Origin of the sequence: Deinococcus aerius (genome assembly GCF_002897375.1) — a bacterium.
GTDB classification, from domain to species: Bacteria; Deinococcota; Deinococci; order Deinococcales; family Deinococcaceae; genus Deinococcus; species Deinococcus aerius.
The window spans coordinates 171402-226666 of the sequence record NZ_BFAG01000008.1; the positions used below are offsets into that span (position 1 = coordinate 171402).

Below are 55265 nucleotides of genomic sequence, written 5' to 3' on the forward strand. Positions count from 1 at the left end.
CTCGCCGACGACACCTACGCGCTGGAGGGGCAGGAGGTCCGCCGCGAGGTCGAACTCGACCCGGTGCGCTACCGGGCGGGGCGCAAGGACCTGCTGTGGGGGCCGAGACGCCCCAACCTGATCGACGCGCGCATCACCCTCCTCGACGACGACGACAACGTGCTGGACGAGGTGGGAAGCTACACGGCCCTGCGGAGCGTCGGGGTGCGCGACGGGCGGTTCCAGCTCAACGGCTCGGCGTACTACCTGCGCCTGGTGCTCGCGCAGAACTACTGGCCCGAGTCGCACCTCGCGGCCCCCTCCGAAGACGCCCTGCGCCGGGAGGTCGAACTCGTCAAGTCGCTCGGCTTCAACGGGGTCCGTATCCACCAGAAGGTCGAGGACCCGCGCTTCCTGTACTGGTGTGACCGGCTCGGCCTGCTCGTGTGGGGCGAGATGGCGAACGCCTACGTCTTCACCACCGAGGCGCAGCGCCGATTGACCCGCGAGTGGCTGGAGGTGCTGGAGCGCGACTACAACCACCCCTGCATCGTGACCTGGGTGCCCGTCAACGAGAGCTGGGGGGTGCCCGACCTGGAGGGGGACCCGGCGCAGCGGGCCTTTGTGCGCGGGTTGTACGAGCTGACCAAGGCCCTCGACCCCACCCGCCCGGCCATCGGCAACGACGGCTGGGAACTCGTGGAGGGGGACATCCTGGGCGTCCACGACTACGCCCTGGACGGCGACACCCTGCGCGAGCGCTACCACTCGGCGGAGGCGCTGGAACAGACCCTGAAGACCGTGCAGCCCTCGCGGCGCAACTTCTACCTGGCCGGGCACCACCGCCGGGGCGAACCCGTCATGCTCACCGAGTTCGGCGGGCTCAGCCACGCGCCCTCCGAGTCCGAACGCTGGTGGGGCTACGGCACCCTGCCCGACACCGACGCGCTGCTCGCCCGCTACGAGGACCTGGTCTCCGCCGTCCTCGACAGCCCCGTGATCGCGGGCTTCTGCTACACCCAGCTCACCGACACCGAGCAGGAGACGAACGGCCTGCTGCGGGGGGACCGCACCCCCAAGCTCGACCCGGAGCGGGTGCGCGAGGTCACCTCCCGCGTCTCCCGGGCCGTGCAGCACGACGTGCTTCAGGAAATCCACGCCCTCGCCGACGAGCGCCGCCTCGCCCAGCTCCGCGCCCAGGGGCAGGAGGAGGCCGTTGCGGAGGATTGACGCCAGGCGGGGAGGTGGGCCCCACGAAACGGGCGCCGGAGCGCCGGACCGACGCGGGCGGAGGGTTCATGTACCTGGGCCTTGATCTGGGCACCGGAAGTGCCAAGGTCGCCCTGTACGGGGAGGGGGGCGAGCGCGTCCGCGAGGCGAGCGTGGCCTACGCGGTCACGGCCCCCCACCCCGGCTGGGCCGAGAGCGACCCGGGGGAGTGGTGGGCGGCCCTCGGCCACGTCACCCGCGAGGTGGTCGGGGAGGACGGCGGGCGGGTCCGCGCCCTGGGCCTCTCCGGTCAGATGCACGGGGTGGTGCTGTGTGGCGAGGACGGGACGCCCCTGCGCCCGGCGGTGCTGTGGGCGGACGGGCGGGCCGCCTCCGTTCTGAGCATTTACCGCGCGCTGCCGGAGGACTTGCGCCTCACGCTGAGGAACCCCCTGACGGCGGGCATGACCGGTCCCACCCTGCTGTGGCTGCGCGAGCACGGGGCGGAGGTATACGCCCGCGCCCGCTGGGCCTTGCAACCCAAGGACTGGCTGCGCCTGCGCCTCACGGGGGAAGCGCGGGCCGAGCCCTCCGACGCCTCGGGGACGCTGCTGTACGACCTGGAGGGCGACGGGTGGAACACACCGGTCATCGAAGCGTTGGGGTTGCGTGCTGACCTGCTCGCGCCGCTCACCAGGTCGCGGGCGGTCGCGGGCACGCTCACCCCCGCTGCGGCGGCGCACCTGGGCCTCCCCCCCGGGCTGCCCGTCGCGGCGGGGGCGGCGGACACGGCGGCGGCGCTCCTGGGCACGGCGCTCCCCGCCGGGCAGGTCCAGCTCACGGTGGGGACGGGGGCGCAGCTCGTGGTTCGGAGTGTGGCCTTGCCGGAGGCCCGGGAGGGGCTGCACGTCTTTCGGACTGCGGAGGACCGGGGCTGGTACACGTTGGGTGCCGTCCAGAACGCCGGGCTGGCCCTGGAGTGGGCGAGGCGAACCCTTCGCTGCGGCTGGGAGGAGTTCTACGCCCTCGCACAGGCGGCGGAACCGGGCTCACGCGGCCTGCTGTTCCTGCCCTACCTGACGGGCGACCGCACCCCCCACCTCGACCCGCACGCCCGGGGAGGGTGGCTCGGCGCGGGGCTGGAACACGGGCCGGAACACCTCGCCCGCGCCGCCTTCGAGGGTGTGGCGCTCTCCATCCGCGAGGCGCTGCTCCTCCTGCCGGAGACTGAACGGCCCGGACTCCGGCTCGCGGGGGGCGGCTCGGTCCATCCCTGGTGGCGGCAACTGCTCGCGGATATCCTGGGTCGCCCGCTGGAGGTCGTGGAGGTGCCGGGGGCCTCCGTGTACGGGGCAGCGCTGCTCGCCCGCGCGGCAGAGACGGGACAGACGCCCGAGGTGGAGCCTCCCGGAACTCAGGAGACGGTCGAACCCCGCAGGGATGCCGACTGGTCGGACGTGGCTGGGCGCTTCTCGGCGGCCTATGAGGCCCTGCGGGGGTGGTTCAGCCGTGGAGGTGGAGGCAACTGACCTGAGGGTCCTCAGCCCCCCAGCGGGAGCGGGACGACTCTATGCTCCCGGCCCGCCCGGTAGATCGCCTCGATCAGCTCGACGGTCCTGCGCCCCTCCTCGCCGGGGACGAGCGGCTCGCGGTCCCCCCGGATGGCGGCGGCGAAATCCTCGATCTGGAGGCGGTGGTAGTGCGTCATCACGTCGAGGCGCGTGGCGCGCTCGCGGTCCTCGGCCTGCCAGATGGGGAGCAGATGTGCCTCGCCGGGCACCGTCCAGAGGTCGTTGACGGGCGGCTCGACCGCCTGGGTCACGCCCGCCACGAAGGAGGAGCCCCCGTCCGTCTGCACGCCTACGCTCGCCCCGTTCTCCCCGTGGACGTGAATCCGGCCCCACAGCCCGGGATTCTGGCTGTTGCTCACCACGACGCTGCCGAGCGCCCCGCCCGCGAAGCGCAGGGTGGCGACCGCCGTATCCTCCACCTCGATCCCGGGGTGGTTCAGGTTCGCCCACGCGCCCGAGACCTCCACCAGCGGCCCCATGAACCATTGCAACAGGTCCAGGCCGTGCACCGCCTGGTTGACCAGCACGCCGCCCCCCTCGCCCGCCCAGGTGCCGCGCCAGGCGTCCATCGCGTAATACTCCGGCCCGCGCCACCCCAGCAGGCTGAGGGTCCCCAGCATGGGCCGCCCGACCTTTCCGGCGAGGATGGCCGCCTTGACCCGCTGGACGGGCTCGTACAGGCGGCGCTGGCTCACCACGCCGAGCTTGACCCCCGCTTCCCGGGCCGCCGCAATCATGCGGTCGGCGTCCCCCAGGCTCACCGCGAGCGGCTTCTCGACCAGGATATGTTTTCCGGCCCGCGCGGCCTGCACCGCGTCCTGGGCGTGCAGCGGGTGAGGAGTGCAGAGGATGACCGCCTGCACTTCCGGGTTGTTCAGGGCGGCAGCGAGGTCCGTGTAGGGCCGCGCGCCGTACTCGGCGGCGAAGGCAGCGGTGCGCGCCTCGTTCCGGCCACACACGGCGGCGAGGCGGGCGCCCGGCAGGTTCATAAGCGCCTGCGCGTGAGTATGCGCGACCTTCCCCGGCCCGACGATCAGGAAGCCGAGCGCGCTCAGGGTTCGAGCACCACCTTCACCGCGTCCAGGGTGCCCCGGGCGAGGTCATGCACGAGCACCGGGCCGTCCGCCAGCGGCGCTACCAGTTCGATCAGGGGCGTCACGTCTACCCGCTCGGAGCGCAGCAGCTCCACCGCCCGCGGAAACTCCTCCACGAAGGCGTAGGCCCCCCGCACCGTCACCTCGCGCGTGACGACCTCCTGCATGGGAACCTCCACGGCGGGCGCCGAGTTGCCCACCCACGTCACGTTCCCACCGTTGCGGACCATCAGGACCGACTGCCGGGCGGTGGCGGTGATGCCCACGACCTCCAGCACGGCGTCCGCCCCCCGTCCCCCCGTCCTCGCCCGCACCGTCTCCACCGGGTCCACCTCGCCCGCGTGGATCACCTCGTCCGCGCCCATCCGCCGCGCGAGGTCGAGGCGGTGCCCGCTGAGGTCGCTCACGATCACCCGGCCCGCCCCGCGGAGCCGCAGCGCCAGCACGGTCAGCAGCCCGACCGGCCCCGCCCCCAGCACGACCGCCGTATCCCCCACGCTCAGTGGCGTGAGGTTGGCCGCGTGCAGCGCGACGGCGAGCGGTTCGACCAGGGCGCCCTCCTGCCAACCCACCTCGTCGGGAAGGGGGAGGGCGTTCTGCCCCGGCACGCTGACGAACTCGGCGTACCCCCCGTTCACCGACCAGCCGATGCCGCGGCGGTTCAGGCAGAGGTTGGGCCGCCCGGCCCGGCACTCGGGGCAGGTCCCGTCCGAGATGATGGGCTGCACGACCACCCGCTCGCCCACCGCGTGCCCGCTCACGCCCTCCCCGAGCGCCTCCACCGTGCCGCAGAACTCGTGGCCCATGATGACCCCCGGCCTGCGCCGCCCGGTCGAGCCGGTGAAGCCGTGCACGTCCGAGCCGCAGACGCCCGCCGCGCGAACGCGGATCAGCACCTCGCCCGGCCCGGGCTGGGGCGCCTCCACCTCGCGCAGCGGCATCTGCCAGGGGGCCTCGAACATCAGGGCGCGCACGGGGCTCCGGCGCGTCGGCAATAGCTTTTCCTGGGCATGGGGCCTCCTGAACCTGGAAAGGAGAAGACGCTTTTGAACGGTGTGGCCCACAGTAGGCCCCTGTGGCGTGGCAGGTCAACGCTGGTTTTTTCGCGGCTGGGGTTGACAGTTTTCGCACCGAGGCGCACTCTTGGGGAAGTCTTCACAAATCTAAGGCTCCTGCCCCCGAGCGAAAGGGAGGACATGCGCTGAGTTCCTGATCCGCCGTCCAGGCTGCCCAATGCCCGCCGCAGGCCCGCCGTCTCCCGCATGGGGACCCAGGAGGAAGCACCATGAAGCGAATCCTCGCCACCACGGTCACGCTCGCCGCCGCCGGACTCTCGGTCTTCGCCCTCGCCCAGGGGCTGCCCAAGCTCGCCGTGAAGAAGACCTACAAGGTCGGCTTCGCGCAGACCGAGAGCAACAACCCCTGGCGCCTGGCGCAAACCAAGTCCATGCAGGACGAGGCCAAGAAGCTGGGCTGGCAGCTCGTGTACACCGACGCCGCCGGGTCCGCCGCCAAGCAGGTCAGCGACGTGGACTCCATGATCGCCCAGCGGGTGGACGCGATCTTCCTCGCCCCGCGTGAGGAAAAGCCGCTCGCCGCCGCGGTGAAAAAGGCGCGGGCCGCGGGCATCCCCGTCATCCTCCTCGACCGCAACGTGGACCAGTCGCTGGCGAAGCCGGGCGTGGACTACGTGACCTTTATCGGCTCGGACTTCGTGAAGGAAGGCCAGCGCGCCGCCGAGTGGCTCACGAAGAAGATGAACGGCAAGGCCACCATCATCGAGCTGCAGGGCACGACCGGCTCCAGCCCCGCGAACGACCGCAAGGCGGGCTTTGCCAACTACATCAAGAAGTACCCGGGCATGAAGATCGTCGCCTCGCAGACCGGCGACTTCGCCCGCGACAAGGGCCGCCAGGTTATGGAGACGCTGCTCCAGGCCCACCCCGACGTGACGGCCGTGTACGCCCACAACGACGAGATGGCCCTGGGCGCCATCGCCGCGCTGGAGGCGGCGGGCAAGAAGCCCGGCAAGGACGTGATCCTGGTCTCCATCGACGGCGAGAAGGACGCCCTGCAGGCGATCATCGACGGCAAGCTGGGCGCCACCGTGGAGTGCAACCCGCGCTTCGGCCCCAAGGCGTTCGAGACGCTGCAACGGTACGCCAGGGGCGAGAAGATTCCCGCCAAGATCATCAACCCCGACCGCTTCTTCGACGCGAGCAACGCCAAGGCCAGCCTCAGCACCTCGTACTGAGAGAGCCGGGAGCAGGGGAGGTTCACGGAGAGCACCCCGTCCGTGAGCCTCCCTTCCATCTTCAACAGGGTCTATCCAAGGGAGCAACGTGAACCCAGCGCAACCCCTCCTCGTGATGGAGGGCATCACCAAGACCTTCCCCGGCGTCCTTGCCCTCCAGGACGCCTCGCTGCGCGTCGGGCCGGGCGAGGTCCACGCCCTGATCGGGCAGAACGGGGCGGGCAAGAGCACCCTGATCAAGATCCTGACGGGCGCCTACCGCCGCGACCGCGGCACCATCCGCCTCGCCGGGCAGGAGGTGGACTTCCACTCGCCGCAGGCGGCCCAGCGCGGCGGGATCAGCACGATCTACCAGGAGGTGAACCTCGTCGGCTTCCGCTCGGTGGCGGAGAATGTCTTTTTGGGACGTGAGCCAAGGCGCAGCCTCCTGATCGACTGGCGCGCCATGAACGCGGAGGCGAAGCGAGTGTTGGAACGCTTCGACGTGCGGGTGGACGTGACGCGCCCCCTCGCGTCCTACAGCGTCGCCGTGCAGCAGATGGTCGCCATCGCCCGCGCGGTGTCGTACCAGAGCCGCCTCGTCATCATGGACGAGCCCACCTCCTCCCTCGACGACCGCGAGGTCGAGACGCTGTTCGGGGTCATTCGGCAACTCAAGGCCGAGGGCGTGAGCGTCGTCTTCGTCTCGCACCGCCTGGACGAGCTGTACGCCGTGTGCGACCGGGTCACCATCATGCGCGACGGGCGCACGGTGGACGAGCGCGCGATGGGCGAGATCAGCAAGCTCGAACTCGTGGCGAAGATGCTCGGCAAGGAGATCGGCGAGGTGCGCCGCGAGGGCGAGACGGCCTTCGAGCGCACCGGGCCGCCCGGCGAGACGGTCCTTGACGCGCGGGACCTGCGCTCGGGGACGGCTCTGCGGGGGGCCAGCGTGAACGTCCGCGCGGGCGAAATCGTGGGCCTGGCAGGACTGCTGGGCTCCGGGCGCAGCGAGACGGCCCGGGCGATCTTCGGCGCCGACGAGCTGACGGGGGGCGAGCTGCGGGTGAACGGGAAGCCCGCCGACTTCCATTCCCCCGCCGACGCGATCTCGCGCGGCATCGGCTTCTGCTCCGAGGACCGCAAGACGGAGGGCATCATCCCGCACATGACGGTGCGCGAGAACCTGACGCTCGCGCTGCTCCCCGCCCTGTCCCGCGCGGGGATCGTGGACCCGGCGCGGCAGGCGGAGGTCGTGGACCGCTTCATTACCCGGCTGGGGATCAAGACCGCCGGGCCGGACCAGAAAATCCGCGAACTCTCGGGTGGGAACCAGCAGAAGGTCCTCCTTGCCCGCTGGCTGTGCCTCAACCCCAAGCTCCTGCTCCTCGACGAGCCCACCCGCGGCATCGACGTGGGGGCCAAGGCGGAAATTCAGGGCCTGCTGAGCGAACTCGCCCGCGAGGGGATGGGCGTGCTGATGATCAGCAGCGAGCTGGAGGAGCTGGCGGAGGGCTCCAACCGGGTGGTCGTCCTGCGCGACGGGCGCAGTGTCGCCGAACTCCCCCGCGAGGGCCTGACCCAGGACGCGATCATGACGGCGATGGCGCACGGCTCGGCCCCGATTGAGGCGGACGGAGGCGCCCATGCCTGACTCCAACCCCAACACGGTGACCGCCCCCCCGGTGAAGAGCCCCCCCCGGCCCCGCGTCTCCTGGCTGCGGGGCAACGCGCAGATTCTCGCGGCGCTCGGGGCGCTCGTCCTGCTCTTCCTGTTCAACGCCCTCTTCACGCCGCACTTCCTGAGCGTGCAGACCCTCAATGTGAACCTCACCCAGGTCGCCACCATCGTGATCGTCGCGGTCGGGATGACGCTGGTGATCGCCTCGGGCGGGATCGACCTCAGCGTGGGGGCCCTCATGGCGATCAGCGGGGCGCTCGCGCCCATGCTGTTTCTCCACCCGCCGTTCGGGAGCCCGGCTCTGGGCATCCTGCTCGCCTTCACGGTGCCGGTCCTCGTCGCCGGGGTCTTCGGCCTCTTCAACGGCACGCTCGTCACGCGCTTCGGCATCCAGCCCTTCATCGCCACGCTGATCCTCTTCATTGCGGGGCGCGGCATCGCGCAGGTCATGACGAACGGCCAGCTCCAGACCTTTTCCAACACCACCTTCCAGTACATCGGGCTGGGGCGCCCCTTCGGGATTCCCTTTCAGGTGATCCTGATGCTGGTCATCGTCGCGCTGTTCGCCTGGATCATGGCGCGTACCGTGTTCGGGCGCTACGTCCTCGCGGTGGGCGGCAACGAGCGGGCGGCGGGGCTGGCGGGGGTGCCCGTGCGTCGGGTCAAACTCCTCGTGTACGGCATCAGCGGCCTGCTGGCGGGGATCGCGGGGCTGATCGTGATCGCCATCAACTCCTCCTCGGACGCCAATCAGGTCGGGTTGAACATGGAACTCGACGCCATCGCCGCCGTCGCGGTGGGGGGCACGGCGCTCACGGGCGGGAGGGCGACGATCATCGGGACGCTGCTCGGGGCGCTCATCATCCAACTGATCCGCTTCACGCTGCTCGCCAAGGGGGTGCCGGACGCGGCGGCCCTCGTGGTGAAGGCCGCGATCATCCTCCTCGCCGTCTACGTGCAGCGGCAGCAGCACTAGGGCGGCGCTCCACTCCGTTGCTGCATGTCTCAGGCGCCAACTCCATTCCGCGCCGCCCTTCCTTCGCCACTCGCTCCGCTCGGAAAGGTCGCCGGGCCCCGGCAACCTTTCTGCGATTTGTCCCAAAGGAAGTTATGTCCCTGCTCAATTCCCCCGCTGACCTCGCCCAGGACCGCCGCGCCCGCGTGGCGAGCGTGCTGCAACGCTACGGCGTTCTCGTGGCGCTCGCGCTGCTGCTGCTGTTCGGCGCGCTGCGTTACCCGGGCTTCCTGGGTGCCTACAACGTGTTCACGGTGCTCGGCTACAACTCCATGTTCGGCCTGATCGCGCTGGGCATGACCTTCGTGATCATCACGGGCGGCATCGACCTCTCGGTGGGGAGCGTCGCGGCGTTCGCCAGCGTGATCGGCGCGCTGCTCAGCCCGCACGGCCTGTGGCCCGCCCTGCTAGGGGCGGTGGCGGCGGCCACGCTGCTCGGCCTGATCAACGGCCTGCTCATCGCGTACGCGCGCATCCTGCCCTTCATCACGACGCTCGCCATGCTGCTCGCGGCGCGGGGGCTGGCCCTGCTGTTCGCGGGCAACCAGTCCGTCAGCGTGGACTACGACCACGGCTTCACGGCGCTCGGCCAGGGGAACCTGGGCGGGGTGCCATACACGGCGATCCTGCTCGGCGTGGCCTACATCGTCGGCGCTCTCGTGCTGCGCTCCACCCCCTTCGGTCGCCACGTCCTCGCGGTCGGCGGCAACGAGGAGGCCGCCCGGTTGATGGGCCTGAACGTCGAGCGGGTGAAGGTGCTCGTCTACACCCTGTCCGGCGCGATGGCCGGGCTGGCGGGCGTGATCCTCGCCTCGCAGTTCGGGGCCGGGCAGCCGACCGAGGGACTGGGATGGGAGCTGACCGCCATCGCGTCCGTGGTCGTCGGCGGCACGCTGCTGACCGGGGGCCTCGGCTCCGTCGGCAGCACCCTCGTGGGCGTCCTGCTCCTGGGCATCATCTTCAACATCCTCAACTTCGAGAACGGGCGCGGCACAATCAGCCTCAGCGCCTACTGGCAGAGCGTGATTCGCGGCGCCTTCCTGCTGCTGGTGGTCGTGCTGCAAAACCAACTGACGCAGCGCAAGGGGCGCCGGACCTGAGCCCCCGGGTGCCCGGAATTTCACTCTCTTCCGGGTGAAGAGGCGCAGAATAAGCCCGATCCGCCCCCGCCCCTCCGCCCTCTCGCCCCCTCCCAGGAGGACCCCATGACCACCGCGGATAACGCCAAGCCCGCCCCCTCCATGAGCATGAGCGCCGAGGCCCCGGCCGCCACCGACAATCAGGCCCCGATCAACGCCACGCCCTACGCCGACCCGCGCTACAGCGTGCCCGCCATCATGGCCGGGCTCTACGGTGACGGCATCATCGGCCTCAAGGGGGCCTTCTCCCGCGAGTGGGTCGCCCGGCTCGGGGAGGAACTCGCCGTGCTGTACCAGCAGGCCCTGGCCCGCCCCGGCGGCGCCGTCGGTCGCGGCACCAACCGCCACTACGTCGAGATTCACCCCGAGGACATCAGCGGCTTCTACGACCTCGTCACCCACCCCTGGGTGCAGACGGTCTGCGAGAGCGTGCTGGGGCCCAACTACAAGATCGTGGAGATCGGCTTCGACGTGCCCAATCCCGGCGCCAAGGATCAGCCCTGGCACCGCGACTTCCGCGCGACGAGCGAGACGCTGGTGGACCGCCGCCTGAACTCGCTCGCCTTCAACCTCACGACGGTGGATGTCGAGGAGGACATGGGCCCCTTCGAGATCGCCCCGGGCACCCAGTGGGACGACCCCAGCGAGTACGACCACGGCATGTTCCCGCCGGTGTCGCTCTACCCCCGCTACCACGCGCTCGCGCAGCGCAAGTACCCCAAGATGGGCGACATCTCGGTGCGCAGCGCCCTCACCATCCACCGCGGCACGGCGAACACCAGCAACAAGCCGCGCCCGGTGCTCGTCCTCGGCGTGGACGCCCCCGGCGCGGGCCACGACGAGTGGCACGACCTGCAATTCACGAAGGAGTATTACGAGAAGCTCCCCCAGAACGTCAAAGATCACCTGATCTGCCGGGTGGTGGACCAGCTCGAACCCATCATGCAGGGCCACACCATCGAGGGCCTGATGATGGGAGACGCCTGAGGTGACGCGCGAGTTCAACAGCGTGGTGGCGCACTTCGGGGATGCCGCCATTCCCGGGCGAATCGAGGCGCTGGAGGGGGGGCGCGGCTTCATGCGCGTCTCCCTGACCCAGCCCCTGCCGGAGGCGGGCGAGGGCACCGAGGGCGTGCTGGAGATGCACGACGGCGCCCGCTTCCGCGTCACGGTCACCGAACGCCTTCCGGGCGGCAACGAACTGCGGATGAAGCTGGTGGGGCGCGGGTAGGGTCGTCCGGCTGAGGAACAGCCTGGTGTGTAGGCCTCACCCTTCAGTCCCCATCGAACCGCTTCAAGCGCCAGGTTTTGGCTTCTCCCCCTTGAGGGGGGAGGCTGGGTGGGGGTGAACAGGCATGGCCCCCTGCGCGGCAGAAGCCCGACACCCCTCTATCCCGTCAAAGCCCCCCTCGCCGGGGGTTTTCTTCCGCCTCCCCGTCCCCTCGCGTCTGTATCCTGCCCGTATGAACGCCCGTCCCCTGATTGGCCTCAGCACGTCGAACTCGGGCGAGGGCGGCTCGCGGCAACTCAGCAGCGTGCCGCGACACTATGCCCGGGCGGTCGAGCGGGTGGGAGGCACGCCCATCCTGCTCCCGAGCCTGCCCGAGCTGGCCGCCGACTACGCCGCGCGGGTGGACGCCGTTCTCCTGACGGGGGGCGTGGACGTGCATCCCCGCCACTACGGCCAGGCCCCGAAGCGCGGATTGGGCGAGGTGGACGAGGAGCGGGACGCCTTTGAGATCGCGCTGTACCGGGCGGCGCGCGAACTCGGCAAACCCGTGCTGGGCATCTGCCGGGGGATGCAGATGATGAACGTGCTGGAGGGCGGCACCCTCCACCAGCACCTGCCCGACGTGCCCGGCGTCTGGGCGGACCATGCCCAACTCGGACGGGGCGCCACGCTGGGCCACGAGGTCACCTTCATTTCAGGAAGCGCGCTGGGCCGCGCCCATGGCCCTGCCGCCCTGCTCAACTCCCACCACCACCAGGCGGTGGACGAGGTCGCGCCCACCCTGACGGTCACGGCGACGGCCCCGGACGGGGTGATCGAGGGGGTGGAGGGCGACGGCCTGATCGGCGTGCAGTGGCACCCCGAGCTGCTGGTCGAGCGGCATCCCCACGCGCTGGGAACCTTTACGGCGTTCACGGCCCTGCTCGGCGTGCCGGTGTAGGGAGCGGGGGCGCGGGTCCCGGCAACCCCCAGCCGGGCTCTGGCGTGCCCCAGCGGGGCCGGAAAGCCCGCGCACCAGGAGACTGGGGAGGACCACTTCTTGCGCTGGGGGTGCGGCGACGAATGCCGTGAGGCATACCGGCTTGCCCTGATGCCAGAACAGCCGGTGGGCATCACGGGGTCCTCCACCATTCCCGGGCGGATGGCCGCTCCCCCTCGTGCCCCCGGCGAAAGGTTGCAGAAAGAGCGACAGGCGTAGCGTGGCCTCATGCCCCAGACCACCCGCGACCCTGCCTCCCTCCCACGGATGCGCCGCGCCCCCCTGGACGTGCTTCTGGTGGAAGACAACCCCGCGGACGTGCTGTACACCCACGTGATGTTCGAGGAGGTGGACCCCGACCTGCACCTGCACGTGGTGGGGAACGGGGAGGAGGCGCTGGCGTTCCTGCGCCGCGAGGGCGTGTACGGCTGCGCCCCCCGGCCCGCCCTGGTGCTGCTCGACCTCAACCTGCCGCGGATGGATGGGCTGGAGGTGCTGGCCCACGTGCGCGCGGACGAGGCGCTCCGTGAGCTGTTCGTCGTGGCGCTGATCAGCTCGCCCGCCGAGGTCGAGATGTGGGCGGCGCGGCAGACGGGGGCCTCGGACTTCCTCCCCAAGCCCGTGGACCCGGCGGCCGTTCGGCGCCTCCTCACGGGGGGTGAGCCCTCCTGGCTGGAGGAGCAGCCCGGAGAACGCCTGGGGGCCGTGGGCTGAACGGGGCGACCGGCGTGCAAATCTAAACAGACGCTAAAGAAAGAATGAGGTATCTTCCCCCTCAGGAATGCTCACGGTCAACATTCACCTCATCAACGGCGACGTCATCACCACCACCATGACCCGCGCTCAGCGGGACCGGGTGAGCAAGACGCTCAACCAGACTCTTCTCCCCAACGCTCCCTTCGAGATCACGGCGGGAGAGGCCGATCTGCTGATTCCCTGGCGCTCCATCGGCTACATCTCCACCTCCGCCCGGGCGGGGATGGACACCGGATTCCAGGCCACGGAAGCGGCCGACTGAAGCCCTGACCCCCCGTCCCCGGACAGGGTTTTTGTTGCTGGGGCGCCTTCAGCCCCGCGCTGGCCCGGGCCTTGCCGCACAGCCCCGAGTTCGTCACGTGCGGGGTCGCCGACCCGGGAAGGCCCCGGCCCTCCAGGTCGGCCGGCGGTTGGGGCAGCGCCACGGAGGGGCCGCGCCCTCGCCCCCAGCCCAGGCGCGGCCACCGCAGCCGGAGAGGCCCCGGCGCCCTTGTAGTCCCGCAACGTCTCCTCCCGCGCCTCCTTGAGCGCGGTGGCGCCGACCACGGCGACGCGGCGGCGGGGCAGCCCGCCCGGGTTCCCGCCGTCCCTGTGGGGGTCCGCTGCTCATTCGTTGACTCCGGGGAAGGCGGTGGCCGAAGAGTCTGAGACCGGGGTGGACGGCGGGTGGCCGCGCGGTCGCGGGCGTGGGGCCAGGTGGATGATGAGTCCGCTCCACCCGCCGCGTTCAGGGCAGGCGCCCTGCTCCCCGGCCCCGCTTGCCCGGCCACCCGCTTTAATAGGGTCATGATGTTCCAACCTGGCCTTGAGGCGCTCCCCGTGCCCGAGCTGCGCGCCCTGCAACTCGCGCGGCTCCGGGAGATGGTCGCCCGGCAATACGAGCGCGTGCCCGCCTACCGGGCGAAGTTCGGGGCGGCGGGCGTCACCCCGGACGATCTGCGAACGCTGGGCGACCTGGCCCGCTTTCCCCTGACGCGCAAGGCGGACCTGCGGGACAACTACCCGCTGGGCCTCTCGTGCGTGCCCCGGGGGGAGCTGCGACGGTTGCACGCGAGCAGCGGCACAACCGGCAAGCCCACGGTGGTCGCCTACGACGCGAACGACCTCGATGTATTCGCGGAGGTCGTCGCCCGGTCCCTGTATGCGGCGGGCGCGCGGCCCGGCATGACCTTCCACAATGCCTACGGCTACGGCCTCTTCACGGGGGGGCTGGGCACCCACGCGGGGGCCGAGCGGCTGGGCCTGTGCACCGTGCCCGTGTCGGGCGGCGGCACCGAGCGGCAGGTCGGGCTGATCCTCGATCTGGAGCCCGAGGTGATCGCCTGCACGCCGAGTTACGCGCTCGTGCTGGCGGGGGAGTTCGCCCGGCGGGGTATCCGCCCGGAGGACCTCTCCCTGCGCTACGCCGTGCTGGGCGCCGAGCCCTGGACCGAGAAGACCCGCCGGGAGGTCGAGGAGCGGCTGGGCGTGATCGCCACCAACATCTACGGCCTGTCGGAGATCATCGGCCCCGGCGTCTCCAACGAGGACGCCGCCGAGCAGCGCGGCAGCTACCTCTGGGAGGACCACTTCTACCCCGAGATCGTGGACGCGGGGACGGGCGAGCCCCTCCCCGACGGCGAGTGGGGCGTGCTCGTGCTGTCCTCCATGACCCGCACCGCCATGCCCGTGCTGCGCTACTGGACGGGCGACATCACCCGCCTGATCCCCGAGGACCGCGAGCCCAACACCACCGGGCGCACGATGCGCCGCATGGACCAGATTCGTGGCCGCGCCGATGACCTCATCATCCTGCGCGGGGTGAACGTGTATCCCACCCAACTGGAGGCCGTGCTGGTCGGCATGGGCCAGGTCAGCCCGCACTACCACATCGTCCTGACGCGCACCGGCGCCCGCGACGACCTCACCCTGCAGGTCGAGACCGAGACGGAGAGCCCCGCGCTCCGGGCCGAGATCGAGCGGCTGATCAAGGCGCAGGTCGGCGTGACGGTGCGCTGCGAACTGTGCGTGCCCGGCTCCCTGCCCCGCAGCGAGGGTGGCAAGCTCAGGCGCGTGACCGACCTGCGGGGGGAGGAGGGGTAGGTCCGGACGGCTTCCCGGTTTCCCCCGCCCTGGCTCGTTCCCGGGGAACAGGTTTCGGCCAGCCCCGGGCCTCCCCGCCGGTCAGGTGCCGGGTTCCAGATCCAGCACGGCGAGTTCGGCCGGGCAGGCCCAGCGCATGGGCACGCCGGTCACGCCCAGGCCGCGCGACACGAACCCGAGCGCGTGCCCGTCGGGCGCGTCAACCGGCGTGCCCTCGGCGGGCGACTGCACGATACGGGCGCCGCGCACCCACCCCTGCAGCACGTTCAGCAGCGTCGAGCGGCGCTTGAGGGGCCCGAACAGCGGCAGGCGCACCTGTCCGCCGTGAGTGTGCCCGCTCAGCGTGAGGTTCACCCGGGACGGCACCTGCGTCAGGTAGTCCGGGTTGTGGGCGAGCAGCACGACCGCCCCACCCGTATAGCCGCGCAGCGCCGCGTCCAAGTCCTGCATCCCGAACCACCAGTCGTCGACGCCCGCCATATACAGGTCGTCGCGGACCTGAACGCCCGCGTTGTTGATCAGGGTGACGCCGTGCAGGCGGAGCTGCTCGGCGAAGGCCACCCGGGTCGCGTTCGTATTCAGGCTCGTCCAGTCGTGGTTGCCCCACACGGCATACACGCCCAGGGGCGCGCGGAGCCGGGACAGCTCTTCCAGCAGGTTGTGGTGCCGTTGGCCGCCGACGCCGCTGTCCAGAAAATCGCCCGTGATGGCGATCAGGTCAGGCTGCTCGCGCCGGACCGCGTCCACCCAGCGCCGCACGGTGCCGCGCCCCACGAACAGGCCGTAGTGCAGGTCGCTGAGATGCACGATCCGCACGGGCCGGGTCAGGCCGGTCAGGGCGAGGCCGTGGCGGGTGGTGGTGAACCGGTAGGTGTTGGCTACTCCCAGCGTGCCGAAGGTGAAGACGCCCCAGCCGAGGGCGGACAGGACGCGCTTGAGGATCATGGAGTGAAGCTTAAAGCAGTTCCCCGAAGGCCGCGGTCCGGACGCCAGGCTCCGGGCGGCTCCCTTCCCCGTCCTGCCCGGCAGCGAGGGCGGCAAGTTGAGGAGGCTGGCCGACCGGCGGGGGAAGGAGGGAGAGATCCGGGACAAAAAAAAGCCCCGACCCTCTGGAGTCGGGGCGAGCCGCTTACTGCGCTTTCTGCTGGTGGTACTCGCGGATGTTGTCGTACACGTGGTCGGGGAAGTTCAGGTCGCGGTAGACGTTGCCCTCGTCGGGGTCGTCAGCGTTCGGAAGGATCGGGAAGTCCTGCTTCTCCATGTACTCCAGGATCTTCTCCCGGCGGGGCGGGTTGTAGTCCGCCTCCTGCACCTGCTGGACCAGGCCGCGGGCGTCCTCCTCGCTGAAGTCCTTGTCCTTCGCCAGTTGCGCGACCAGCTCGTCCTCGGTCAGGAAGTGCCGCGCGATGATGGCGTACACCAGCCGCCCGTAGTGCCCGATGTCCTGGCCCCCGTCCAACGCGTCGGTGAGGTGGGCCATCATGTGGTTCTTCCGCAGATCATCCATTGCCATAACTACCTCGTGGAAATAAGGTTATGGCGTAATAGGGCGGGGAACATGACGGGGCGCCTAAAGCACCTTCATGGTGGGACGAGGCCCCGCCTGCTGCCGGGGGCGCGCCTCAGTCGGCCCCGGTGAGCTCCGGTCGTCCGGGCCGCGTCCGGTGCAGGAAGCGCGTCAGCAGCGCCGCCGCCGCCGTGACCAGCCCTGCGGTCAGACCGAACCACAGCCCGCGCGGCCCCCCATCCAGCCCGAAGGCGAGGATCAGGCCGGTGCCCAGCCCGACCACCCAGTACGCCCCGAGCGAGATCAGCAGCGGCCAGCGGGTGTCGTGCAGCCCGCGCAGGGCGGCGTTGGCGGTGACCTGCACCCCGTCCACCGTCTGGAACAGGGCGGCGATGGCGAGCAGGGCGGTGGCCGTGGCGATCAGCGCGGCGTTGCCCGGGTCCCCCACGTTCACGAACACGCCCAGCACCGTGCGCGGCGCGAGCAGCTCCAGCCCCGCGAAGCACACCATCACGCCCGCCGCGACCGCGATGCCGGTCAGGCCCGCCCGGCGCGCCCCGGCCCGGTCCCCCGCCCCCGCCGCGTGCGCGACCCGGATGCCCGTGGCCGTCGCCAGCCCGAGGGGAATCATGAACACCGCCGTGATGACCTGGAGCGCGACGTTGTGCGCCGCCAGAGCCTCGCTCCCGAAGCGGGCCATCAGCAGGGCCGTCACGCTGAACATGCCCCCCTCGGCCCCCAGGGTCAGGCCGATGGGCCAGCCCAGGGCGAGCAGGGCCCGGACCTCGGCGCGCAGGTGCCGGGGTCCCAGGCCGGAAACCCGGGGCGCGCGGCGCAGGGCGACCGGCAGCAGGGCCAGCGCCGTTCCCCACGCCGTCAGCGCGCTCGCCGCCGCCGCCCCCGCCAGCCCCAGCGCGGGCAGCGGCCCCCAGCCGAAGGCGAGCGCCGGGCTGAGCAGCGCCACCAGCGCCACGCCGCCCAGCGCGATCGCCGTGACGGTGCGGGGCCGCCCGGTGCCCTCCAGGGTGCCGCGCAGGGCCGTGAACGCCAGCATCGGCAGCATCCCCAGCGCGTAGAGCCGCAGGTAGGTCGCGGAGAGGTCGGCCCGGATGCCCTCCGGGGCCAGGGCCGGGAGCAGGGCCGCCACGCCCCACATCAGCGGGAGGGCGAGGGCGGACAGGCCCAGCGCGAGCCACAGCCCGCCCCTCAGGGCGCGTGACACGCCTGCGGCGTCCCCGGCCCCGTGCGCCTGCGCCACGCGCGGCCCGACCGAGAGCATCACGCCCAGCAGCACGATGAAGACCAGGTAGTAGGTGGCGTTGGCGTACGCCGCCGCCGCGAGCTGCGCCTCGCCCAGCCGCCCGATCACCGCCGTGCTCACCAGGGTCAGGGCGTTCGACGCGAACTGCGACAGGGTCACCGGCCCCGCGAGCCGCAGCAGGGCGGCGAGTTCCCCCCTGCGGGAGGAGGAAGAGGGGAGGTGTGCGCCGCTGGTCACGCTTGCCCAGTGTACGCGCCGGGTGGTGCGGGAAAGCAGGCAAGTGGGGCCGGGGGTCTTTCTTTTCGTGGCCGCCGGGATCATGCCCGGGAGACTCGGCCACGAACACGGTGCCCAGCGAGAGGACGTGCCCCGTCACTCCCCCGCGATCAGGATGCGGCGTTTTACCCGTATGGCTGCCGTCCTCCCCTCCCCACAGGAGCGAAGGGGCAGAGGCGTTCAGTCCTCCTCCCCCACCTCCAGCGGTGCCACGTCCCCCCCGGTGAAGCGCTTCGTCAGCCAGCGGTCGAAGCGGGCGAGGCCGTCGGCCTGGCGGGCGTACGCCTCTTGCAGCAGGCGCAGCCGGGCATGGATAATCCGCAGCCGCTCGTCGGTCAGGGGGATGTCCTCGCGGGTCCAGTCGCGGCGGTAGGTGCCGCCTATGGTATGGGTGGCGCGGCGCAGCGTCACCATGTCGCGCACCTCGTCGAGCGGAACACCCAGGGCGCGCAGGTCCATCACGTCGCGCAGCAGCCGCAGGGCGTAGGGGCCGTACAGCGCCCGGCCCGAGGCGGTGACCTGATCGGGCGTCAGCAGGCCGAGTTCGGCGTAGTGCATCACCGTGCGCCGGGTCACCCCCGCCTCCCGCGCGAGTTCGGCGGTCGTGTAGAAGGTGACGGGGGTGGGGGAGGTCAGGGCGTCACCACCACCTTCCCGGTCACGCGCCGCTCCAGCAGGGCGCGCAGGGCTTCCGGCGTGCGCTCCAGCGGGTAGCGCTCACTCACGAGCGGCCTGATCGTCCCGTCCGCCACCCAGCCCAGCAGCCGGGCGAGGTTGCGCGCGTTGGCGCGCGGGTCCCGCCGGGCGAACTCGCCCCAGAAGACGCCGACGAGCGAGGCGCCCTTGAGGAGCGGGAGGTTGAGCGGCAGTTTCGGAATCCCGCCCCCCGCGAAGCCCACCACCAGGTAACGCCCGCCCCAGCCGATGGACCGCAGGGCGGGCTCGGCCAGGTCGCCGCCCACCGGGTCGTAGATCACGTCCGGCCCCCTGCCGTTCGTGAGGGCCTTGAGGCGCTCGCGCAGGTCCCCCTCGCTGTAGTTCACCGTCTCGTCCGCCCCGTGCTCTCGGCAGAGCTGCAACTTCTCCTCGCTGCTCGCCGCCGCGATCACCCGCGCGCCCAGCGCCTTGCCGATCATCACCGCCGCGAGGCCCACGCCCCCCGCCGCGCCAAGGACGAGCAGGGTCTCGCCCGCCCGGAGCCCCGCCCGGTCCACCAGCGCGTGCATGGAGGTGCCGAACGCGAGGGGCAGCCCCGCCGCCACGTCCGAGGGGACGGCGTCAGGCAGCGGCATGACGCTGGTGGCGGGGGCGAGGAGCCGCTCGGCAAAAGCGCCCGTCCCGGTAAAGGCCGCCGCCCGCTGGCCCACCCGCAGGTGCGTCACGCCCTCGCCGACTGCCGAGATCACCCCCGCCGCCTCCGCCCCCGGCGTGAAGGGCAGAGGGGGCTTCACCTGATACTGCCCCATCACCATCAGCGCGTCCGGGTAGTTCACGCCCGCCGCCTCCACCTGCAGGATCACCTCGCCGGGACCGGGGGTGGGATCGGGGACACTCTGGACGGTGAGGGCTTCGGGCTGGTCGAAAGCGGTGCAGATCAGGGCGCGCATGGAAGAACCTCCTGAAGGTCGAGTGACGAGGAATGCCCCATCTTACGGGCCTTCCTGCCCGCTGTGAACGCCGACGTTCAAAGTGGACGTGGACGGACATTCGGCAGAATCCAACCTTTTAACTTGACCAAATTACTCGGATTAGTGCAGTATCCCCTCGTGAAAGCTTCGCTGCTTGCCCTCGCTGTCCTTTCCCTCGCCCCCGCCTCGGCACAGACCCTGACTGTTCGGCACGACGAGGGGACCGCTCAGGTTGGGCGTGATCCCAAACGGGTCGTCGTGCTGGATGAAGAAGCGCTGGGCTGGATGTACGCCCTGGGCCTGGGGGACCGCGTGGTCGGCCTGGGCAGCGCGACGATCACCCCGGCCCAGCTCACGGCGAACGGTGCCATCAAGCCCGAGGTGCTGAAGGGCGGCTTCCTGGCGCGCGGCAAGCTGAACAATCCCCGCTTCGTGGGGAGCTGGACCGCGCCCAACCTGGAGACCATCCTGACGCTCAAGCCCGACCTGATCGTGCGCCTGACCTGGGAGGGGAACGGGAACTACGTCAACCTCAGCAAAATTGCGCCGACCATCGGTTACCGCGAGGACGCGCCCGGCTTCTGGAAGAAGGGGCTGCGCGACCTCGCCCGCGTCTTCGGGCGGCAGGAGCAGGCCGAGCGGGTCATTAAACAGGTATCGGACACCCACCGCGCCAACGCGCGCAGGCTGCTCGCGGCGGGCGTGTTCCGCAAGTACCCGAAAGCCGTCGTCATCTCGCCCTTCGCGGGGGGCAGCACCTGGGTCTACACGAAGGTGCGCCTGATCGACGACCTGCGCGCCCTGGGCTTCCGGGACGGCCTGAAGGCGGGCACGACCACCCTGGGGATCGGCGCCCAGATCAGCGACGAGGCGCTGCTGAATCTCGACCGGCAGACGCTGGTGGTCGTCATGCCGCCCGGCGGGCAGTACAACGGCGCCGACGCCTTCCTGAAGTCGCCGGTCGGCCAGCGCCTCAAGGGGCAGAGCGTGGTCTACAACCTGGAGGCGAACAGTCCCTGGTCCGGCCCCCTGGTGTCGGTCCGCAACAGCAACGAGGTGACGCGCCTGATCCTGGAGGCGATGAAGTGAGGCGCGCCGCCCTCCTCCTGCTGCTCGGCCTGGGGGGGTCCGCCCTCGCCCAGTCCGCGCCCTGCACGGGCAAGCTGGTCCCGCACGCCCTGGGCCAGACCTGCGTGAAGGGCATTCCCAAGCGCGTGGTGGCCCTGGAGTGGACCTACGCCGAGAACCTGCTGGCCCTGGGTGTGCAACCCGTCGGCATGGCGGATATCGCCGGGTACAGGGAGTGGGTCAGGATTCCTGTTCCGCTCGCCGCGGGCGTGCAGGACGTGGGCACCCGGCAGCAGCCCAGCCTGGAGAAGATTCGCGCGCTGAGGCCCGACCTGATCCTCACGGCGAAGCTGCGCTCGGGGCAAAACTACGCCCAGCTCGCGGCCATCGCCCCCACGCTGGTTTTCGATAGCTACGCGGGCGGCTCCCAGTACGCCGAGATGCGCTCCACCTTCACCACCATGGCGGGCGTGCTGGGAAGGCCCGGCACCGCGCGCCAGGTGCTGACCAACCTCGACGCGCGGCTCGCGCGGGTGCGGAGTGACCTGAAAGCTGCCGGGCGGGGCGGCGAGACCTTCGTGTTCGCGCAGGCCTTCACCGCGCGGGGGGGCACGCCGACCATGCGCCTCTTCACGAAAAACAGCCTGGTCAGCGAACTGCTGGAGCGGGTGGGCTTGGTAAATGCCTGGAACGCCCCGTCGGGAGCCTACGGCTTCTCCGAGCTGGGGCTGGAGGGCCTGGCCGCGCTGAAGACGCGCAACTTCCTCTACGTCGCCCAGAAGGAGGACAACGTGTTCACCGCGCCCGCCACCGCGCCGCTGTGGCGGGGGCTGCCCTTCGTGCAAGGGGGCCGGGCCTACGCGCTCGACGAGCGCACCTGGACCTTCGGCGGCCCGCTCTCGGCGCTGGAACTGGCGCGCGGCATCAGTCAGGGGATGCTGGGCCGTTGAGCCAGGTCGTGACCCCCTCCGCCCGCCTCCCCCTGTGCGCGGACGCCTCGCGCGCCGCCGGGGAGGACCCGGTCGGCACCGCCCCCCACTGGCAGGAGGTCACGGTGCTGGAACTGGACGTGCCCGTGTGGGCGCAGCTCCGCGACGTGGACGCCTGGACCGCCGAGCAGCGCGGCGTCTTCGAGGCGTTGCGGGGCCGGGTGGAGGCGAGCGGCGCGGGCTTCGGCCTGCTCATGTCGGCCCCCGAGCAGCCCGGCCAGCCGCTGCGGGTCCGCCACTACGTGCGCGGCGAAGGGGGCTTCACCCGCCGTGACTATCAATCCGCCCTGCCCCAGACCGAGTGGGCGCGCGGCCTGAGCGCCACCCTGCTGCGCTCCGGGGAACTGGGCGACTGGGCGGAGGTCCCCGCGCCCCCCGGCCCCGACCACCACGTCTGCACCCACGGCACGGTGGACGCCGCCTGCGGCAAGTACGGCGTTCCGGTGTTCCGCGCCCTGCGGGAAGGCGGGCACCGCGCCTGGCGCACCGGCCACTTCGGCGGGCACCGCTTCGCCGCGACCGCCGTGGAACTCCCCAGCGGGCTGCTGTGGGCGCACCTGACGCCGGAGCTGGCGGATCAGGTTGCCCGGCGCACCATTCATCCGGCTGCTGTACGCGGCCACCTGCGCGGCTTCGCGGGGCTGCCCCCACTCGCGCAGGTGCTCGACCGGGAACTGCTCGTGCGTTACGGCTGGGACTGGCTGGAGGCCGAACGGACGGCCCGGGTGGACCTGGAGGGCGAGGAGGGCGCCCGGGTCACCCTGGACTTCCGCCTGAACGGGCAGGCGGGCCGCGCGACCGCCCTCGTCCGGGACGGGGTGCCCCTCCACCTGCCCGGCTCCAGCCACAAGGCCGACCTGGGCCGCATTCGGCAGTACGGGGTCGAGGAGGTGCGGGTCAGCCTTTGAAGCGTCCCCTCTTCCTGCTGCTGGCCGCCGGAGTGCTGCTGCTCGCCCTGCTGGCCTCGCTGGCGCTGGGGGCGAGCGACATCGCGCCCGGCGTGGTGGCCCGGCTGCTGCTCCGGCCCGACGACAGCACCGACAGCCTGGTCATCCACACGCTGCGGCTGCCGCGCACGCTGGTGGCGGCCCTCGCGGGGGCGGGGCTGGGCGTGTCGGGGCTGCTGCTCCAGGGGGTCACGCGCAACCCGCTCGCCGACCCCGGCATCCTGGGGGTGGAGGCGGGCGGGGCGCTCGCCATCCTGATCATGGTCGTCTTCTTCCCGGCGGCCCCGGCGGCGCTGTTCGTGCCCGCCGCGTTCCTGGGCGGGGCGCTCGCGGCGGCGCTCGCCTACGGGGTGGCGCGGCGGGTGGGGGTCACGCCGCTGCGGCTGGCGCTGGCGGGCGTGGCGGTGGCGAGCCTGGTGGGGGCGGCCACCCGGACCGTCCAGCTCCTCTTCGAGGAACGGGCGCAGGGCGCGCTGTTCGCCCTCTCCGGCTCGGTGGCGGGCCGCACCTGGGAGCAGGCCGCGCAGGTGGCCCCCTGGATGGGGCTGGGCCTCGCCCTCTCCCTGCTCCTCACCCCCCGCGTGAACGTGCTGGCCCTGGGCGAGGACGTGGCCCGGGGCCTGGGCGCCCGCACCGAGCGGGATTCGTTCCTGGTCACCGCGCTGGGCGTGCTGCTCGCCGCCGCGTCCGTCAGCGTGGTCGGGCCGGTGGGTTTCGTGGGGCTGATCATTCCCCACGCGGCCCGCGCGCTGATGGGGCCGGACCACCGCTTCAGCCTGCCGCTCGCGGCCCTGCTGGGGGCGGCCTTCCTGACCGGGGCGGACATCCTGGCCCGGTTGATCGACAAGCCCGCCGAAACGCCCGTCGGCATCCTGGTCGCCGCCGCCGGGGCACCATTTTTCGTGGCGCTCGCGCGGCGGATCGGGCGGCGGTGATGGGGAGGAAGGCTCCTTCCCCCTCTCCCCTCGTGGGAGAGGGCCGGGGTGAGGGGGCGTGTGACCAGCCTCAGCTTCTGCAAGATGGCCTGCCTCTTCCACTTGCCGCGCCGCAGGTCGTCTGCGTTCACCCCCTCCCAGCCTCCCCCCTCAAGGGGGAGGGGCAAACAGCCACCCCCACCCAAATCAAGGAGAACTCTTCCATGCCAAAGAACCTGCTGACCCTGACCGCTCTTGCCCTCGCCACCACCGCTGCCGCCGTCACCGTGGCGCACGAGCGGGGCACGCTGAACCTCGACAAACCGGCCCGGCGTGTGGTCGCGCTGGAATACTCGTTCGTGGACACCCTCGTCGCGCTGGGGGTTCCGCCCGTTGGCGCCACCCTGGGCACCCAGGGCGGGGACCGGGGCACGCCGCCCTACCTGCAACCGCGCGTGAAGGGGGTGACCGTCACCGGCAGCCGCGCCCAGCCCAGCCTGGAGACGATGGCCGCCTTACGCCCGGACCTCATCCTGGCGGACGCCTTTGTTCACGGGAACGTGTACCCGCAGCTCTCGCGCCTGGCGCCGACCGCCGCCTTCCAGAGCCGCCGGGGCAGCCTGGACGACCTGAACGCGCAGACCCTCGCCATCGGCAAACTTGTGGGGCGCGAGGCCGCCGCCCGGCAACTCCTCGCCGACCAGAAGGCGCTGCTGAACAAGGCGCGGGTGTTTGCCAAGAAGGGCGCCCCTCCCTTCGTTGCCGCCGTCGCCACGCCGGGGAGCCTGACCGTCCACACGAGCGGCAGCTTCGTGGGGAGCTTCCTGGAGGACCTGGGCCGCAAGAACCTGCTCCCGGTCAAGGACGGGCAGACCCAGTACGAGATTTCACTGGAGGGCCTGCTCGCCCTGAACCCCTCCACCCTGGTGCTGTTCACCGCCCCCGACGAGACGCCGATCACCGCGAGCTGGAAGACGAACCCCCTGTGGCAGAAGCTCAGCGCCGTGCAGCGGGGCCGGGTCTACGAGTTCAGCCGCGACAACTGGACGCGCGGACGCGGCCCCCTCGCCCTGAAGCTGATGGTGGCGCAGACCATCGAGAGCCGATTCCTTCAGGACGCCGCGCCCCCGGCGGAGTTCCGGTACTAGATGGTCAGCCCCTACACCTCCCGCCGCGCCCTGCTGATCGGGCTGGGGCTGGCGGGCGTGACCCTGCTCGTCGGGGTGCTGGCGTTGGGCCTGGGGGCGGTGCGAACGCCCGCGCCTGATGTGCTGCGCGTGCTGACCGGAGGCGGCGACGACCTGACGCGGCAACTCGTGCTGGAGCTGCGGGCGCCGCGCGTGCTGGTGTCGCTGCTGTGCGGGGCGATGTTCGCCGCATCCGGCGCGGTGATGCAGGGGGTGATCCGCAACCCGCTCGCCTCGCCCGACCTCATCGGGGTGGGGGCGGGGGCGGGGCTGGCGGTCACCTTCTTCCTGCTGGCGTGGCCGGGGGCGCCGGTCGGGGGGTTGCCCTGGGCGGCGCTGGCGGGAGCGTGGGGCGGCTTCGGGCTGGTGCTGCTCCTCGCGCGGGAGTGGGGGGGCGTGAGGTTGAACAGCCTCCACCCGGTGCGGCTCGCGCTCGTCGGCGTGGCCGTGGCAGCGGCGCTGGGGGCCGTTCAGCAACTCGTGCTTGTCCGGGCGCCCGACGGGCTGGGCACGGCGCTGAGTTTCCTGACGGGTACGGTGTACGGCGCGGACGCGACGAGGGTGGCGCGGGTCCTCCCCTGGGCGCTCGTCCTGCTGCCCGCCGCACTGCTGCTCTCGCGCACGCTGGACGTGTTGAACTTAGGGGAAGACCTCGCCACCTCCCTGGGCACCCGGGTGAATCCGGCGCGGCTGCTCGCCCTGGGGGTGGGGGTCGCCCTCGCCGCCGCCGCCGTGACGGGCGCGGGTATCCTGGGCTTCGTGGGGCTGCTCGCGCCGCACCTCGCGCGGCTGCTCGTCGGGGCGCGGCACGCCCGGCTGCTGCCCGTCTCCATGCTCGTCGGGGCGCTGCTCGTCCTCGCCGCCGATACACTGGGACGTTCGCTGCTGCCCCCGGTCGAGGTTCCGGCGGGCATCTTCACCACCCTGGTGGGGGCACCCTATTTCCTGTATCTGTTGAGGCGCAGCGTATGACCCAGACTCCCTCCCCCCTCTCCACCGAGAAGCTGCGGCTCGGCTACGGGCAGACCGTCATCGTGCCCGGGCTGGACCTGCGCGTGGCGGGCGGCCAGGTCACCAGCATCATCGGGCCGAACGGCTGCGGCAAGAGCACCCTGCTGCGCGCCCTCGCCCGGCTGCTGCCCGCCGGGAGCGGCGAGATTCAGCTCTACGGCCAGGCGCTCCACGCCCTGCCCTCCCGCGAGGTGGCCCGCCGCCTGGCGATCCTGCCCCAGGGTCCCACGGCCCCCGAGGGCCTGAGCGTGGAGGAACTCGTCTGGTTCGGGCGCCACCCCCACCAGGGCCGCTTTCCCGTGCGCCGCGAGGAGGACCGCGAGGCCGTGGCCTGGGCGCTGGCCCAGACGGGCATGACGATCTTTGCGGGCCGCCCGCTGGAGGCGCTTTCCGGCGGGCAGCGCCAGCGCGCCTGGATCGCCATGAGCCTCGCCCAGCAGACCGATATCCTGCTGCTGGACGAGCCCACAACCTACCTGGACCTCTCGCACCAACTGGAGGTGCTGCACCTCGCCGGGCGCCTCAACCGCGAGGGGGGCAAGACGGTCGTGATGGTCCTGCACGACCTCAACCAGGCGGTGCGCTACAGCGACGAGCTGGTCGCCATGAGGGACGGGCAGGTCTACGCCCAGGGCCGCCCCGAGGACATCATGACGGCCGAGCTGCTGCGCGACGTGTTCGGCCTCAAGGCCCACATCCTCGCCGACCCCGACACGGGCAAGCCGCACGTGATCCCCTACGCGCTGACACGGTGAATCTTTCTGCTCCCTCTCCCCTCGTGGGAGACTCGTAGAGCTGCTTGCAGAGGGCTAGGGTGAGGGGGCGTGGGAGCGGCAATAACGGCAACAAGATGCCCCGCCACCCCTTCCCGCCGCGCCGCAGGGCGAGCCCGCTCACCCCCTCCCGGCCTCCCCCCTCAAGGGGGAGGGGTTTTTAATGTGCTGCACGTGACTTCCGTGGAGCCGTAATCGGAGGCGAGGTGTTTTGGGAACGGCGGGGCTCCGGGGCCGACATGATCCTGCGACCTCCTTCTCCCAGATGAACGCCCGCGTTCAAAATTGACGTTCACGGACACTCCGGCCTAAGCTGACCGCAATTTCACCCCAAGGAGTCCCCACATGGCCCCCTTCCTCTCCCGCCGTGACCTGCAATTTCAGCTTTACGAGGTGCTGGACACCGCTGCCCTGCCCGGGCGCCCCCGCTTCGCCGAACACTCGCGTGAGGTGTACGACGACATTCTCGGCCTCGCTTACAACGTCGCCGACCGCTACTTCGCCAACCACGCCCGCGAGGCGGACCTGAACGAGCCGCATGTGGTGGATGGGAAAGTCAAGCTCGTCCCCGCCGCCGAACAAGCGATGAAAGCCTTCCGCGAGGCGGGCTTTTTCAGCGCCCACGCCGACGAGGAGTTGGGCGGGCTGCAACTGCCCAACGTCGTCGCGCAGGCCATGCACGCGCACTTCAAGGCCGCGAACATCGGCACGAGCAGCTATCCCTTCCTGACCATCGGAAACGCGAATCTGCAACGGGTCTTCGCCTCGCCGGAGCAGCAGCAAAAATACATGCTGCCCCTCCTCGAAGGCCGCTGGTTCGGCACGATGGCCCTCTCCGAGCCGCACGCGGGGTCGGGGCTGGCGGACATCACGACGAGCGCCACGCCGAGAGGGGACGGCACCTACGCCATCTCCGGCACGAAGATGTGGATCTCGGCGGGCGAGCACGAGCTGTCGGAGAACATCATCCACCTCGTCCTGGCGCGGATCAAGGGCGCCCCGGCGGGCGTGAGGGGCATCTCCCTCTTCATCGTGCCGAGATACCGGGTCCAGCCGGACGGCAGCGTCGGTGAGTCCAACAACGTCGTCCTGGCGGGCCTGAATCACAAGATGGGCTACCGGGGCACGACAAACACGCTGCTGAACTTCGGTGAGGGCGGCGAAACCCTTGGGGAACTGATCGGCGAGCCGGGCCAGGGCCTGCGCTACATGTTCCACATGATGAACGGCGCCCGCATCGGGGTGGGGATGGGCGCGGTGATGCTGGGCTACGCGGGGTACCTCGCCAGCCTGGAGTATGCCCGCGACCGGCGGCAGGGGCGGCACGCGAGCAACAAGGACGCGGCGAGCCCGCCCGTCCGCATCATCGAACACGCCGACGTGCGCCGCCTGCTGCTGCGGCAGAAGAGCTTCGTGGAGGGCGGCCTCGCGCTGGGCCTCTACGCCGCCCACCTGGAGGACGAGATCGAGACCGGGCCGGGGGAGACGCGGCGGGACAACGAACTCCTCCTCGACCTCCTCACGCCCATCGTGAAGAGCTGGCCGAGCAAGTACAGCCAGGAGGCGCTCAGCGACGCCATCCAGGTCATGGGCGGTGCCGGGTACACCCGCGACTACCCCGTCGAGATGTACTACCGCGACAACCGCCTCAACCCTATCCACGAGGGGACCGAGGGGATTCAGGGCAACGACCTGCTGGGCCGCAAGGTGACGCAATCGGGCGGGCGAGGGCTACAAGTCCTCCTCGAACGGATTCAGGCGGACCTGGAGGCGTCGGAGGGGTTAGAAGGACTGGACGAGATTCGCGTGGCCGTCGTCAAGGCGCTCAACCAGAGCGGCGCGGCCCTCCAGACCATCCTCGGCCAGGCGCCCGAACTCGGGCCGGACCTCTTCCTCGCCAACGCGAACAGCGCCCTGGAGATGATGGGGCACACGGTCATCGGCTGGATGTGGCTGCGGCAGGCGGTCACGGCGGCGCAAAGACTGCCCGGGGCGCGCGGCGACGATGCCGACTTCTACCGGGGCAAACTCCAGGCCGCCCGCTTCTTCGCCACGCACGAACTGCCCAAGGTGAGGGCGCACGCCGACCTGCTGGCGAGTGCCGACCGCACGACCTTCGACATGCAGGACGCCTGGTTCTGAGCCCACCGGGGGCGGCCGAGGTGTAGAACCTTTGTCGTTCAGGGGAACAGAGTTGCGGCCAGGCGGGGAAAGCCCGCTTCACCCCCGTGCCTGATCCGACTGCCCCGTCAGCAATCGTCATATCGGGAAGGATGAGCCTGACCTTCCCCCGGTAGCATGGCCTTCCAATGGCATACGCCCTGCGGCTCGACCGGGGCACCCTCGTGATGTACGAGGTCCCCGAGGCTGTGGCGGGTCTCTTCGTCTGGGACGCCCGCAGCCAGTCCTGGCGTGCGCCGGGCAAGGCGTACCGGGACGTGATGGAGCGGCTGCGGGAGGCCGGTGTCCCCGTCCGGGACGAGGCCGCGACCTTCCAGAAACTTGAACTCGGCTACGCCCGCGAGGTCACCCCCTACCCCCACCAGCAACTCGCGCTGAACGCCTGGAAAAAGGCGGGTCGGCGCGGCGTGGTCGTCCTCCCCACCGGGGCGGGCAAGACGCTCGTGGCGCAACTGGCGATGCGGGACACGCCGCGCAGCACCCTGATCTGCGTGCCGACCCTCGACCTGCTGCACCAGTGGTATTCCGGGCTGCTCGCGGCCTTCCCCGACGCGCAGATCGGCCTGCTCGGCGGCGGCAGCCGGGACGAGACGCCCATCCTGATCAGCACGTACGACTCCGCCGCCATCCACGCCGAGCAGTTGGCGGGAAGGTACGCCCTCCAGATTTTCGACGAGGCCCACCACCTCCCGAGCGACTTCCACCGCTCGGTGGCCGAGCTGGGCCTGGCGCCCTACCGGCTGGCCCTGACCGCGACCCCCAAACGCGGCGACGGGCGGGAGGTCCACCTGGAAGACCTCGTCGGCCCGGTGGTGTACCAGTGCGCCCCGGAGGACCTGGCGGGGGACACCCTGGCGGACTACCGCGAGGTCATCATCAAGGTGCGGCTGAGCCCCGCCGAGCAGCGCCACTACGACGACCTGATCCGGCAGCGCAACGACTTCCTGCGGCGCGACAACATCCGGCTGGGCAATCTGGAGGGGTGGCAGCAGTTCATCCTGAGCACCGGCACCCCGCAGGGCAAGGCCGCCATGCGCGCCCACCGGGAGGCCCGCAGCATGGCCTACGGCACCGAGGGTAAGCTGCGCGTGCTGGAGGAACTCCTGGCGAACCACCCCTCCGAGCGCACGCTGATCTTCACGGACGACAACGCCACCGTCTACCGGATCAGCCACGACTTCCTGATTCCCGCGATCACCCACCAGACCCCGGTGCGCGAGCGCCACGCCCTGCTGGAGAAATTTAGGAGCGGGGCCTACCGGGTCCTCGTGACCAGCCGCGTGCTCAACGAGGGGGTGGACGTGCCGGAGGCGAGCGTGGCGGTCGTCCTCTCGGGCACGGCGACGGAGCGCGAACACATCCAGCGCCTGGGCCGGATTTTGCGGAAGGCGGAGGGCAAGAACGCCGTGCTGTACGAGGTCGTCACCGAGGGCACCAGTGAGGAGCGGGTCAGCCAGCAGCGCCGCGGCCAGTGGCAGCCCGGCCAGGCCGCCTTCACCCCCACCTGGGAGGACCTGAATGCTCCCCACTGACCTGCTGATGTTCCGCGTGAAGGCCGGGCTGGTCGAGCCCCGGCGGCTCAAGGCCACGACGAACAACCTCCGGCTGGCCGAGCAGGCCATCGCTGCCTTCGAGGCGAACATCGGCAAACGCCGCCTGGACCTGGACGAGGACCTCAAGGCGCTGGAGGCGGGGCGGCAGGACTTCAAGGTGCTGCGGGGAATGGCCCACCTGTTGGCGACCGGCGCCGCCACCTTCGAGACTGGGGGCGACGTGGAGCCGGGGGCGGTGCGGGCGAAGGTGTTCGAGCTGGCCCAGGCCCATCCGCCCAGTCGCCACCGCCGGACGCTGATCTTGGAGCAGGCGGCGGCGGCCCTCTCCGGGGAGACCCGGCTGCGGGCGGAGGACGTTTCCGAACTGCTCTACGCCGACCTGCCGGACCAGCAGCGGCTCGTGGCCTTCGATCCGCCCGAGCCGCGGGAGTTGCTGGAGCGCTTCAATCTCGCCCAAGCCCAGGGGATGCTCTACCGCGCCTACAGCCTGATCATCACCGCCCGGCGTAACGAGCCCGCCCGCTACAAGCAAATGCTCAAGTACACGAAGTTCTTCGGCCTGATGGTGACGGTGGAGGGGGACGCGAACTACGGCTTCACGCTCACGATGGACGGCCCGACCTCCCTCTTCGGGGGCACGACGCGCTACGGCCTGGCGCTGGCGAAGTTCCTGCCCGCCCTGCTCCACGTCACAAAATGGGACCTGACGGCCACTCTCAAGCCCCGCAAGGACCTCGCCTGGGTGGACCCGGGGGACGAGGAGTGGTCCTTCCAGCTCACCAGCGAGGACGGCTACGTGAGCCACTACAAGCCGCCCGAGGAGCACGACAGCGCCCTGGAGGCGGGCTTCAGCGACCGCTTCGCCAAGCTGGACACTCCGTGGGGGCTGGAGCGCGAGGTTGATCTCGTTCCCGTGCCCGGCGGGGTGATCATCCCCGACTTCCGCCTGGTCCACCCGGATGGCCGCAGCGTGCTGGTGGAGATCGTGGGCTACTGGCGCCCGGAGTACCTGCGGAAGAAGTTCGAGCTGCTCAGGAAGTCGGGGCGCCGGGACGTGATCGTCTGCGTCTCCGAACGCCTGAACCTGGAGCGGGCGGGGGTGGACCCCAGCGACTTCGACGAGCGCCTGATCTGGTTCAAGGGCGTCCTCCCGCCCAGGGACGTGCTGTCGGTGGCGGAACGGCTCCTGGGCTCGGCGACGGCGGCTTGAATAGGGGAGGTGCTGAGCGCCGAGGCTGGAGTGTGGAGTAACCGTCGAGTGGTCGGCTCAGCGACCTGTAGGAACCCTTGCACATCCGCTTCCGCAAAGCTCCGGTGAGTCTTGGTCACTTTCCCAATTCAAAGTTCCAGAAAACTGCTTCAGGACGTAGTTTTTGCCCCTCCCCCTTGAGGGGGGAGGCCGGGAGGGGGTGAACGGGCTCGCCCTCCCGGCGGGGCGAAATCTCAATACCCCGGAAAACGTACCGGACCACCGTTCAGAACGGGGCTGTTCACCGCCGAATTCATGGGGGGAACCAACACATCTGCCGAAAGCTGGGAGACCCGAGGGACTCCTACCCCCCCAGTGCCTCCCGGGCCAGGTTGCGGAATTTCAGGAGTTCCTTGCTCTGCGGGTCAATTCTCAGGGCAAGCTGGGCGTATTTCAGCGTCTTGTCGTGGTCGCCTGACCGGGACCAGGCCTCAAACGCTTCCTGGCGGTACAGGTAATAGATGGTGGGGACGCCCAGTTCGGCGGCCCGCGCGAAGTTCTCGGCGGCGGCGCCCACCAGACCCAGGCGCAGGTTGGCCTTGCCCAGTCCCCACCAGTTGTAGGGGTCGCCCGGACGCGCCTTGACGTTGCTCTCGCCGATCTGCTTGAGGTTGCGCCAGTTGGCCGCCGCGCTGAAGTCCTCGCCCAGGGCGGCCCGGACCTCGCCCTCCTTGTTCGGCGGGTAAGAGACCATGTATTCGCCGTTGTAGTAGTGCCAGAGGTCCATCAGCTCGGCCTCGCCCAGCCACAGCCGGGAGCCGCGCAGGGGGTCGGAGGTCAGGAAGCGGCCCCGCTCGTAGCCGTACACGGTGCGGAAGTGCGCCACGTTGCTGCCGGGCTGGAGGCGCTGCTGCACCACGACGGGCAGCCCGCGGGACACGAGGTCGCGCAGCAGTTCCGGCGTGCCCGCGTACCGGATCACGCTCCGCAGCCCGAAGCGGCCCAGGTAGTCGGCGAGTTCCAGGCTCGTCACCTGCGGGTCGCGCGCCGAGTCCTTGAGGGCGTTCGCGGCCTGCGCCTGGGTGATCCGCGTGCCGTAGTAGCCCGCGATGGTGAGCGCCGTGACGGGCCCGCAGTTGTCCGGCCCCTGGCGGTCGTAGGGGAGATTTTTCAGGGTCACGCTGGCGGGAAGGGCAGAGGCGGTTCCCAGGATGGCGCAGACAGCGAGGGGAAGCAGGCGGCGCGGCATGCCCCAGCTTGCCGGGTGCGGTGCCCCCTGGGAAGTATCCCGAATAAATATCCATTTAATATCGTACGTCCGCGAATGTCCCCGGGCGTTCAAAATTGACGCGCACGTACATTTTTCCTATGGTGGGGTGACCGTTTTCGCCCGGCACAACTCACCCGGAGGCATCCTCATGGCACTCAAGGAACTCTTCGACCTGACCGGCAAAGTCGCCCTCATCACCGGGGGCTCGCGCGGCCTCGGCCTGCAAATCGCCGAGGGGCTGGGCGAGTACGGCGCCACCGTCGTCCTGACCGCCCGCAAGCAGGACGAGCTGGACGAGGCCAGAGCCCACCTCACCGGAATGGGCATCACCGCGCACGTCTACCAGAACGACCTCTCGCAGTTCGAGACCATCGAGCCGCTCGTCGAGCGCATCGTGGGCGAGGTCGGCCCCATTCACATCCTCGTCAACAACGCCGGGGCCACCTGGGGCGCACCCGCCGAGGAGCATCCCTTCGAGGCGTGGCTCAAGGTCATCAACCTGAACGTCAATGGCCTCTTCCTGCTCACCCAGGCGGTGGGCAGGCGGTGCATGATCCCCGCCCGGGCGGGCCGCATCGTGAACGTCGCCTCGGTCGCCGGGCTCAAGGGCAACAGCCCCCGCATGATGGGCACGGTCGCCTACAACACCTCCAAGGGCGCGGTCGTGAACCTCACCCGCGCGCTCGCCTCCGAGTGGGCGAAGTACGGCGTCACCGTCAACTCCATCTGCCCCGGCTACTTCCCCACCAAGATGACGAAGGGAACCATCGCCTACGGGGAGGAAACCATCATCGGCGCCACGCCCCTGGGCCGTCTGGGCGGTCCCGAAGACCTCAAGGGCCTCGCCCTGCTGCTCGCCAGCGACGCCTCGGCGTACATGACCGGGCAGAACATCGCGGTGGACGGCGGCGTGACGGCAATTTAGGAGTGGTCAGCCAAAGCCCGGACACTGACCCCAGGAGGACCCATGCACCTTGAAGACCTCCGCGCCCGTGTGGGCCAGGAAATCGCCCTCTCCGAGTGGGTCACCGTCAGTCAGGAGATGGTGAGTGGGTTCGCCGACGCGACGGGCGACCACCAGTTCATCCACGTGGACCCCGAGCGGGCCGCACAGACCCCCTTCGGCGGCCCCATCGCGCACGGCTTCCTGACGCTCTCGCTGCTGGCGGGGCACCTCATGACGGCGGGCGGCGCTCCCCGGCTGGAGGGGGCGCGGATGGTCGTGAACTACGGCCTGAACCGCGTACGCTTCATCGCCCCCGTCCCGGTCGGCAGCCGCCTGAGAAACCGCGCCGTGCTGCTTAACGTCGAGGACGGCGCCGGGTACGCCCAACTCACCGTGGGCAACACCATCGAGATCGAGGGGGCACCCAAGCCCGCCGCGACCGCTGAAACGGTGATGCGGGTGTACCTATGACGGGCACGGAAGAGCCGGAGCGGCTGATCCTGGACTTCGCCGCCGCTGCCGTGGCCGGGCACGCCGCCGAGTTCTTCGGCCGGGTGGCCCATCCCCTTTACGTGTTCGTCGGCGCCGACGGTCGCCGCGAGGGGAGGCAGCCCCACCTGGAGGGCTGGCGGGCGTTGGAGGAGGTCCGGCGCTACACCTCGGTCACCCCAACGGCTCTGACGATCAGCGAGGTGGGCGGGAGTGCGGTCGCCACCTTCTACGAGCGCGTTCAGGGAGAACATGCGGGCCGACCGTTCGACCGCACGTTCCTCTGGTCGGCACATTTCGTCCGGGATGGGGGCCGCTGGCAACTCCTGGCCGAACACGCCACCCTCGTCCCGCAGGGGGAGAACCCATGACCCGGACCAGGAGTGAAGCCCAGGCCGTCGCCTTCGCCCAGCGTGTGCTCGACTCGCAGCCCTTCAGCGTCCTTGTCGGCGCGCGGGTGGAGGAGATGTCGCCCACGGGCGTGGTCGTGCGGGTGCCCTTCCGCCGCGACCTCACCCAGCACCACGGCTTCGCGCACGGCGGTGTGCAGGCCGCGCTCGCGGACATCGCCCTCACCTTTATGGGGGCGGCGGCGCTGGGGCCGAGCGTGCTCACCTCGGAGTTCAAGATCAACTTTTTGAAGCCGGCGGTGGGTGAGGCGCTCGTCGCCCGGGGAAGCGTCATCAGCGCCGGGAAACGGCAGGCGGTGACCCGTTGTGACCTCTTCGCTGTGCAGGAGGGCGGGGAAAAGCTCGTCGCCACGGCGCTGGGCACCATCGTGACGGCGGACGTGCCTCCGGCGGGAGGGGCTTCATGAGGCTCCGCACCCTCCTCGGCCTGACCCTCGGCGCGGGCGTGGGCTGGCTTCTCCTCGCGCCCACGCGGGTTCGCCCGGTGGCCTGGGAGGGGCCGGGCCTCGTTCCTTCCCGCACGGGGGGGCCTTACGCCGACAACGGGCGGCTGAACGCGGCTGAACTCTTCGCCCCCGTGCCGGGCAAAACGGCACCCGAATCCGTGGCGGTGGACGCCCAGGGCCGCCTCTACTCCGGCTTTGAGGGGGGCGCCATCGTCCGTTTTCAGCCGGATGGCACGGCTCCCGAAGTCTTCGCCGACACGGGCGGCCGTCCCCTCGGCCTGCGCTTTCACCCGGACGGCAGCCTCCTGATCGCCGACGCCCTGCGCGGCCTGCTGCGGGTGGGGCCGGAGGGGGGAGAGGTCCGGGTCCTGACCACCAGCGCCGAGGGCGTGCCCTTCCGCTTCACGGACGACCTCGACGTGGACCGGGCGGGCCGCTTCGTGTATTTCACCGACGCTTCGAGCGAATACGGCTGGCCGCACGAACTCCTCGACCTGCTGGAACACGGGGGGCACGGGCGGGTCTTGCGGCACGACCTGGGGACGGGGGAGACGACCGTGCTGGCGCGGGGCCTGAACTTCCCGAACGGGGTCACGCTCGGCCCGGACGAGGCGTACCTCCTCGTGACCGAGACGGGCACCGCGCGGGTTCACCGCCTGTGGCTGAACAAAGATCGCGTTGATTCGCCAGAATCAACCGAGCGGAGCGAGAAGCGACAGAGGCGGGGCGGTGGAGGTGGACGAACCTCCGGTGCCTTTCCGGAGGTTCGGGAGCCGGAGCCGTCTCGCCGTGAGGGCGAGCGGGCCGGAACGCTGGAGGTCTTCGCGGACAACCTCCCCGGCTACCCGGACAACGTGCGCTACGACGGCGCGGGCACCTTCTGGGTCGCGCTGCCCAGTAGGCGCTCGCCGCTGCTGGACGCGACGGCGCAGCGGCCCTGGTTGCGGCGGGTGGTCGCCCGGATCGCCGAACGTGCCCACCTCCCCCTCCCCGAGGAGTCCATGCTCGTCGGGCTCGACCTCGGGGGCCGCCCCGTCGCCTTCGCCCAGGGGAGCGGGCCGGACAGCTACGGTTACATCACCCAGGTGCTCCCGGTCGGGGACAACCTGATCCTGAGTTCGCTCCATGGGGACACCCTCGCCCGCGTGCCCATCTCCCAGGTGCGCTCATGACGGACCCGGACCTGAGCGCCGCCCGCGAACGGCTCCGGCTCGCGGCAGAGACGAGCGGCTTCACGCGCTTTATGGGCACCCGCCTGAAGCGGCTGGAGGCCGGGCTCGCGGAGATCGAACTCGACCTGCGGCCCGACCTGACCCAGCACCACGGCGCCGCGCACGGGGCGGTGGTCGGTTACCTGGCCGACACGGTGAGTGCCTGGGCCGCCTCCACCCTCGCCGGGGACGTGGTGACCTCCGAGTACAAGCTGAACCTGCTCGCCCCCGCGAGGGGTGAGGTGCTGTGGGCCCGCGGGGAGGTGCTGCGGGCGGGGCGCCGCCAGGTGGTCGTCCGCGCCGAGGTGTACGCCCGCAGCGGGGGAGAGGACACCCTCGTTGCGGCGGCCCTGGCGAGCATCACACCCGTGGGCGGGCGGCCGTCCAGGGAGACCGGGACATGAGGCCGGGCACCGTGTACACCCTGGAGCGGGACGGGGAGACCCTGGGCCGCCTCACCGTCACGGACAGCGAGATGTTCGCCGTCCACTGCGATTTCGAGCCGACGCCCGAGTTTGAGCCCTACCGCGCCCTGTTCGACGAGGACGCCGCGCTCGCCGAGCGGGTGGCCGACGACGACAGCCCGGCGCTGATGGAACAGGCCGAGGCTGTGCTGGACCGCCTGCTGGCCCTCGGGCTGGTGCTGCGCCGTGTGGGCGGCGGCGTGTACCGGGACGCCCTGATCAGCATCGAGGGCGACCGCGCGGGCTTTCGCCCCCTGACTCCGCCCCTTGATGGCGAGGAGGAACCTCTATGACCCTATTCGACACGTCCCCCCGCACCACCGATCTGCGCGCCCGCCTGGCCGCCTTTATGGACGAGTACATCTACCCCAACGAGGCCGAGTTCCACCGCCAGGTGAACGAGGGCAACCGCTGGGAGCATGTGCAGCTCATCGAGGACCTCAAGCCCAGGGCGCGCGAGCAGGGGCTGTGGAACCTCTTCCTGCCGCCCGCCAGCGATCCGAATGGCAAGTTCGGGCCGGGCCTGACCAACCTGGAGTACGCCCCGCTGTGCGAGGTCATGGGCCGGGTGTGGTGGGCGCCTGAGGTCTTCAACTGCAACGCGCCCGACACGGGCAATATGGAGGTGCTCGCCCGCTACGGCACCCCCGAGCAGCAGGAACAGTGGCTCATTCCCCTCCTCAACGGCGAGATCCGCTCCGCCTTCTCCATGACCGAGCCGGAGGTGGCGAGCAGCGACGCCACGAATATCCAGGCGAGCATTGCGCGCGACGGCGACGAGTACGTCATCAACGCCCGCAAGTGGTGGACGAGCGGGGCGGGCGATCCCCGCTGCGCGGTCAGCATCTTCATGGGCAAGACGGACCCGCAGGCGGAGCGGCACCTCCAGCAGTCCATGATCCTGGTCCCCATGAACGCGCCGGGCGTGACCATCGAGCGGATGCTCACGGTCTTCGGTTACGACGACGCCCCGCACGGCCACGCCGAAATGACCTTCGAGAACGTGCGGGTGCCCGCCGGGAGCATCCTGCTCGGCGAGGGCCGGGGCTTCGAGATCGCTCAGGGAAGGTTGGGGCCGGGCCGCATCCACCACTGCATGCGCCTGATCGGGCAGGCGGAGCGGGCGCTGGAGCTGATGATTGAGCGGGCTGCCAGCCGGGTCGCCTTCGGCAAACCGCTCGCCGCGCATCAGCACGTGCGGGAGGCCATCGCGCACAGCCGCATGGAGATCGACCAGGCCCGGCTGCTGACCCTCCAGGCCGCGCACATGATGGACACGGTGGGCAACAAGGCGGCACGCGGGCAGATCGCGGCGATCAAGGTGGTGGCCCCGAACGTCGCCCTGCGGGTGATTGACCGCGCCATCCAGGTGTTCGGCGGCGCGGGGGTCAGCCAGGACACGCCGCTCGCCAACATGTACGCGCAGGCCCGCACCCTGCGCCTCGCCGACGGCCCCGACATCGTCCACACCGAGACGGTGGCGAAGGAGGAGTTGCGGCGGCAGGGGGTGGACCTCGGGCGGCGGTGATACGCTGCTGGTAAGGAGGCGGGTAAGGAATGGCGACGAAGCTGACGGAGGAAGAGGTCTACTACGCCACTGTAACGAGCAAGGGCCAGATCACCCTGCCCAAGGATTTGCGCGAGGCTCTGCACCTGAAGGCCGGGAGCCAGGTGAAGTTCGTGAAGAGGGGGGAGGACGTGACCGTTACGCCCGCAGCGCGTCGTCGCCGCAGCCTGCGCGAGGCGCTGGGGACGCTCACTCTGCCGGACGGCATGACCGTGGACGAGTACATCAGCGACATGCGGCATGACCCGGGCGACCGGGAGATTCTGCAAAGTGGACCGGGCGTCAGGAAAATCACCTACGTTGAGGACCTGTTGTGGGAGCGCGGGGAAGAGTGAGCCTGCCGCCGCTCCTTTGCCTCGACACCAATGTGCTCCTGACGGTACTCGTTGGGGAGCCGAAAGCTGAGGCTGTTCTGGACTTCCTGAGCGGGGCTCGTGGACTCCTGGTGTGTGGACCCGTCGCAGCGGAGCTGACGCCTTCCCAACCCGACGCGGAGGGCTGGTTACGCGAGTACGGCATTGAGGTGGACTGGGTCCTTGGCCGCGCCGTCTGGAAGCGAGTTGGAGAGGCACACGCGGAATACGTCACCCGCCGCCGCGCTTCCGGCGGTGGGCTTTCCCGCCGCATCCTGACCGACTACCTCATAGGCGCCCACGCGGAGGTCGGCGGCCTGCCCCTCTTCACCCTGAACCCGGCGGATTACACCTCTTTTCCCAAGTTGGAAGTGCTGACGTTCAAGTAAGGAGCCCAGAGATGGAATTCCAGAACAAAATCATCGTCGTCACCGGCGCCGCTTCCGGCATCGGCCTCGCGCTCGCCACGCGCTTCGCCCGGGAGGGTGGGGCCGTGATCGCCTCCGACCGCAACGCGGGGGTGGGGGAGCAGAAGGCTGCCGAGATCGGGGCGCGGTTCTTCGCGGCGGATGTCTCGCGGGAGGAGGGTGTTTCTGCCCTGATCGCGGACGTGCTGGGGCAGGAGGGCCGCATCGACCTCTTCTGCTCGAATGCCGGAATCGCCATCGGCGCGGGGCCGGAGACGCCCGATAAGGACTGGGACCTCATCCACCGGATCAACGTGATGAGCCACGTCTGGGCCGCCCGGCACCTCCTCCCACATTACCTGGAACGCGGCGAGGGATACTTCCTGAACACAGCCTCGGCGGCGGGGCTGCTGACAGAATTGCATTCCGCCCCCTACGCCGTCACGAAGCACGGGGCGCTCGCCTTCGCCGAATGGCTGGCGATCACCTACGCGGACCGGGGCATCAAGGTCAGTTGCCTCTGCCCCGAGGGCGTCTGGACGCCCATGATCCAGAACGCGCCCATCCTCCAGCAGACGGCGATCACGACCGATGAACTCGTGGAAAAGACGCTCGAGGTGCTGCGGCGCGACGGTTTTCTCATCACCACGCACCCCACCACCCTCCAGGCCTTCCAGAACAAGGCGAACGACTACGACGGCTGGATCGGCAAGATGCGGCGGCTGCGTGAAAAGGCGATGGCACTTCTGGCGGGCGGGCAGGCGTTCGGGGGGGACGCGCCGCGCACGGAGGGCCACCCGTGACCCGTCCAGACACCGCCCCCGTCCGCCCGGGCGAGGAACTGCCGCTGGACGCCCTGCGGGAGGCGCTGCGCGGCAAGGTGGAGGGCGACGTGGACCGCCTGGCCGTCGAGCAGTTTCCGGGCGGCTTCTCCAACCTGACCTACCTCGTGCGGCTGGGAGATCAGGAGTACGTCCTGCGGCGCGCGCCCCTCGGCCCGGTGGCGGCGAAGGCGCACGACATGCCGCGCGAATACCGGCTGCTGGAGCGGGTGCATCCGGTGCTGCCCGTCGCGCCCCGGCCCGTGCTGCTCGTGGAGGACGCGGACGTGATCGGCGCCCCCTTTTACCTGATGGAGCGGCGGCGGGGCACGGTCGTGCGGACGAAACTCCCGCCCGAGTACGCGGCTCTTCCCGATGCTCCCCGGCAACTGTCGGAGGCGCTGGTGGACACGCTGGCGGACCTGCACGCGGTCGATATCGACGCGGCGGGATTACGTGACCTGGGCAAGCCCGAGGGCTTCAACACCCGGCAGGTCGAGGGCTGGGCCTCCCGCTGGCGCCGCGCCCGCACGGACGACCTGCCCCCGCCCGAGGAACTTCACGACGAGGACGTGATCGCCTGGCTGCTGGCGCACACGCCCGCCGAGTCCGCGCACACCCTCGTCCACAACGACTTCAAGCTCGACAACCTGATGCTCGACCCGGGGGACCCCTCCCGCGTGGTGGCCCTGCTCGACTGGGAGATGACCACGGTGGGCGACCCGCTGGTGGACCTGGGGCTGACCCTGACGTACTGGACGATGCCCGAGCAGCCGGGCCGGGAGGCGAACCACGTGGGGGCGAACGCGCCGGGTTACCTCAGCCGGGGGGAATTCCTGGCGCGGTATGCCCAACGTTCCGGGCGCGACGTGGGGGGCGTGGCGTGGTACGAGGTGCTGGGTCACTTCAAGCTCGCCGTGATCGTCATTCAGATTTACGCCCGCTACCGCGCCGGGCAGACGAGCGACCCCCGCTTCGCGCCGCTGGGGGGGCAGGCGCAGTGGCTGATCGGCGAGGCGTGGCGCCGGATCGGGGAGGTGGAGGGCGGGGGAACGGGGGAGCCGGAGGTTGCCCCCCAAATAGGGTGAGGTAAGGGCGACCTCCCTGCTCGGTGCCTCCTGCGGGGGCAGAGCCGGACCAGGGAGGGGCTACCAGACCCTTACGGTGGGGAACAGGTCCAGCAGGGGGTCCTTGCTCAGGATCGGCACGCCCTCGAACGTGGCCTGGGCCGCCAGAACACGGTCAAAGGGGTCCCGGTGCGTCACGTTCCACTGGCCGGCCAGGCGGGCATGGGCGTGCCCGATGGGCAATTCCCCCGCGCGGAGCCGCGTGGTTAACTGGCGGTAGTGGGCCTCGTCCAGAAACGGCGCGACCTCGGGCCACTTGCCCAGGTGATGCTTGATGCTCATCTCCCAGATGCTCGCGGCGCTGATCAGGACGGTGTTCCCCGGATCGCGCAGGAGGGCACGGACGTGCTCACTGAGCAGTTCCGGGGCGCCCACCGCCCAGGCGAACGTGTGGGTGTCGAGGAGGTAGCGGGCCTTCACAGGCCGGCGTCCCCCTCGAAGTCGCGCAGGAGGTCGTCCTCCGAGGGGGCGGCGAGGTCATGCTGGAAGGCGATGAGGTAGAAGCCGAGCGGGCGCTCCTCCGGCAATCCAAGCGGGACGAGCTTGGCGACGGGCTTGCCGTAGCGGGCGATGAGGATCTCCTCACCCTGCTCGACATCGTCCAGAAGGCTGGAGAGGTGGGTTTTGGCCTCGTGAACGTTGAGGGTCTTCACCCTGTTAGTCTACATTTGTTGGTTCTCTTTCGGGGGAAGGGTGACGTCCGCCCGGTGAGGGGATGGGGTGGCCCGGTCCTTCTGAAGGCGACGTTGAGCAAGACTGCGGTTCTCGGGCTGCTCCTCCCGCCCGATCTTCCTACCGCCTCACCTCGTCGTCACGGCTCTCGGCGGCGAGGTGCGTCTCGATCAGGAACTCGGCGGGCATGGAGCGGGGGTAGCCACCGTTGATGGCCCGCAGCCGGGCGGGGTTCATCTTGGGGCGGCGGTCGGCGTGCAGCAGGCCGTTGCTCTCCTGCTCGGTGTCGGTGAGCTGGGTGTAGCAGAATCCCGCGATGCCCTCGCAGTCCAGCACGGCGCCCACCAGTTCGGCGTACTTGGTCAGGAAGGCCTCCTCGTCCTGAACGGTGCCGTACCCCCACCAGCGTTCGCCCTGCGAGGGCGCGAAGCTGATGCCGCCGAACTCGGTGAGCATGACGGGCTCCCCGGCCCGCACCCGGGACGCGGGCAGCAGCGGGTAGTGGCCGGGCTGGACCGAGGTGAGGGTGCGCTCGACCGCCTCGCGGGTGCCGTAGCGTTCCAGCAAGGTCTTGCCCTCCGGCGTGTAGTCGTGGATGCCCAGGATGTCCCCCGCCACAAGCTGCCAGCCGTCGTTGCCGATGGCGGGCCGCGAGGGGTCTAGGGCTTTCGTGAGATGGTACATGGCCCGCACAAAGTCGCGCTGCGCGGGGTCGCGCTCCAGGTTGGGCACGCCCCACGACTCGTTGAGCGGCACCCAGGTCACGATACAGGGGTGGTTGTGGTCGCGGCGCAGCACCTCCAGCCACTCGCGCGTCAGGCGTTCCTGAGATTCCGGCGTGAAGGTGTAGGCATTGGCCGCCTCGCCCCAGACGAGCAGGCCGAGCCGGTCGCACCAGTACAGGAAGCGGGGGTCCTCGACCTTCTGGTGGATGCGGACCCCGTTGAAGCCGAGTTCCTTGACGAGTTCGACCTCGCGCCGGATGGCCTCCTCAGAAGGCGCGGCGAGGTGGCTTTCCGGCCAGTAGTTCTGCGCGAGCACAAGTTTGGGGTAGAAGGGCGAGTGGTTGAGCAGGAAGTGGCCGTCGCGGATCAGGGCGCTGCGCAGCCCGGTGTACGAGCGCACGTCGTCCAGGACCTCCTCGCCGCGCAGGAGGGTGACCTCCACGTCCACCAGGTTGGGATGGCGCGGCGACCAGAGAATTTCCCGGTGGTCGCGCACCAGCCGCCCCTGGTCGAGGGCGATGTCCCGGCTCAGCTCCGCCCCGTTCAACTCGTAGAGGTCCGAGGCCAGCCGCTCGCCCCGCAGGAAGAGGCGGACCCGCAGCCGCAACTCCCCCCGCGGCGCCTCGTTGAGCGTGACCTGCACGTGCAGCGCCGAGCGGTCGAGGTCGGGGGTCAGCCGCAGCGACCGGATGTACGTCCCCGGCACCCGCTCCAGCCACACCGGCTGCCAGATGCCCGTCGTGCGGTGGTACCAGATCGCGTGCGGCCCGGGCTTCCAGCCCTGCTTGCCGCGCGGCTGGGCGAGGTCGCGGGGGTCGTCCTCGGCGCGGACGGTGACGACCTGCTCCTCATCCTCCGTCAGGACCGACGTGAGGTCGGCGGTGAAGGGAGCGTGCCCGCCCTCGTGCCGCGCGACGAGTTGCCCATTCACCCAGACCTGCGCGCGGTAGTCCACCGCCCCGAAATGCAGCAACAACCTTCCGGCGCGGTCCTCCGGCGTGACCGTGAAGGTGCGGCGATACCAGACAACGGGGTGATAGGCGGGGTCGTCAATCCCACTCGCCGCCGACTCGGGCGGAAAGGGCACGGTGATCTCGCGGCCAAAGGGCTCTTTGCGGGAGAACCAGCGTTCCTTCACGCCGCGGTTCTCGTCGTCGTACGCGAACTGCCAGGTGCCGCACAGGTCGGTCCAGGACGCGCGGGTGAGCTGCGGGCGGGGGTGCAGGGGTTCGGTCATAGGCCAGGTCCACTCTAAACCGGTGGTGGGACCGGGATTACGCCTGGCCGGACGCCCCCAGTTGGCGGGTCAGCCAGTCCGCCGCGTCCTCGATGGCGGCGGCAGGCAGGCTGTGCCCGGCGTTCCACCAGCGCAGCTCCTTGGGTTCCCGCGCCGCCGCGAACAGTCGCTCGGCCTGGTCGGGCCGGATCACCGGGTCGCGGCGGCCATGCACCATCAGCAGCGGGCAGCCGAGCCCCCGCACCGCCCGAAGGGGGTCCACGACCGTGCGGGCGAGGGTGGTGAGCGGGGTGCCCAGCGGCAGGTCCCCCCCCGCCGCGAGCACGAGCGCCCTCACCTCTCGCTCCCGGGCGGCGAGGGCCGCCCCCAGGAAGGAGCCCAGCGAGTACCCCACCACGGCCACCCGCCCCGGGTCCACGGCGGGGTGGGTCCGCAGGAACTCTGCGGCGACCCCCGCCTCCCGCAGGGCGAGGCGCCACAGCCGGGCCGCCTCCAGCGGGTTTCGCAGGCCATTCAGCTCCAGGGGATTGCCGCGCGAGCCGTGCAGCGGCAGGTCGGGGGCGAGGGACGCGACGCCCCGTCGCAGCAGCACCTGCCCCACCGAGTCCGTCATCACCTCCCCGCGCGAGGTCAGGCCGTGCAGGAGGAGGGCGGCGGGCACCTTCACCCCCGGCTCCCTGTTCGGCAGCAGGAGGAGGGCGGGCACGGAGTCCCCCTCCACCCGCCACTCCAGACGAAGGCGGGTGCCCCCGGGAACTCGCTGCTCGGCCTGGATGACGGGAGGGGAGACGGACGGCATGCGGGGAGGGTAGGGCGGGGGGAGGTTCCGGTTCGTGACGAGGTTGCCCAAGGACGGATGAGGCGGGTTGTTGCCTGACAGGCCTCCCCGGTGCAGTACGCTGGGCGACGTGCCCCACAGCCGAATTCAACCGTGGGGGACCGGGCACGCCGTCCAGCCCGCCTCCCCATGAGTACCCTGATCCTCGTCCGCCACGGCCAGGCCACGCCCTTCGAGGCCGACACCGACCGCCTTTCGTCACTCGGGGAGGCGCAGGCGCGGGCGGTGGGCACCTATCTGGCGGAGGCCGGGCTGGAGCCGACGGACGTGATCTCGGGCTCCCTCGTCCGGCAACGGGAAAGTGCCCGCCTGGCCTGCGAGGCGGCGGGGGGCGGCTGGCCCGAGCCCGTCACCGACCCCCGCCTCGCGGAGTACGACGGGGACGGCCTGACGCGGACCCTCGCGCCGCTGCTCGCCGCCCGTGACCCGAAGTTTGACGCCCTGGTCCGCACCTACGAGCGCGAAAAGCACGGCCCGGAGCGCAACCGGCACCTTCAGCGGATGCTCGAACCCCTCACCGCCGCCTACCTGCGGGGCGAGGTCGCGCACGCGGGGGTGGAGGCGTGGGCCGACTTCCGTGCCCGCGTCCACGCCTTCCTGCGCGAACTCCTCGCCGGACCCTCGGGCCGCACCGTCCTCGCCTTTTCCTCGGGCGGCGTGATCGGCGTCACCGTCGCCGCCGTGCTGCGCGCCCCCGATGAGAGTGCGCTCACCCTCAACTGGCGTGTTCGCAACGGCAGCCTCACCCGGCTGACCTACGGTGGGGGCCGCGCCAGCCTCGACTCGTTCAACGAGACCGCCCACCTCACCGAAGAACTCTCGTCCTGGCGCTAAAGGAGACCCGCATGGCCCTCGATCCCCACCTCAAGGAAGTCCTCCTCCAGATGGCCGCCGCCCCCCAGCCGAATGGACTGGAGGAGCTGCGTGCCGCCGTGATCGCCAACGCCGCCCGCAGCCCGAAGCGTCCAGTGGAAATCGCCGGGACGCGCGACCTCACCATTCCGGGCCCGGCCTCCGACCTGCCCGCCCGGCTGTACACGCCGGTAGGGGAGGGGCCGCACCCGCTCACCGTCTATTTCCACGGGGGCGGCTTCGTCGCGTACTCCATCGAGACGCACGACAGCGTGTGCCGCGAGCTGTGTGCGGGGGCGAACTCAGCGGTGCTGAGCGTCGAGTACCGCCTCGCGCCCGAACACCGCTTTCCCGCCGGGGTGGAGGACGCCTACGCCGCCCTGCTCTGGGCCGCCGCGCACGGGGAGGAGCTGGGCGCCGACTCCTCCCGCCTTGCCGTGGCCGGGGACAGCGCCGGGGCGAGCCTCGCCATCGCCTGCACCCTGCGCGCCCGCGACGAGGGTGGCCCCCGCATCCGCGCCCAACTGCTGATCTACCCCGCCGTGGACTTCGTGAACACCGGGCGTTACCCCAGCCGCCGCGAGAACGCCGAGGGGTTCTTCCTGACGGAGGAGCGGATGCGCTTCTTCGCGCAGATGTATCTCGAAGACCCTGAACATGGGGCGCATCCGCACGTCTCGCCGCTGCACGCCGCCGGGCTTCACGACCTGCCCCCCGCCCTGGTCATGACCGCCGAGTTCGACCCCCTGCGCGACGAGGGCGCGGCCTACGCCGAGGCCCTTCAAGCGGCGGGGGTCCGCGCCGACCACCTCCCCGGCCCCGGCATGATCCACGGCTTTGCCAACATGACGGCCTTCTCGCCCGCTGCGGCTGGGCTGCTCGACCGCGCGGCGGGGTGGCTGGGGGCGGAACTGGGGACACGGCAGGAGAGCGCCCGTGAGTGACGTTGCGGTGTGCGTCCACTGCGGGGCGAAAAATCGCCTGGGCACCCCTCCCGCCGGGCAGGTGCCGGTGTGCGGGCGCTGCGGTCACCCCCTGCCCTGGCTGCTCAGCGCCTCGGACGCGACGTTCGGGGCCGAGGTCACGGCGTCCGTCCCGGTGCTCGTGGACTTCTGGGCCGAGTGGTGCGGCCCCTGCCGGGCGGTCGCGCCCGTGTTGGAGGACCTGGCGCGCGAACATGCCGGGAAACTCAAGGTGGTCAAGCTCGACGTGGACCGCAACCCGGACGTGTCGGGGCGCTACGGGGTCCGCAGCATCCCCACCCTGATCCTCTTCGAGCATGGTCGCCCGGCGGAGACGTGGGTGGGCGCGCTGCCCAAGGGGACGCTCAGCGCCCGGCTGGCGCCCTATCTGCGGCAGGGAGGCGGGGGGGAAGCGGCCAGATAATCCCTGGCCGGGTCAGCGTCCCGGCGGCAGCCGGTCGAGCCCCACGTCTGTCACGTACGGCACCAGCCCCGAGGCCCGCGCCCGTTCGTACGTCGCGCGCACGAGGGCCGGGTCCGAGGCGTAGTCCAGGGTCAGGACCGGCTTGCCCGCCGCCCGCCACAACCGGTAGAGCGCGAGCTGGCCCACCTGACGTTCCGAGTCGGTGGGCCGATTCGTGGCGTACACGAACGTCTCCTCCTGCCCGGTCGCGTCCACACAGGCGGCGTAGCGGGGGTCTCGGATAAGGGCCGCGGCGTTTTGCGGGATGATCAGGAACTCGGGGTCGCGGGCCCGGGCGTGGGCGGCGGCGCGGCAGACCCACGCCACCATCTCGGCGGCGGCGGTGGGCCTATCCGGGTGGAGTTCGTAGGCGTCGATCAGGTCGAGGTACGCGCCGTGGAAGCCCTGGTCGATCACCCGGTCGAGTTCGCGCAGGGCGAGGGCCTGCCACGCCGGGTCCCAGTACGCCACGTCGTAGTTGCCGGGCCAGTCGGGGTCGGGGCGCAGCAGCCACGCGGGCTGGCCCGGCCTCCACCCCGGCTGCCAGTACGCGCGGAAGTTCTCGGCGGCCCCCAGGCTGAGGTAGGCGATCAGGAGGCGCCCGCGCGCAGCCTCCCGCACCTCCGCCGGGGTCCAGGCCCCCCCGTCCCCCCAGCGGGTGGGGTCCACGACGACGAGATCAAAGGAGGAGTCCCGCACGCCGCGCAGCCCCGCGTCGCCGTACCCGGTGAGCTGGACACCCCAGGTGCGGACGGCGGCGAGCTGGGCGTGACGGGAGGGAGCGGTGTCCGTGCGGCTGGAACTGCCGTCGGCGGCGGCACAGCCACACAGCAGCGCGGCGAGAAGGAGGACGGGGCGGAACATCAGGGGCAGCCTCCGGGCAGGGAAAGGGCGCGGTCGGTCACGAAGGTGGGCACGTCCCACCGGGCAGCGTGAACGTGGGCGAGGCGGGCGAGCGCGGGCGTGTCGGCATAGTCGAGAGCGAGCACTTCCAGGCCAGCCGCGCGGCAGGCGGCGAGCCAGTGGGCGGTGTAGTCGAGGCCCATCCTGTCATGCAGGCCGTACCGGGGCGTATGGGTCGTCCCGAATGCCTCCATAAGGACTCCGTCTACCAGCGGGGCGAGGCCGGGCAGGAGGGAAAAGCCCCGGTTGGCGAGCAGGTACACGCCCGGCCACGCCTCCCGCATGTCGCGCACCCGGTCGACCGTGGCGCCTTCCTCCGCACTACAAAGCGTGTCGAGGAGCAGGCCGTCCGTGTGGGCGAGGGCTTCGGCGGCACGTTCAAGCAGCACTTCGCGCCAGCCGGGGTGCGCCGCGTCCACCGCCACGCTCCCCCAGTGGGGGTTCACCGCCCGGTGGTAGGGCCGGCTTCCCGGCACGCAGGCCCGGTCGCCGAGCGGGTGGTCCTCGCCCACGCTCAGGTAACCCAGGACCCGGGTACCCCCCTCCCGCAGGGCGCGCAGGTCGGCGGGCCGGTAGAGGCCCGGCTGGACGACCACGGTGTTGAAGGTCTCCAGGTCGCGCAGCGCGGCTCCCGTTCCCGGCCCGTAGTAGACGGCGTGAGAACCCCTCAGCGCGGGGTGACGGTCACGGTGGTGCCGCCCGTGCCGACGGGGAAGAGGGCGATGGAGCGCCCGCCGTAGGTCTCGACACTGGCGCCCGCGGGACCCGCCGTGCCCGTCATGAAGATGCGGGGGGTGCCGGAGGCGCTGCTGACCCGCACGGTGTTCGTGGAGCGGTCCCACACCGCCGTGAGGCCGTCCTTGGCGCCCTCGTAGCGGGTGCGGGCGTCCACGTAGGCGCCCAGGTCGTTCCAGCGCAGCGTGTTCAGGGGCAGGGTGCTCGCGGCGGCGTACTTGGTCAGCACGGCGCGGACCCAGTCGGTCGCCAGGCTGTGGCCGGGGGCGTACTGGTTCAGGTTCGTCTGGTGCATGTAGTGGGGCCACGCGGCACCCGACAGGACATGCTGGAAGCCCAGGTCGCTCTCCCGGTCCAGGAACTGGGGGTAGGTCAGGTTGCTCGGCCAGTAGGGGGCGGTGCCGCCGGGGCCGTACACCGCGTTGTAGCTCGTGACCGCCTCGTCGGGGGTGGTGGCGTAGTAGTAGACGTTGACCGGCCAGCGCGGCACCAGCAGAATGTTCGTGTTCATGGGGTGGTAGATGCCGCAGCTCGGGCAGTTGGCGTTCCACTGGCTCGCCACGCTCCGGTTGGAGGCGAGGTAGCGCACGCCGCTCGCCTGCGCGGCCTGGAGCATTGCCGGGTTACTCGCCGCCAGGCCGTAGTCCTGCTTGGGCTGGCCGTCGGCGGGCTCCTTGTACCCCAACCCGCTCATCTCGCCCGTCACCAGGCTCTTCTCGCTGAGCTTCAGGCCCATAAAGAGCCCGATCAGGGTGTTCTGGAAAATCTGCTCGAAGCTGTCCTGCCGGTTCATCACGTCCATCAGCGGGTGGTCGCGGGTGTGGTTGACCCAGTCGAAATCCGAGCGCAGGCACTTGCTGACCGCGCTGAGGGGGTCCCTCACGTTGCTGCCCGGCGTGCAGGTGCGCGGCGCGAGCACGTCCGCGCCCAGGCCGTTGTACATGATCGCGTAGCGGAAGTTCGCGGCCACGGGGAAGTCGCGCCGCACTGTCTCCTGCTGGGCCTTGGTCGCCAGGGCGTCGGAAACCCCCAGGCGGTAGCTGTCGGCGGCGAGGGTGCGCGTCGCGGCGTCGTAACGGTCGTCGGCGGCGAACCAGTCGTCGATGTCCACCCCCAGGAAGCGGCGGTACTCGCCCAGGAAGACGCCGCGAGTGAGCCACCCGATCAGCCCCGGCCCGAGAAGCTGGGTGTGGTTCATGTACTCGTTCTCGGCCATGGTGAGCAGCAGCCGCTCGCGCCCGTCGGCGGCGGTGCTCGTGACGGCCAGGACGTTCCCAGACGCGTCCTGAAGGAGAGGCTGGGTGCTCACGCCGGGCACGCTCTCCACCCGGCTGGGGTAGGTGTAGGCCAGGCGCACGGGCACGGCCTGGTTCGTCAGGTCGGTGAACACCCCGCGCCCGGCGGTGGTCACGCTGGCGTCGGTGTTCGCCGTCTCGGTGCCCGGCACCGCGCGCAGGCCGTAGTCCTCGGGGGTCACGCCGGGGTAGCCGAAGAGGGCGAGCTGCCGGACCTTGAAGGCCGCCTCGTACCCGAACAGGGTGGCCCATTCCGAGTCGTCCAGGGCGCTCGTGTACATGCCGGGCGAACTCTCAGTCGTCAGGGCGTTGCTCGCCAGGATGACGCCCGCGTAGCGGCCCACCCCGTCGGGGCCGACCAGCCGCTCGGGGGTCAGCGCCTGGGTGGTCGCGTCCAGGGTGTCGAAGGGGATGCCGTGCTGGCGCAGCAGCGCCCGCGCCGGGCCCAGGCCGAAGTCCCCCGCGCCCGCGTGCAGCACCAGGATTCTGAGCGCCACTTTGTTCGTCTGCGCGTTGGCGGGCAGGGCCTGGGCGCGGAGAGCAGCCCCATGGGGAACCGTGGCGGGGCCGAGCCGGGCGCCGCTCAGGTCGGGGCGTGCGGCCCCGCCCAGGCTCTGCGGACCCACGACGCCGGGAGGGGCACCGGGGACTGCCCCGGCGGGAGTCACGGGATGATGGTGGCCCGCGTGGAGCGGCTCGCCATAGCGGGTGATCTCGCTGAGCTTGACGCCGTTCTCGCCCACGATCTCACCGCTCGTGTCGGGGGTTGGCGTCGTCGCGGAGGGACCTCCACCGCAGGCGGTCAGGGCGAGGAGAAGCGTCAGGGGCAGGAGGGGGGAGAGGGATTTCATGGGGCTCCTTGGGGGATCGGGGGGGCGGGAAGGGCCGCGAGCAGCTCGGCCAGGGCGTCTTCGAGGGAGTGGAGGGGGGTGAAACCGGTAGCGTTCAGGCGTGTGAGGTCGGCGCGCTGGTAGGGCACGTCCCCGCTGCGGGGGCTGCCGGGGGCGTCCTCGTGCCACTCGCCCGTGAAGCCGCACAGCCGGGCGAGGACGGTCACGAGGTCGCGCACGGGCCGGGCCTCGCCGCTGCCGACGTTCACCACGCCGCGGAGTTCGGCGCCGGGCTGACCGGGCAGGACGTGCAGCACCGCGCGGGTCACGTCCCGGACGGCCACGAAGTCGCGCCGGGCGCCGAGCGGGCCGAAGCGCACCGGGGTTTGTCCGTCTGCCGCCCGCAACTCCCGCGCCGCCCGGCCCGGCAGGGTGCCCGCGTTCATGCCCGCCCCGACCGGGTTGGTCAGGCGCAGGGCGAGGGCGTCCACCCGGCCCGCGCGGGCGGCCTCGTCGAGCAGCAGCGTCCCGGCGAGCTTCGTCGCCCCGTAGGGCGAGACGGGACAGGTGGGGTCGTCCTCGCGCGAGGTGTGCCCCTCGGGGACCGGGCCGTACTCGGCGGCGGAGGCGAGGTGGACGACCCGGGCACCCGTGCGCGCCGCGCCGTCCAGCACCCGGGCGGGGAGGAGGACGTTCGCCCGCGTCAGTGCCGGGAGGTCCCCCCCCGTCCGTCCCGCCGCGTTCACGATCACGCCCGCGCCGCCCAGCAGGGCGGCCCACTCGGCCTCCGGTAGGGCCGTCAGGTCGGTGTGGGCGGGGGGCAGGCGCACGTCCAGCCCGGCCTCCCTCAGCGCGCGGTGGAGGTGCCCGCCGAGAAAGCCGTTCGCGCCGAGCAGCAGGGCGGTGGGGGAGGAGGCGGGCGTCATCCGGGCCTCAGTCCGCCGCGCTGCCCTGCACGAGGTCGGGGAGCAGCACGGGCGCCATGCTCGGCCACTGGGCGTTCGCGGTGTCGTAGTCCTCGGGGCGCCCGATATCGAGCCAGTAGCCGCCGAAGAGGTCGCTTCCCGGGTGTTCCCCGGCGGCGAGCAGGTCGAGCATCAGGGTGTCGAAGCCGAGGACCTGCCCGGGCGTGTAGCGCCGCAGCGTTTCCCGTGTCATCGCGTACACGCCCATGCTGACCTGGAACTGCACGGTGGGCTTTTCCCGGAAGGCGACGATGCTGCTCTCGCCGCCTTCCCCGTCCACGTCCAGCACCCCGAACTCGCTGCGAATCTCGCGGCGGTAGGTCGCCACCGTGACGGGCCGCCCGCTGCGGGTGTGGCGGCGCAGGAAGGTCCCGTAGTCGAGGTCGGTGAGCACGTCCCCGTTCATGATCAGGAAGTGTTCGGGCAGGGTGTCCAGCACGTTGAGGACCGGCCCGATGGTGCCCAGCGGCGTCTCCTCGTCGGTGTAGGTGACCGTCAGGCCGTAGCGGCTGCCGTCGCCGACGAAGGCGCGGATGAGGTGCCCCATGTGCCCGATGGCGAGGGTGACGCCCGTGAAGCCCGAGCGCCGCAGTTGCATCAGCACGATCTCCAGGATCGAGTAGGTGTCCCCGATAGGCACGAGGGGCTTGGGAACGCAGGTCGTGTACGGGCGCAGGCGGGTCCCTTTACCTCCGGCGAGAATCACTGCGTGCATGGGTTCGCTCCTTTCGTTTCCCGGCATCGCGGGAGGGGGAAGTCAGACGGTGTACTCGCCCACCCGGTAGCGGGCGAGGTGGGCGGGGTTGGTGAACCACTCGGCGGTGCGGCGCAGGCCCTCTTCCAGCGAAACCTCGGGTGCCCAGCCGGTGAGGTCGCGCAGGGCCGAGGCGTCGGCGAGCAGGCGCATGACCTCGGAGCCCTCGGGGCGCAGGCGGATGTCCTCCTGCACGACCTCGACCTCGCGGCCCATGACCTGCGCGATCAGGCGCACGGTGTCCCCCACGCTGATCTCGCGGCCCGACCCGGCGTTCAGGACCCGGCCCAGCACCTCGTCCCCGGCCTCGCCCACGGCGCGGAAGGCGCGGGCGGTGTCGGCCACGAAGTTGAAGTCGCGGGTGGGGCGCAGGTCGCCCAGCCGGATCTCGGTGCGGCCCGCCGCGATCTGGCTGATCACGGTGGGGATCACCGCGCGGGCCGACTGCCTTGGCCCGTAGGTGTTGAAGGGCCGCAGGGTCACCACGGGCAGCCCGAAGCTGAGGTGGTAACTCTCCGCGAGCTTGTCCGCCCCGATCTTGGTGGCCGAGTACGGCGACTGGCCCTGGAGGGGGTGCGACTCGTGGATGGGCACGGTGCGGGCGGTGCCGTACACCTCGCTGGTGCTCGTGTGGACGACCCGCCGGGTGCCGAGGTCGCGGGCGGCCTCCAGCACGTTGAGGGTGCCGGTGATGTTCGTCTCCACGTAGGAGCGCGGCGCCACGTAGGAGTACGGGATGGCGATGAGCGCCGCGAGGTGGTACACCGTGTGCGCCCCCCCCATCAATGCCCGCACGCTGCCCGCGTCGCGCACGTCGCCGAGCTGCACTTCAACGTGCTCCAGCACCTCGGGTTCCAGCGTGTCGAGCCAGCCGTACGAGCCCTGCGAGTTGTAGATCGCCATCGCGCGGACGCGGTAGCCCGCCCGGACGAGTTCCTCGGTGAGGTGCGACCCGATGAAGCCGTCCGCGCCGGTCACGGCGACGAGCGGGCGCCCGGAGGAGGAGCGGGAGACGGTGGGGAGGGAGGCGGCGGTGTGGGTCATCGGTAACTCCGGGGGTCTTGCAGGGCGGACAGCGCCAGCGCCAGCAGCGAGAGGGCGAGCAGGGGCAGCAGCAGCGTGGGAGACAGGGAGGTGAGGGTGAGCAGCAGCGCGGTGACCGTCCACACGGCCAGGAGCAGCGGCGCCCGCCCGTGGTTGGCGAGCCACGCACTCAGCAGCAGCGCCGCGCCGGAGGCGGGAATCACGGTGGGGAGGTCCGGGGGCAGGCCGGGACCCCCCAGCGCCGGGTCGTCCAGGAGCCGCACCCCCAGCGCGAGGGCCAGCGCGTACCCGGCGGCGACGAGGATCACGGCGAGGCGCCCCCGCCACCGCAGCGCCCCCAGGTCGCGCTCCTCGCGGGCGGCGTGTTGCAACCTCTCCTGGGCGTGCCACACGCCCGCCTCCAGCCCCCCGGCGCTCAGCACGAGGGGAAGGAGCGCCCCGGCTCCCAGCCGCGTGCCCAGCGCCACGCAGGCGGCGGCGAGCGCCCAGCCGTACGCCGCCAGCCGCAGCCCCGGCGTGAGGGTGGCCCAGGAGACGGGGAGCGTGCCCGGCACCCGGGTGATGCTCCACGCCGCGTAGGTCGGCATCGCCGCCAGCAGGCCGAGCGCCGCCAGGGCCGCCGGGAGGGACGGCTGGGTCAGGGCCACCCCGGCGGCGAGCAGCGGCGCGGCAAAGGCCACGGTGAAGACCCCCATCCTTCCAAAGGCGAGCAGCACCCCCGCCGCCCCGCTCGCCAGCGCGACCACCCCGCCGACGAGGGCGCCCAGGGCGAGCTGGCCCGGCCCCGCCAGTCCCCCCGCCGTGAGCGCGCCCCCCAGCACGCCCACGAGCGTTCCCCCCACCAGCGCGGCCCGCAGCGCCCGGCCCGGCACCCCCAGCGGCTCGGCGTAGCGCAGCGCGGCGAGGAGCATGACGTGCCCCCACCCGAAGGCCGCCGCGAACACGAAGGCCGCCGTGGCGCCCGGCCCGAGCGTCCCCGTCACCAGCAGCCCCGTGACGCCCGGCAGCAGGTACAGCGGGCCGCGCAGCAGGGTGCGCCACGGGAAGGAGGGCGCGGGCCGCCGCACCCGGCGGTTCAGGGCCTGCCCCGAACCGCGCTGGGCGTACAGCAACTCCGCCGCCTGGAAGAGCCCCTGCGCCCCGTAGCGGCCTTGCAGTTGCTCGTCGCTCAGGCCGTCGGCCTCCAGGTAGGCGGCGATCTCCAGGGCGTCCACGGCGTGGGCGCGCTCGGGAGCCAGGCGCAGGTCCACCTCGCGCAGGCGGCCGGGCAGCCCGGGCACGGGCGGGACCGAGCCGGTCATGCCTCACCCCCGGCGAGCGCGGCGGGGTAGGCCCGGCGGTAGGCCTCCAGGCAGCCCCCCAGCGTGAAGAAGTCGAGCACCCGGTCGCGGGCGGCCTGGCCCAGCCGGGCGCGCAGGGGGGCGTCAGCGAGCAGGCGGGTCAGCGCGCTCGCCACCCCCATCACGTCGCGCGGGCGCACAATCAGCCCGGCCTCGCCCACCGCCTCGGGCACCCCGCCGACCCGGGTGGCGACCGGGGGGCGGCCCATCGCCATCGCCTCGATGACCGTGTAGGGAAAGCCCTCGGAGACGCTGGTGAGCGCGACGACCTGCCCCGCCCGGTACGCCTCGGTGATGTCGGGCACCCGGCCCTCGAAGGTGACGTGGCTCCCCAGGTCCAGGTCGGCGGTAAGTGCGCGGCAGTGGCGCTCGTAGCCCTCGTTCCCGGCGGGCGTGCCGCCGAAGAGCCGCAGCCGCGCCCCCGGGGTCTGGCGCCGCACCAGCGCGAAGGCCCGAATCAGGGTCTCCAGGTCCTTGAGGGGGTCCACCCGCCCGACCCAGCTCACCACCGGCCCCTCGGGCTCGGGGCCCGCCGGGGGGAACACGTCGGGGTCGATCCCGTTGTACACGCAGCGGATGCGCCCCGGGTCGGCGCCCAGCCGCTCCTCCCAGCGGCGGTTGTAGTGCGAGCCGGGCAGCACGAGCGCCGCCTCCCGGTAGGCCAGGCTGCACAGCAGACGGTAAAA

57 protein-coding genes (2 of these 57 cut by a window edge) are annotated in these 55265 nt (G+C 71.1%); 37 read left to right on the forward strand and 20 right to left on the reverse strand.

Annotation, left to right across the window (positions count from 1 at the left end):
* Together DAERI_RS12375 and DAERI_RS12380 are read left to right on the forward strand one after the other, a co-directional pair.
* Positions 1–1209 carry the 3' portion of a glycoside hydrolase family 2 protein gene (locus DAERI_RS12375; RefSeq protein ID WP_103129732.1) on the forward strand. Its footprint begins 693 nt before the window's first position, so only the last 1209 of its 1902 coding nucleotides appear in the window; its start codon lies beyond the left edge, outside the window; it ends in the stop codon at positions 1207–1209.
* A gap of 68 nt (positions 1210–1277) precedes the next feature.
* Positions 1278–2717, forward strand: a complete 1440-nt coding sequence (locus DAERI_RS12380) for a xylulokinase (RefSeq protein ID WP_103129791.1) — start codon at positions 1278–1280, stop codon at positions 2715–2717.
* An 11-nt stretch (positions 2718–2728) separates the two neighbouring features.
* Here DAERI_RS12380 and DAERI_RS12385 read toward each other — a convergent pair whose 3' ends face one another.
* Together DAERI_RS12385 and DAERI_RS12390 are read right to left on the reverse strand one after the other, a co-directional pair.
* The gene (locus DAERI_RS12385) at positions 2729–3814 is read right to left on the reverse strand and encodes a Gfo/Idh/MocA family protein (protein ID WP_103129733.1); all 1086 of its coding nucleotides are present in this window, start codon (positions 3812–3814) and stop codon (positions 2729–2731) included.
* Positions 3811–4848 (reverse strand): zinc-dependent alcohol dehydrogenase, encoded by a 1038-nt coding sequence (locus DAERI_RS12390; RefSeq protein ID WP_235610363.1) that lies wholly within the window; start codon positions 4846–4848, stop codon positions 3811–3813. Before DAERI_RS12390 ends, DAERI_RS12385 begins: the two co-directional genes overlap by 4 nt.
* 290 nt (positions 4849–5138) lie before the next feature.
* On the opposite strand from DAERI_RS12390, the gene DAERI_RS12395 reads away from it, so the two are divergent.
* From DAERI_RS12395 to paaK, 10 genes are all read left to right on the forward strand, one after another.
* Positions 5139–6107: an ABC transporter substrate-binding protein gene (locus tag DAERI_RS12395; protein WP_103129734.1), complete on the forward strand. Its 969-nt coding sequence runs from the start codon at positions 5139–5141 to the stop codon at positions 6105–6107.
* A gap of 88 nt (positions 6108–6195) precedes the next feature.
* Entirely contained in the window at positions 6196–7740 is a 1545-nt protein-coding gene (locus DAERI_RS12400) for a sugar ABC transporter ATP-binding protein (protein WP_103129735.1), read from the forward strand.
* Positions 7733–8743, forward strand: coding sequence for an ABC transporter permease (locus DAERI_RS12405; RefSeq protein WP_103129736.1), 1011 nt, complete (start codon positions 7733–7735; stop codon positions 8741–8743). Before DAERI_RS12400 ends, DAERI_RS12405 begins: the two co-directional genes overlap by 8 nt.
* A gap of 134 nt (positions 8744–8877) precedes the next feature.
* Positions 8878–9882 carry an ABC transporter permease gene (locus DAERI_RS12410; protein WP_103129737.1) on the forward strand — a complete coding sequence of 335 codons (1005 nt, stop codon included), beginning with the start codon at positions 8878–8880 and terminating at the stop codon, positions 9880–9882.
* Positions 9883–9987: 105 nt separating this feature from the next.
* Entirely contained in the window at positions 9988–10908 is a 921-nt protein-coding gene (locus tag DAERI_RS12415) for a phytanoyl-CoA dioxygenase family protein (RefSeq protein WP_103129738.1), read from the forward strand.
* A gap of 1 nt (position 10909) precedes the next feature.
* Positions 10910–11152, forward strand: a complete 243-nt coding sequence (locus DAERI_RS12420; protein WP_103129739.1) for a hypothetical protein — start codon at positions 10910–10912, stop codon at positions 11150–11152.
* A 232-nt stretch (positions 11153–11384) separates the two neighbouring features.
* Positions 11385–12092, forward strand: a complete 708-nt coding sequence (locus DAERI_RS12425; RefSeq protein WP_103129740.1) for a gamma-glutamyl-gamma-aminobutyrate hydrolase family protein — start codon at positions 11385–11387, stop codon at positions 12090–12092.
* Positions 12093–12359: 267 nt separating this feature from the next.
* On the forward strand, positions 12360–12845 hold the full coding sequence (locus tag DAERI_RS12430) for a response regulator (protein WP_103129741.1): 486 nt from the start codon (positions 12360–12362) through the stop codon (positions 12843–12845).
* 67 nt (positions 12846–12912) lie between these two features.
* Complete coding sequence (locus tag DAERI_RS12435; protein WP_103129742.1) at positions 12913–13149, forward strand: hypothetical protein; 237 nt, start codon at positions 12913–12915, stop codon at positions 13147–13149.
* A gap of 527 nt (positions 13150–13676) precedes the next feature.
* The gene (paaK, locus tag DAERI_RS12440; protein ID WP_103129793.1) at positions 13677–14969 is read left to right on the forward strand and encodes a phenylacetate--CoA ligase PaaK; all 1293 of its coding nucleotides are present in this window, start codon (positions 13677–13679) and stop codon (positions 14967–14969) included.
* 81 nt (positions 14970–15050) lie between these two features.
* Here paaK and DAERI_RS12445 read toward each other — a convergent pair whose 3' ends face one another.
* The 5 genes from DAERI_RS12445 to DAERI_RS12465 form a co-directional block, all read right to left on the reverse strand.
* Entirely contained in the window at positions 15051–15914 is an 864-nt protein-coding gene (locus DAERI_RS12445; protein ID WP_103129743.1) for a metallophosphoesterase, read from the reverse strand.
* 184 nt (positions 15915–16098) lie between these two features.
* A complete protein-coding gene (locus tag DAERI_RS12450) occupies positions 16099–16482 on the reverse strand; it encodes a hypothetical protein (RefSeq protein WP_165794192.1) in 384 nt (127 codons plus the stop codon).
* A 109-nt stretch (positions 16483–16591) separates the two neighbouring features.
* The gene (locus tag DAERI_RS12455; protein ID WP_235610364.1) at positions 16592–17974 is read right to left on the reverse strand and encodes an MATE family efflux transporter; all 1383 of its coding nucleotides are present in this window, start codon (positions 17972–17974) and stop codon (positions 16592–16594) included.
* A gap of 219 nt (positions 17975–18193) precedes the next feature.
* A complete protein-coding gene (locus DAERI_RS12460) occupies positions 18194–18649 on the reverse strand; it encodes a MerR family transcriptional regulator (RefSeq protein WP_103129744.1) in 456 nt (151 codons plus the stop codon).
* Complete coding sequence (locus tag DAERI_RS12465) at positions 18646–19620, reverse strand: NADPH:quinone oxidoreductase family protein (RefSeq protein WP_103129745.1); 975 nt, start codon at positions 19618–19620, stop codon at positions 18646–18648. Before DAERI_RS12465 ends, DAERI_RS12460 begins: the two co-directional genes overlap by 4 nt.
* A gap of 159 nt (positions 19621–19779) precedes the next feature.
* Between DAERI_RS12465 and DAERI_RS12470 the strand changes: the two genes are divergently transcribed.
* From DAERI_RS12470 to DAERI_RS12515, 10 genes are all read left to right on the forward strand, one after another.
* Positions 19780–20730: an ABC transporter substrate-binding protein gene (locus tag DAERI_RS12470; RefSeq protein ID WP_235610366.1), complete on the forward strand. Its 951-nt coding sequence runs from the start codon at positions 19780–19782 to the stop codon at positions 20728–20730.
* A complete protein-coding gene (locus tag DAERI_RS12475; protein ID WP_201262754.1) occupies positions 20727–21659 on the forward strand; it encodes an ABC transporter substrate-binding protein in 933 nt (310 codons plus the stop codon). Before DAERI_RS12470 ends, DAERI_RS12475 begins: the two co-directional genes overlap by 4 nt.
* An 8-nt stretch (positions 21660–21667) precedes the next feature.
* Positions 21668–22606, forward strand: coding sequence for a sucrase ferredoxin (locus DAERI_RS12480; RefSeq protein ID WP_235610367.1), 939 nt, complete (start codon positions 21668–21670; stop codon positions 22604–22606).
* A complete protein-coding gene (locus tag DAERI_RS12485; protein WP_103129748.1) occupies positions 22603–23580 on the forward strand; it encodes a FecCD family ABC transporter permease in 978 nt (325 codons plus the stop codon). The genes DAERI_RS12480 and DAERI_RS12485 overlap by 4 nt, the downstream gene beginning before the upstream one ends.
* Before the next feature lie 203 nt (positions 23581–23783).
* Positions 23784–24707, forward strand: coding sequence for an ABC transporter substrate-binding protein (locus DAERI_RS12490; RefSeq protein ID WP_201262755.1), 924 nt, complete (start codon positions 23784–23786; stop codon positions 24705–24707).
* Complete coding sequence (locus DAERI_RS12495; protein WP_103129749.1) at positions 24708–25718, forward strand: FecCD family ABC transporter permease; 1011 nt, start codon at positions 24708–24710, stop codon at positions 25716–25718. It abuts the gene before it with no gap.
* On the forward strand, positions 25715–26512 hold the full coding sequence (locus DAERI_RS12500) for an ABC transporter ATP-binding protein (protein WP_103129750.1): 798 nt from the start codon (positions 25715–25717) through the stop codon (positions 26510–26512). Before DAERI_RS12495 ends, DAERI_RS12500 begins: the two co-directional genes overlap by 4 nt.
* Positions 26513–26875: 363 nt before the next feature.
* Positions 26876–28672 (forward strand): acyl-CoA dehydrogenase, encoded by a 1797-nt coding sequence (locus tag DAERI_RS12505; RefSeq protein WP_103129751.1) that lies wholly within the window; start codon positions 26876–26878, stop codon positions 28670–28672.
* Between the two features lie 167 nt (positions 28673–28839).
* On the forward strand, positions 28840–30243 hold the full coding sequence (locus DAERI_RS12510) for a DEAD/DEAH box helicase (RefSeq protein ID WP_103129752.1): 1404 nt from the start codon (positions 28840–28842) through the stop codon (positions 30241–30243).
* Positions 30230–31474 (forward strand): DUF790 family protein, encoded by a 1245-nt coding sequence (locus tag DAERI_RS12515; protein WP_103129753.1) that lies wholly within the window; start codon positions 30230–30232, stop codon positions 31472–31474. Before DAERI_RS12510 ends, DAERI_RS12515 begins: the two co-directional genes overlap by 14 nt.
* Positions 31475–31817: 343 nt before the next feature.
* On the opposite strand, the gene DAERI_RS12520 is transcribed toward DAERI_RS12515, so the two are convergent.
* Positions 31818–32702, reverse strand: coding sequence for a C39 family peptidase (locus tag DAERI_RS12520; RefSeq protein WP_103129754.1), 885 nt, complete (start codon positions 32700–32702; stop codon positions 31818–31820).
* 169 nt (positions 32703–32871) lie between these two features.
* On the opposite strand from DAERI_RS12520, the gene DAERI_RS12525 reads away from it, so the two are divergent.
* From DAERI_RS12525 to DAERI_RS12585, 12 genes are read left to right on the forward strand one after another with little or no spacing between them, the layout of a single operon-like run.
* A complete protein-coding gene (locus tag DAERI_RS12525; RefSeq protein ID WP_103129755.1) occupies positions 32872–33648 on the forward strand; it encodes an SDR family oxidoreductase in 777 nt (258 codons plus the stop codon).
* A gap of 42 nt (positions 33649–33690) precedes the next feature.
* Complete coding sequence (locus DAERI_RS12530) at positions 33691–34140, forward strand: MaoC family dehydratase (RefSeq protein ID WP_103129756.1); 450 nt, start codon at positions 33691–33693, stop codon at positions 34138–34140.
* Entirely contained in the window at positions 34137–34529 is a 393-nt protein-coding gene (locus DAERI_RS12535; RefSeq protein WP_103129757.1) for a nuclear transport factor 2 family protein, read from the forward strand. Before DAERI_RS12530 ends, DAERI_RS12535 begins: the two co-directional genes overlap by 4 nt.
* Positions 34526–34975, forward strand: a complete 450-nt coding sequence (locus DAERI_RS12540) for a PaaI family thioesterase (RefSeq protein WP_103129758.1) — start codon at positions 34526–34528, stop codon at positions 34973–34975. The genes DAERI_RS12535 and DAERI_RS12540 overlap by 4 nt, the downstream gene beginning before the upstream one ends.
* Positions 34972–36186, forward strand: coding sequence for an SMP-30/gluconolactonase/LRE family protein (locus DAERI_RS22820; RefSeq protein ID WP_235610368.1), 1215 nt, complete (start codon positions 34972–34974; stop codon positions 36184–36186). The genes DAERI_RS12540 and DAERI_RS22820 overlap by 4 nt, the downstream gene beginning before the upstream one ends.
* Positions 36183–36629, forward strand: a complete 447-nt coding sequence (locus DAERI_RS12555; protein WP_165794193.1) for a PaaI family thioesterase — start codon at positions 36183–36185, stop codon at positions 36627–36629. Before DAERI_RS22820 ends, DAERI_RS12555 begins: the two co-directional genes overlap by 4 nt.
* Positions 36626–36982 (forward strand): hypothetical protein, encoded by a 357-nt coding sequence (locus tag DAERI_RS12560; protein WP_103129759.1) that lies wholly within the window; start codon positions 36626–36628, stop codon positions 36980–36982. The genes DAERI_RS12555 and DAERI_RS12560 overlap by 4 nt, the downstream gene beginning before the upstream one ends.
* Positions 36979–38217: an acyl-CoA dehydrogenase family protein gene (locus DAERI_RS12565; protein WP_103129760.1), complete on the forward strand. Its 1239-nt coding sequence runs from the start codon at positions 36979–36981 to the stop codon at positions 38215–38217. The genes DAERI_RS12560 and DAERI_RS12565 overlap by 4 nt, the downstream gene beginning before the upstream one ends.
* Before the next feature lie 29 nt (positions 38218–38246).
* Positions 38247–38591 (forward strand): AbrB/MazE/SpoVT family DNA-binding domain-containing protein, encoded by a 345-nt coding sequence (locus DAERI_RS12570; protein ID WP_103129761.1) that lies wholly within the window; start codon positions 38247–38249, stop codon positions 38589–38591.
* Positions 38588–38998, forward strand: a complete 411-nt coding sequence (locus DAERI_RS12575; protein WP_103129762.1) for a type II toxin-antitoxin system VapC family toxin — start codon at positions 38588–38590, stop codon at positions 38996–38998. The genes DAERI_RS12570 and DAERI_RS12575 overlap by 4 nt, the downstream gene beginning before the upstream one ends.
* Before the next feature lie 11 nt (positions 38999–39009).
* Positions 39010–39819, forward strand: coding sequence for an SDR family NAD(P)-dependent oxidoreductase (locus DAERI_RS12580; protein WP_103129763.1), 810 nt, complete (start codon positions 39010–39012; stop codon positions 39817–39819).
* Complete coding sequence (locus DAERI_RS12585; RefSeq protein ID WP_103129764.1) at positions 39816–40925, forward strand: phosphotransferase family protein; 1110 nt, start codon at positions 39816–39818, stop codon at positions 40923–40925. The genes DAERI_RS12580 and DAERI_RS12585 overlap by 4 nt, the downstream gene beginning before the upstream one ends.
* 60 nt (positions 40926–40985) lie before the next feature.
* On the opposite strand, the gene DAERI_RS12590 is transcribed toward DAERI_RS12585, so the two are convergent.
* The 4 genes from DAERI_RS12590 to DAERI_RS12605 form a co-directional block, all read right to left on the reverse strand.
* The gene (locus DAERI_RS12590) at positions 40986–41384 is read right to left on the reverse strand and encodes a type II toxin-antitoxin system VapC family toxin (RefSeq protein ID WP_103129765.1); all 399 of its coding nucleotides are present in this window, start codon (positions 41382–41384) and stop codon (positions 40986–40988) included.
* Positions 41381–41617: a type II toxin-antitoxin system Phd/YefM family antitoxin gene (locus DAERI_RS12595; RefSeq protein WP_103129766.1), complete on the reverse strand. Its 237-nt coding sequence runs from the start codon at positions 41615–41617 to the stop codon at positions 41381–41383. Before DAERI_RS12595 ends, DAERI_RS12590 begins: the two co-directional genes overlap by 4 nt.
* 139 nt (positions 41618–41756) lie before the next feature.
* On the reverse strand, positions 41757–43598 hold the full coding sequence (locus DAERI_RS12600) for a glycoside hydrolase family 2 protein (RefSeq protein WP_103129767.1): 1842 nt from the start codon (positions 43596–43598) through the stop codon (positions 41757–41759).
* Between the two features lie 37 nt (positions 43599–43635).
* A complete protein-coding gene (locus DAERI_RS12605; RefSeq protein ID WP_103129799.1) occupies positions 43636–44397 on the reverse strand; it encodes an alpha/beta hydrolase family protein in 762 nt (253 codons plus the stop codon).
* Positions 44398–44565: 168 nt separating this feature from the next.
* On the opposite strand from DAERI_RS12605, the gene DAERI_RS12610 reads away from it, so the two are divergent.
* Genes DAERI_RS12610 through trxA form a run of 3 tightly spaced genes read left to right on the forward strand, consistent with a single transcriptional unit; the run spans position 44566 to position 46674 of the window.
* Positions 44566–45270 (forward strand): histidine phosphatase family protein, encoded by a 705-nt coding sequence (locus DAERI_RS12610; protein WP_103129768.1) that lies wholly within the window; start codon positions 44566–44568, stop codon positions 45268–45270.
* A gap of 11 nt (positions 45271–45281) precedes the next feature.
* Positions 45282–46232 (forward strand): LipP1 family hormone-sensitive lipase, encoded by a 951-nt coding sequence (gene lipP1, locus DAERI_RS12615; RefSeq protein WP_103129769.1) that lies wholly within the window; start codon positions 45282–45284, stop codon positions 46230–46232.
* Positions 46225–46674 carry a thioredoxin gene (gene trxA, locus DAERI_RS12620; protein ID WP_103129770.1) on the forward strand — a complete coding sequence of 150 codons (450 nt, stop codon included), beginning with the start codon at positions 46225–46227 and terminating at the stop codon, positions 46672–46674. The genes lipP1 and trxA overlap by 8 nt, the downstream gene beginning before the upstream one ends.
* Before the next feature lie 12 nt (positions 46675–46686).
* On the opposite strand, the gene DAERI_RS12625 is transcribed toward trxA, so the two are convergent.
* The 8 genes from DAERI_RS12625 to pelF all read right to left on the reverse strand — a co-directional run.
* The gene (locus DAERI_RS12625) at positions 46687–47577 is read right to left on the reverse strand and encodes an MJ1477/TM1410 family putative glycoside hydrolase (protein ID WP_103129771.1); all 891 of its coding nucleotides are present in this window, start codon (positions 47575–47577) and stop codon (positions 46687–46689) included.
* Positions 47577–48212 (reverse strand): putative glycoside hydrolase, encoded by a 636-nt coding sequence (locus tag DAERI_RS12630; protein ID WP_235610369.1) that lies wholly within the window; start codon positions 48210–48212, stop codon positions 47577–47579. The genes DAERI_RS12625 and DAERI_RS12630 overlap by 1 nt, the downstream gene beginning before the upstream one ends.
* Before the next feature lie 71 nt (positions 48213–48283).
* Positions 48284–50497 (reverse strand): Agd3-related carbohydrate-binding protein, encoded by a 2214-nt coding sequence (locus tag DAERI_RS12635; RefSeq protein ID WP_103129772.1) that lies wholly within the window; start codon positions 50495–50497, stop codon positions 48284–48286.
* Positions 50494–51402 (reverse strand): NAD-dependent epimerase/dehydratase family protein, encoded by a 909-nt coding sequence (locus DAERI_RS12640; protein ID WP_103129773.1) that lies wholly within the window; start codon positions 51400–51402, stop codon positions 50494–50496. The genes DAERI_RS12635 and DAERI_RS12640 overlap by 4 nt, the downstream gene beginning before the upstream one ends.
* 7 nt (positions 51403–51409) lie before the next feature.
* Entirely contained in the window at positions 51410–52156 is a 747-nt protein-coding gene (locus DAERI_RS12645) for a nucleotidyltransferase family protein (RefSeq protein WP_103129774.1), read from the reverse strand.
* Positions 52157–52198: 42 nt separating this feature from the next.
* Complete coding sequence (locus DAERI_RS12650; RefSeq protein ID WP_103129775.1) at positions 52199–53239, reverse strand: NAD-dependent 4,6-dehydratase LegB; 1041 nt, start codon at positions 53237–53239, stop codon at positions 52199–52201.
* Complete coding sequence (locus DAERI_RS12655; protein WP_165794194.1) at positions 53236–54540, reverse strand: hypothetical protein; 1305 nt, start codon at positions 54538–54540, stop codon at positions 53236–53238. Before DAERI_RS12655 ends, DAERI_RS12650 begins: the two co-directional genes overlap by 4 nt.
* Positions 54537–55265, reverse strand: partial view of a GT4 family glycosyltransferase PelF gene (pelF, locus tag DAERI_RS12660; RefSeq protein WP_103129776.1) — the final stretch only. The gene runs 768 nt beyond the window's last position; only the last 729 of its 1497 coding nucleotides appear in the window; the start codon falls outside the window, past its right edge — the gene reads right to left on this strand; it ends in the stop codon at positions 54537–54539. The genes DAERI_RS12655 and pelF overlap by 4 nt, the downstream gene beginning before the upstream one ends.

Bases quoted from the DNA above. Each gene is read 5' to 3' on its own strand.
- DAERI_RS12520 (WP_103129754.1), bottom strand. From the start codon at position 32,702: ATGCCGCGCCGCCTGCTTCCCCTCGCTGTCTGCGCCATCCTGGGAACC.
- lipP1 (WP_103129769.1), top strand. From the start codon at position 45,282: ATGGCCCTCGATCCCCACCTCAAGGAAGTCCTCCTCCAGATGGCCGCC.
- DAERI_RS12405 (WP_103129736.1), top strand. From the start codon at position 7,733: ATGCCTGACTCCAACCCCAACACGGTGACCGCCCCCCCGGTGAAGAGC.
- DAERI_RS12495 (WP_103129749.1), top strand. From the start codon at position 24,708: ATGGTCAGCCCCTACACCTCCCGCCGCGCCCTGCTGATCGGGCTGGGG.
- DAERI_RS12425 (WP_103129740.1), top strand. From the start codon at position 11,385: ATGAACGCCCGTCCCCTGATTGGCCTCAGCACGTCGAACTCGGGCGAG.
- DAERI_RS22820 (WP_235610368.1), top strand. From the start codon at position 34,972: ATGAGGCTCCGCACCCTCCTCGGCCTGACCCTCGGCGCGGGCGTGGGC.
- DAERI_RS12655 (WP_165794194.1), bottom strand. From the start codon at position 54,540: ATGACCGGCTCGGTCCCGCCCGTGCCCGGGCTGCCCGGCCGCCTGCGC.
- DAERI_RS12445 (WP_103129743.1), bottom strand. From the start codon at position 15,914: ATGATCCTCAAGCGCGTCCTGTCCGCCCTCGGCTGGGGCGTCTTCACC.
- DAERI_RS12610 (WP_103129768.1), top strand. From the start codon at position 44,566: ATGAGTACCCTGATCCTCGTCCGCCACGGCCAGGCCACGCCCTTCGAG.
- DAERI_RS12600 (WP_103129767.1), bottom strand. From the start codon at position 43,598: ATGACCGAACCCCTGCACCCCCGCCCGCAGCTCACCCGCGCGTCCTGG.
- DAERI_RS12395 (WP_103129734.1), top strand. From the start codon at position 5,139: ATGAAGCGAATCCTCGCCACCACGGTCACGCTCGCCGCCGCCGGACTC.
- DAERI_RS12505 (WP_103129751.1), top strand. From the start codon at position 26,876: ATGGCCCCCTTCCTCTCCCGCCGTGACCTGCAATTTCAGCTTTACGAG.
- DAERI_RS12560 (WP_103129759.1), top strand. From the start codon at position 36,626: ATGAGGCCGGGCACCGTGTACACCCTGGAGCGGGACGGGGAGACCCTG.
- DAERI_RS12605 (WP_103129799.1), bottom strand. From the start codon at position 44,397: ATGCCGTCCGTCTCCCCTCCCGTCATCCAGGCCGAGCAGCGAGTTCCC.
- DAERI_RS12510 (WP_103129752.1), top strand. From the start codon at position 28,840: ATGGCATACGCCCTGCGGCTCGACCGGGGCACCCTCGTGATGTACGAG.
- DAERI_RS12535 (WP_103129757.1), top strand. From the start codon at position 34,137: ATGACGGGCACGGAAGAGCCGGAGCGGCTGATCCTGGACTTCGCCGCC.
- DAERI_RS12435 (WP_103129742.1), top strand. From the start codon at position 12,913: ATGCTCACGGTCAACATTCACCTCATCAACGGCGACGTCATCACCACC.
- DAERI_RS12500 (WP_103129750.1), top strand. From the start codon at position 25,715: ATGACCCAGACTCCCTCCCCCCTCTCCACCGAGAAGCTGCGGCTCGGC.
- DAERI_RS12465 (WP_103129745.1), bottom strand. From the start codon at position 19,620: ATGCGCGCCCTGATCTGCACCGCTTTCGACCAGCCCGAAGCCCTCACC.
- DAERI_RS12580 (WP_103129763.1), top strand. From the start codon at position 39,010: ATGGAATTCCAGAACAAAATCATCGTCGTCACCGGCGCCGCTTCCGGC.
- DAERI_RS12430 (WP_103129741.1), top strand. From the start codon at position 12,360: ATGCCCCAGACCACCCGCGACCCTGCCTCCCTCCCACGGATGCGCCGC.
- DAERI_RS12380 (WP_103129791.1), top strand. From the start codon at position 1,278: ATGTACCTGGGCCTTGATCTGGGCACCGGAAGTGCCAAGGTCGCCCTG.
- DAERI_RS12650 (WP_103129775.1), bottom strand. From the start codon at position 53,239: ATGACCCACACCGCCGCCTCCCTCCCCACCGTCTCCCGCTCCTCCTCC.
- DAERI_RS12555 (WP_165794193.1), top strand. From the start codon at position 36,183: ATGACGGACCCGGACCTGAGCGCCGCCCGCGAACGGCTCCGGCTCGCG.
- paaK (WP_103129793.1), top strand. From the start codon at position 13,677: ATGTTCCAACCTGGCCTTGAGGCGCTCCCCGTGCCCGAGCTGCGCGCC.
- DAERI_RS12515 (WP_103129753.1), top strand. From the start codon at position 30,230: ATGCTCCCCACTGACCTGCTGATGTTCCGCGTGAAGGCCGGGCTGGTC.
- DAERI_RS12450 (WP_165794192.1), bottom strand. From the start codon at position 16,482: ATGGCAATGGATGATCTGCGGAAGAACCACATGATGGCCCACCTCACC.
- DAERI_RS12635 (WP_103129772.1), bottom strand. From the start codon at position 50,497: ATGAAATCCCTCTCCCCCCTCCTGCCCCTGACGCTTCTCCTCGCCCTG.
- DAERI_RS12570 (WP_103129761.1), top strand. From the start codon at position 38,247: ATGGCGACGAAGCTGACGGAGGAAGAGGTCTACTACGCCACTGTAACG.
- DAERI_RS12415 (WP_103129738.1), top strand. From the start codon at position 9,988: ATGACCACCGCGGATAACGCCAAGCCCGCCCCCTCCATGAGCATGAGC.
- DAERI_RS12625 (WP_103129771.1), bottom strand. From the start codon at position 47,577: ATGTTCCGCCCCGTCCTCCTTCTCGCCGCGCTGCTGTGTGGCTGTGCC.
- DAERI_RS12410 (WP_103129737.1), top strand. From the start codon at position 8,878: ATGTCCCTGCTCAATTCCCCCGCTGACCTCGCCCAGGACCGCCGCGCC.
- DAERI_RS12640 (WP_103129773.1), bottom strand. From the start codon at position 51,402: ATGACGCCCGCCTCCTCCCCCACCGCCCTGCTGCTCGGCGCGAACGGC.
- DAERI_RS12530 (WP_103129756.1), top strand. From the start codon at position 33,691: ATGCACCTTGAAGACCTCCGCGCCCGTGTGGGCCAGGAAATCGCCCTC.
- DAERI_RS12565 (WP_103129760.1), top strand. From the start codon at position 36,979: ATGACCCTATTCGACACGTCCCCCCGCACCACCGATCTGCGCGCCCGC.
- DAERI_RS12645 (WP_103129774.1), bottom strand. From the start codon at position 52,156: ATGCACGCAGTGATTCTCGCCGGAGGTAAAGGGACCCGCCTGCGCCCG.
- DAERI_RS12490 (WP_201262755.1), top strand. From the start codon at position 23,784: ATGCCAAAGAACCTGCTGACCCTGACCGCTCTTGCCCTCGCCACCACC.
- DAERI_RS12540 (WP_103129758.1), top strand. From the start codon at position 34,526: ATGACCCGGACCAGGAGTGAAGCCCAGGCCGTCGCCTTCGCCCAGCGT.
- DAERI_RS12525 (WP_103129755.1), top strand. From the start codon at position 32,872: ATGGCACTCAAGGAACTCTTCGACCTGACCGGCAAAGTCGCCCTCATC.